We start from the raw sequence: 57671 nt of genomic DNA on the forward strand, positions 1-57671 counted from the left end.
TCGAGCCGAACGACGCTCAACGCGAGCGCGACGACCGGTTCTTGATCTCTACCTCAACCGCAGGCGCCCCTCCCGCGCAGCGGGTTCGTTCCCCGGCCCCATCAACGACGTTCGAGACCTTGATGCTAGGCAATGCCGACGACCCCACCTATCCCCCAGCCAACCGCGGCAGCAGAAAAATCTCCGCCCCTTCCGGCAGTTCCTTCGACCAGGTGTCGCGATAGATCACCCCGTCGATGGCGACGGCGATGCCGCGATCGATGTATGGCTCGAGGCCGGGATACTGTTCAGCCAGTTTCCTGAACAGCTCCCGAATATCCTTGGCCTCGATCTCGACCTTGCTCTTGCCTCCGGCGATCGCGCCGAGCGACCCCCAGAGCGTTACTTCGACCATCAGCCTCCCCGTTCCGCCTCGAGCGCCGCCAGGATGCGCGGCGGCGACATCGGGATATGCGTCATCCGCACGCCCGCGGCGTTCGACACCGCATTGGCGATCGCCGCCAGCGGCGGCACGATCGAGGTCTCGCCGACGCCGCGCACCCCGTAAGGATGGTTAGGATTGGGGATCTCGAGGATCTGCGTGTCGATCATCGGCAGGTCCGAGCAGACCGGGATCCGGTAATCCAGGAAGCCAGGGTTCTGCAGCCGCCCGTCCTTGCCGTAGATATACTCCTCGTTGAGCGCCCAGCCGATGCCTTGCGCGGCACCGCCCTGGTACTGCCCCTCGACATAGGTCGGATGCACCGCCTTGCCGGCGTCCTGAACGACGGTGTAGCGCAGCACCCTGGTCGAGCCTGTCTCGGGGTCCACCTCGATATCGCAGATATGGGTGGCGAAGGAGACGCCGGCGCCGTCGGCGACGAGCTCGCTATGGCCTGCAATGGGTCCGCCCGTCTTTCCGGAAGCGGCCGCGATCTCCTTCAGCGACAGCGGCGAGAGGTTGCCGTGCGTCGCGCCCTTGGCAATCGCATGACCCTCTTCCCAGACCACGTCGTCGACGGCTATGTCCCACATCTGCGCGGCGCGTTCTCGCAGGATCTTGATGGCGTTGCGAGCGGCGGAGATCGTCGCCATCGAAGACGAGAAGGTGCCGCGGCTGCCGTCCGTCATGTCGTTGTAGCCGAGGCTGGAGGTATCGGCGACCACCGCCTTGATCTGCTCATAGGGGATACCGAGCTCCTCCGCCGCCACCAGCGACAGCGACGCGCGGGAACCACCCACATCGACCGTGCCGACGGCAAGCGAGACCGAGCCATCCATGCCTATGTTGAGGTCGGTGCAGGTCTGGCCGCCGAAGTTGAACCAGAAGCCGCAAGCCATGCCGCGGCCCTGATTCTTGCCGAGCGGCGCCTTCATGTGCGGATGGTTCTTGGCCGCCTCCAGCGTCGGCCCGATGCCGATCGGCCCATATACCGGGCCGTAGGACGATCTGGTGCCTTCCTGCGCCGCGTTCCTGATCCGAAACTCGACCGGGTCCATGCCGATCTCCTTGGCCAGCTCGTCGACCGCGCTTTCCACCGCAAACGCTGCCATCGGCGCCGACGGCGCCCGATAGGCCGCGGTCTTGGGCCGGTTGACCAGCACTTCGTAGCCGACCGTCTTGACGTTCTCGAGCTTGTAGCAGGCAAAGGCGGTCATGGCGCCGATCTCGGCCCACATGCCGGCATAGGGGCCGCAGGAATAGCGCAGCGTCGCCTCGGCCGCCGTAATCGTGCCGTCCTTGCGGGCGCCGATCCGAACATCGATCGAGGTGGCGCTGGTCGGGCCGGAGGCGCGGAACACCTCGTCGCGCGTCATGACCAGCTTGACCGGCCGGCCGGCCTTGCGTGACAGCGCCAGTGCCACCGGCTCGGCCCAGACATGGGTCTTGCCGCCGAAACCGCCGCCGATCTCCGACGAGGTGACGCGCAGCTTCGAGGCTTCCATGCCAAGCAACTGGGCACAGTGCTGGCGGTAGACAAAATGGCCCTGCGTACAGACCCAGAGGTCGGCGGTGCCGTCGGAGCTGACATTGGCCACGCAGGCATGCGGCTCGATATAACCCTGGTGCGTCTGCTCGGTCTTGAAGGAGCGTTCGACGACGTAATCGGCCTGGCCGAAGCCTTCATGGATGTCGCCATGGCCGTACTGGGTGCGCTTGGTGACGTTTGAAGGCTTGACGGGCTTTTCCTCGAGGCCCTCGGTGAAGATGGCGTCGTTGATCAGGGGTGCGGAGTGCTTCATCGCCTCGTCGACGTCGGTGACATGCGGCAGCACCTCGTAGTCGACCTCGATCAGCTTCAGTGCCTGCCTCGCCGTGCGGGCATCGACCGCAGCGACCGCGGCCACGGCATGGCCGTCATAGAGCGCTTTCTTGCGCGCCATGCAGTTGTCGAGGATGTCGTACATGGCGGCATCGCCGTCGGTCAGGTCGGGCAGGTCGGCCGCGGTGATCACCGCCTTGACGCCGGGGAGCATCTGCGCCTTCGACGTGTCGATCTTCCTGATCGTGGCATGCGCATGGGGGCTTCTGAGAACGCGCCCGACCAACTGCCCGGCCATGTTGAAGTCGGCGCCATAGCGTGCGCGGCCCGTCACCTTGTCGACACCATCGGGACGAATGGGACGCGTGCCGACAGAGGTGAAATTGCGTCCGGAGTAACGCGGATCGAAATTCATCGTTATGCTCCCTTCATCACGCTTGTTTCATTACGATGGCGGCGTCCTGAACGGCACGCACGATCTTGTCATAGCCGGTGCAGCGGCAGAGGTTCCCGGCGAGGCCGAAGCGGATCTCCTCCTCGGTCGGATCGGGGTTCTTGGCCAAAAGGTCCTTGGCCGCCATGAGGAAGCCCGGCGTGCAGACGCCGCATTGAAGTGCGGCGTGCTCCAGGAATTTCTGCTGCAGCGGATGCAGCCTGTCGCCATGCGCCATACCCTCGATGGTCTCGAGGTGACGGCCCTCGGCTTCCGCACCGAGCACCAGGCACGAGCACACCAGCCGATCGTCGAGGATGATGCTGCAGGCGCCGCAGTCGCCGGTGCCGCAGCCTTCCTTGGCGCCCGTCAGCCCCAGGCGATCGCGCAGGACATCAAGCAGCGTCTCGTCCGGCTGGCAAAGGAACTCGACATTGTCGCCGTTGATTGTCGTTGATACTGCTACACCGGCCATCACTTGCCTCCTGCACGTGCATAGGCGGTCGTGGCGGCCCGCTTGGCCAGCACACCCGCAACTTTCCGTCTGAATTCGATAGTGCCTCGCTTGTCGTCGATCGGACGGCAGGCGCCCGAGCAGACTTTGGCGAGCCTTTCCAACGTGGCTTCGTCCAGCTTGGAGCCGATGAGAACCTCGGCAGCCTCCTCGACCAGAACCACCGTCGGCGCCACGGCGCCTAGCGCCAGGCGGGCGGATTTGACGCGACCTTGCTCATCGAGCGTCAGGTTCACGCCGGCGCTGACCACCGCGATGTCCATCTCGGTGCGCGGAATGAAACGCAGATAGGCATCGCCCGAACGCGGCAGACGTTTGTCGAGCAGGATTGCCTCGATGATCTCGCCCTTGGCCAGCGACGTCTTGCCCGGCCCAGTCGGCACCGCTTCCACGGCAATCGTGCGCCTGGTTCCCGGGCCGACGACCACCGCCTTGGCGCCAGCGGCCACCAGCGCCGGCACGCTGTCGGCGGCCGGCGAGGCATTGCAGAGATTGCCGACGATGGTGCAGCGTCCCTGCACCTGCTTGGAGCCGATCAGCTTGGCCGCTTCGACGACGCCGGGCCATGCCTTCTGCAGGGCCGTGTTCTCGCCCAGCACCGCGCAGGGGACCGCCGCGCCGATGCTGAAGCCCTCGGCTGTTTCCCTGATCTCGCCAAGCCCGTCGATCGCCTTGATGTCGACGATCAGGTCGGGTTCGATAAAGCCGCCCTTCATTCTCACCAAGAGGTCACTGCCTCCGGCGAGGATGGCGGCCGTGCCGGCCGAACTGGCCAACAGGCCGGCGGCGTCTTCAATTGAAAGCGGACGTATGTAACGCATCGTCTCCCCTTACTGGTCATAGTCACATCAACTGATATAACCGTCTCTCGACAATGGCCATCCTGTTCGTGCATTCGCGGATTGGGCCAGGCGCCGCAATTTCATTTTGCTCGTCCAACTGGACGCACCGCCAGCCACTAATGCTCGATCGGCCCCTTCGGCATGACCAGCGCCGTGCCGGCGGTCGTCGGGCGCTCGATCATGCGGCGGACGCGCGGTGGCTCGTTGCCGCTGTGCAGCGCCCTTATACGCTCGCCGATGACGGCGTCCGCGTAGGTGGCGCGCCTGTTGTGGCGGATATATTCGACCCAGGTCGGCGTGTGGTAGTGCTCGATCCATATAGACGGATTTTCGAGATCGCGCGCCAATGTCCAGTTGCGGGCGCCATCACGGCGGCGGATGCGGCCGCGCTCGGCCATGGTGGCGAGGAATTCCGGCACGTCCTCGTTACGGATGACATATTCGATCATGATGGCGATTGGACCGCTGCGCGGCTTGAGATCAAGCGCCAGATGCGGCTCCTGGAAGCGGTTGAGCGGATCGAGGTTGAGCACCGCCTGCTGCGGCAGCGGCAGCAGCAGGCCGATGGCACCTCCCGCCAGCATGGCGACGCTGGCCGCCATCAGGGCGACTTCGGCGCCATGCGCGTCGGCGACGACGCCCCAGACCCAGCTGCCGAGCGCGATGCCGCCGAAGGTCGCGGTCTGGTAGACCGAAAGCACGCGGCCGACCACCCAGCGCGGCGTCGACATCTGTACGGTGACGTTGAAGTGCGACAGCGCCGTCACCCAGCAGGCGCCGCCGACCAGCAGGCCGAGCGACGTCTGCCAGGCATGATTGCTGACGGCGGCGTTGAAGGCGCAGACGGCGAAACCGGCGAATGCCATGCGCACCATGGTTTCGCTGGACAGCAGCTGCCGCAGCCTGACGCTGATCAGCGCGCCGCCGACGGCGCCGATGCCGAAGGCACCGAGCATGATGCCGTAGCTCAGGGCATCACCCTTGACGACGTCACGCGCGACCAGCGGCAGCAATGCCAGGACCGCGCCGGCGCTGAAGCCGAAAGCGGAGCTCCTGACCAGCACCTTGCCGATGTTAGGCGACATGGCGACGTAGCGCAGGCCGGCGCCCATTGCGGCGCCCAGCGTCTCGCGCGGCAAGGTCGATGCCGGCAGTTCCGGCTTCCAGCGGGCCAGCACGACGATGAGGCCGACATAGCTCAGCGTGTTGACGGCGAAGGCCGCGGCGGCACCTGCCGCGGCAACGATGATACCACCGATCGCCGGGCCGACGCTGCGCGTCAGGTTAAAGCCCATCGAGTTGAGCGCGATCGCCGCCGGCACCTTGGTGCGAGGCACCATGTCGCCAACCGAAGCCTGCCAGGACGGGCTGTTGAGCGCGGTGCCGCTGTCGATCAGGAAGGTGAAGGCGAGCAGCGTCCACGGCGTCATCAGGTCGAGATAGGTGAAGACGGTCAGAAGAGCCGAGACGACCAGCATGAAGATCTGCGCGATCAGCATGATTTTGCGCCGGTTGAAGCTGTCGGCGATAGCGCCGGCCAGCAGCGCAAACAGCATGATCGGCAAGGTGGTCGAGGCCTGGACCAATGCCACCTGGTAGGACGAGGTGGCGATCGTCGTCATCATCCAGGCGGCGCCGACGCCCTGGATGAGGCCGCCGAAATTGGAAACCAGGCTGGCGGACCACACCGCCCGGAAGATGCCGTGCCGGAATGGCGCCAGCGCCGAGGCGCTTTCGCTTTCCGGTGTGTCGTCCCTCATAAATGCTTTCCCGGGGCTCAAATGCGTTTGTTCTTCCGATGAATTCGGCCCCTCAAAGCCATGGATTCAAAAAATAGAACATCATTTCGCAAAGGGCGAACGCATTCTGGAAAAACATCATGGTCCAACAACACGATAGCGCCGGCCCGCCGTGGCGCTCGCCGCGCCGAGTGCGCCATATGAGTTGCGGGCACCGGCAGAGCCTCTAGCGGTCCTCGAAGCCGGTCAGCACGCCGACGGCGTTGATGCCGATCTCCTCGACGGCGTAGCCGCCTTCCATGACGAACAGCGTCGGCAGGCCGAGCCTGGCGATGCGGCGGCCGATCCTGGGATAGTCGCCCGTTTTCAGCTTGAATTGGCTGATCGGGTCCTTCTCGAAGGTGTCGACGCCGAGCGAAACCACGACGACGTCAGGAGCATAAGCCGAAAGCCTCGTGCAGGCATCCTCGAGTGAGGCGTTCCACACGTCCCAGCCGGTGCAGAAGGGCATCGGGTAATTGTCGTTGAAGCCTTCGCCGTCGCCCTCGCCGCGTTCGTCGGCATGGCCGAGGAAGAAGGGATATTCGGTCATCGGATCGCCATGCAGGCTCAGCACCTGCACATCACCGCGGCGATAGAAGATCTCCTGGGTGCCGTTGCCGTGGTGATAATCGACGTCGAGGATCGACACGCGCCCGGCGCCATGGTCGCGGAACCATTGCGCGGCGACGGCGGCGTTGTTGATGAAGCAATAGCCGCCCATGAAGGCTGCGCCGGCATGGTGCCCCGGCGGTCGGCAGAGCGCGAAGGCCGAAGGCTCGCCAGCCTTGACCAACGCGGCGGCGGTCAGCGCGACGTCATAGGACGACTTGATCGCGTCCCATGTACCTTTGACGAATGTCGCGCCGCCATCGAAGGAGTAGAAGCCGAGCAGCGCATCGATGCCTTTCGGGCGCACGTCGCCGCGCAGGCCGCGCGTCGGCCAGGTGAAGGGAATGGCCGAACCGCTGCGGCCCGATGCTTCCCAGAGCGGCCACACGCTCGGCAGGAAATCGATGTAGTCGCTGGCATGCACCTTCCTGGCGGCAGCGAGGTCCTGGATTTCCGGCGGCAGGATCGGACCGAGTTTTTCGCTCTCCACCCGCGCCCTGATGAACTCGGCGCGCGAAGGCTTTTCAAATGCGGGCACGATGGCGCCGGCGATCAATTCGACATTGCCGGAATGGCCGGCATGGAGAGGCGAAAAAACAGTCTTCATGAAATTGTTCCGTGGTGAGACGCGGCGACCCTAACCGTCCCGCATGGCCTTTCACAAGGCGCTGGGCCAACCAGCCATGGCTTGCTGGCCCGGCAGCCGGTCGTCTAGCCTGCCGGCAGCGCAACCGAACCGCGGGTAATCATGAGTTCAAATGCCGACCTGATCGTCACCAATGCCCGTGTGCTGACCATGGACGAAGGCAATCCGACGGCCGAGGCGGTGGCGATAAAGGACGGCAACATCCTGGCGGTTGGCGATCGCCGGACGATCGAGGGCGCGCTGAAAGGGCCGGCCACGAAGGTCATCGATGCGCAAGGCGGGTCGGTGGTGCCGGGCTTCATCGAGGCGCATATGCATCTTTTCGGCGGCGCGGCCGAACTCGACAATCTGCACCTTCAGGGCGTGCATGGCTTCGATGCGCTGAGCGACGCGATCCGCGCCTACGCGGCGGCACGGCCGAACGCCAAATTGCTGCTGGGGGCCGGCGTCGACTACACTATCCTTTCCAAGGAAGAGCCGGTCACCCGCCATCATCTCGATCGCATCATCGCCGACCGGCCGTTCGCCATGTCCGCTTCCGATCACCACACGATGTGGGCCAATACCAAGGCGCTGGAGCTGGCCGGCATCCTGCATGGTAAGCAACTCGGGCCCGGCAACGAGATCGTCATGGGCGCCGACGGCCTCGCGGCCGGCGAATTGCGCGAGGGCGAGGCGTTCGGGCCGATCCTCGAGCTTTCCGGGCAGAACCGCGTGCGGCTCGGCCTTGCGACAGGCGGCGAGCCCGACCCTTATCCTGCCGCCGCCGAAGTCGCTGCCGATCGCGACCTGATGCATCGCGGGCTGGAATGGTGCGCCCGCCACGGCATCACCTCGATCCAGAACATGGACGGCAATTTTTACCAGCTCCAGCTGCTAGCCGGGCTGGAACAGGAAGGGCGGCTGCTCTGCCGCACCAAGATACCTTTTCATTTCAAGAATTTCATGACGCTCGACATGCTGGAAAAAGCGTCGAGGATGGCCTCCGCCTACCGATCGGAATGGCTGTCGTCCGGCATGGTCAAGATGTTTTATGACGGCGTGCTGGAAGGCTGGACCGCGGTCATGGTCGATGACTATGCCGACCGGCCGGGCTGGCGCGGTGAGACGCTGTTCACGCCGGAGCATTTCGCCGAGGTGGCGCCGGAGGCCGACCGACGCGGCCTGCAGATCGCCGTGCATTCGATAGGCGACGGCGCGGTGCGCGCGGTCCTCGACGGTTACGAGGCGGCGCGGCGGAAGAACGGCAGGCGCGACAGCCGGCACCGCGTCGAGCACATCGAGGTTATCACCGGCGCCGACGTGCCACGCTTCGCCGAACTCGGCGTCATCGCCTCGATGCAGCCGCCGCACCCGCCCGGCGCCATGGACTTCCCGCTGGAACCGACGCTTTCGCGTATCGGCCGCGAAAGATGGCCGCTCAGCTATGCCTGGCGGACGCTGAAGCAGGCGGGCGCGCATGTCGTTTTCGCTTCCGACTGGCCGGTGTCGCGGGTCGACCCGATCCTGGGCATTCAGGCGGCGATGCTGCGCAAACCGTGGGCAGAAGGCGACCCCGACCAGAGCTTCTCGCTGATCGAGGCGCTTGCCGGCTACACGGTCGAAGGCGCCTATGCCGAATTCATGGAGCACCGTAAGGGCCGGCTGAAACCAGGCTATCTGGCCGATCTGGTGGTGCTGTCGGCCGATATCGAGGCAACTGAACCGGCTTCCTTGCACAAGGTGCATCCGGTCAGCACCATCTGCGGCGGCAAGATCACTTATCAGGTTTGATGATGGCGCTGACTGGGGCACGGAGCTTGCGTTTTGAACCGAGGCCCAGATGCATGGTTGCCAAGCCGACCGGCATATGCTGACAATCGAATGGGAACTGGATCCGCCATCAAGAGCGGACATGAAAATGGGGTAATGCGTGCCGGATCAACCGGGTAAGAGTGCAATCGAGGTCCGCGGCGTCCGCAAGGTGTTCGGTATCGGGGACGCACAAGTCGCCGCCCTCGACACGGTTTCGGTGTCGATCCGCGAGAACGAGTTCTTCACGCTGCTGGGGCCGTCGGGCTGCGGAAAGACGACGCTGCTGCGGCTGATCGCTGGCTTCGACTTCCCCAGCGAAGGCGAAATCCTGCTGCACGGCCAGGACATCGCGCCGCTGCCGCCGTTCAAGCGGCCGGTCAACACCGTCTTCCAGTCCTATGCGCTGTTCCCGCACATGACGGTGGCCGAGAATATCGGCTTCGGCCTTGAGATGCTGGGCAAGCCGAAGGCCGAAATCAAGGCGCGCGTCGCCGAGATGCTGAAGCTGGTCAAGATGGAGGCGCTGAGCGCCCGCCGCACCAGCCAGATCTCCGGCGGCCAGCAGCAGCGCGTGGCACTGGCGCGCGCGCTGGCGCCGCAGCCAAAAGTGCTGTTGCTCGACGAGCCATTGTCGGCGCTCGACTACAAGCTGCGCAAGGAAATGCAGATCGAACTGAAACGGCTGCAGCACCAGACCGGCATCACCTTCATCTTCGTCACCCACGACCAGGAAGAAGCGCTGACCATGTCGGACCGCATCGCGGTGATGTCAGCCGGCAAGATCCTGCAAGTCGGCACGCCCTGGGACATCTATGACAAGCCAGCCGAGCGCTTCGTCGCCGACTTCATCGGCGAAACCAATTTCCTGACCGCGGCCATCACCGGCATCGGCAACGGCAAGGCGCGCGCGACACTCAAATCCGGCGCGACGATCGACGCGACGGTGGCCGAGGGCTTCCAGCCGAAGGCGAATGCCACCCTGGTGGTCAGGCCGGAACACGCAAAGCTGACCGGCGGCAAGGGCGATCTTTCCGGAACCGTCGAAAACATCGTCTATTTCGGTACCGATACGCATATTCATGTCCAACTGGACAGCGGCGAAGCCTTCACCGTGCGCCAGCAGAACACGCGCAGCGCAGGCTGCGGTTTCGAGCGAGGCGACAAGGTCGGTGTCTCGATCGGCAACGACGCCGCGCAAGTGCTGAGGGATTGATGGCGAGCGCGGAAGAAGTCGCCAAGGCGGCCGAACGGCGCGATATCCGCGACCGCTGGCTGCTGTCGGCGCCGGCCCTGTTGATCATCTTCCTGGCAGCGACCGGCCCATTGCTGATCGTGCTGGTCTATTCGTTCCTGACACCCGGTCCTTATGGCGACGTGAAGTGGCAATTCTCGCCGGAGGCGTGGATCTCGGTGTTCATGGAACGCGACATCTTCGACGACACGCTGTCGCTCGCCGCTGCCCATGTCACCATCTTTTGGCGCTCTATCAAGCTTGCCATCGTGACCACACTCGCCACGTTGGTGCTTGGTTTTCCTACCGCCTATTTCATGGCAACGCGCAGCGAGAAGACGCGCGATCTCTGGCTTTTCCTGATCACCATTCCGTTCTGGACCAACCTGCTGATCCGTACCTTCGCCGTGCTGCAGATCATCCGCAACGAGGGTTTGATCAACACGGTGCTGCTCAAGCTCGGCATTATCTCCGCGCCGATCCAGATACTCTTCACCGACACGGCGATCCTTATCGGCATGGCCTATGTCTATCTGCCGCTGATGGTGCTGCCGATCTATGCCAGCATGGAGAAGCTCGATTTCCGGCTGGTCGAAGCCGGCTACGATCTTTATGCGACGCGCTTCCAGGTGCTCAGGCGCATCATTTTCCCGCTGGTCAAGCCCGGCGTCGTCGCTGGCTCGATCCTCGTCTTCATCCCGGCGCTGGGCGCCTATGTCACGCCGAGCCTATTGGGCGGCGGCAAGAACATGATGCTTTCCAACCTGATTGAATTGCAGTTCGGGCAAGGCCGCAACTGGCCGCTCGGCTCGGCGCTGTCGATCGCTGTGATGGTCATCGTCATGGTGGCGCTGCTTGCCTATGTGCGCAATGCCGGACAATCGGAGATGCGTCATGGCTAGCAGCTTCTCCATCAAGCATCAGTCCGGCTTCACCGCGATCGCCGCCACCTGCTTCGTCGTGCTTTATCTGCCGATCGTCGTGCTCGTCGTCTATGCCTTCAACGCCGCGACCTCGACGTCGGAATGGGGCGGCTTTTCGCTCAAATGGTTCCAGTCGGCGTGGCAGAACACGCAAGTCATAGACGCCACCTTGCGCTCCTTTGAGATCGGCGCCACGGCGGCGATCCTGGCCACCGTCTTCGCCACCATGGCGGCGCTCGCTACCACGCGCACGCCGCCCTATCCCGGCCTGACCTTCAAATATGCCGCCATCAACCAGCCTTTGATGGTGCCCGAGATCGTCACTGGCGTGGCGTTGCTGATCTTTTTTTCGCGCATAAAGATATTCACCGGCTATTCGGGGCTCGGCTATCTGATCGCCGCGCATACGGCGTTTTGCATTCCCTTTGCCTATCTGCCGATCCGGGCGCGGCTGGAGAACATGGACCTGACGCTGGAGCGCGCCGCCGCCGATCTCTACGCGACGCCGTGGCAGACGTTCAGGCGCATCACGTTGCCGCTGCTGTGGCCCGGCATTCTGGCGGGACTGATGTTGGCCTTCGTCATCTCGCTCGACGATGTTGTCATCACCGAGTTCGTGAAATCGGGCGGCCAGGACACGCTGCCGACCTACATGCTTGGCCAGATACGTCGAGGGATAACGCCGGAGATCAACGCGATATCGACCGTGTTCCTGCTCTTGTCGGTCGCCATCGTGACGTTGTTTTTCTTCATCAGCAGGAAACGGGACTAGACATGAAAATGGGAGCTAAGACCATGAACTGGAAGACCACGGCGACCGCCATCGGGCTGGCGCTGCTCGCCTCGACGAGCCTTGCTCGCGCCGACGGTGAGCTCAACATCTACAATTGGGGCAACTACACCAGCCCCGATGTGATCAAAAAGTTCGAGCAGAAATACAACGTCAAGGTGACCATCACCGATTACGATTCGAACGATACGGCGCTGGCCAAAGTTCGCCAGGGCGGCACCGGCTTCGACATCGCGGTGCCTTCGCAAACCTTCGTGCCGATCTGGATCAAGGAAGGCCTCGTGCAGGAGACCGATCCCGGCAAGATGGAGAACTTCAAGAACGTGGCGCCAGAATGGGCCAATCCCGATTTCGATCCCGGCCGCAAATATTCCGTGCCGTGGGCCTGGGGCACGGTGGGCATCGTGGTGAACACCGATGTCTACAAGGGGCCGTCGGACAGTTGGGGCATCATCTTCAACACACCAGACGAATTGAAGGGCAAGGTCAACGTCGTGCCGGAAATGAACGACGTCATGTTCGCGGCGACCAAATATGTCGGCGGCGCGCAATGCGCCAGCGACAAGGAAACGCTGAAGAAGGTGCGTGACACGCTGGTTGCTGCCAAGCCGAACTGGATCGCGATGGAATACAATACCATCGAGAAAATGGGCGCCGGCGATTTCAAGGCAACCAGCGACTGGAACGGCTCAGCCCTGCGCCAGCGGCTGGCGAATCCCAAGATCCACTATTTCTATCCCAAGGAAGGTTTTGGCCTCTGGAGCGACAATGTCATGGTCCTGAAGGACGCAAAGAATGTCGAGAACGCCAAGCTGTTCCAGAACTTCATCATGGATCCGGAAAACGCCGCCGGCCTGTCCGCCTTCCACCGCTACGCCAACGGCATTGCCGGTTCCGACAAGTACATGCCAGCCGATATGAAGGATGCGCCGGAAGTCATCATCCCGGAAGACGTCAAGGCGCATGGCGAGCTGCAAAAATTGTGTTCAGAGGAAGTGCAGGCCATCTACAGCAAGATCTGGACCGAACTGCAGAAGTAATCCACATCCGGACGAAACCCGGCGGCAATTGCCGCCGGGCCTTTTCCCGGCGATCGGACTGCCTATGATTTCTTATCGCAACAGCGAACCGGCGCCGCCGATCATGCAGGGTTCGCCGCCGCGGATGGTGCCGCCGAAGCTCGAATGGGACCGGCCGCCATGGAACCGCTGGGCGTTCCAGCATATTCGCGAAATCCTGCCGACCGTCGAGGTCTGGCGCGGCAATGGCCATCGCCACAGGCTGGAGCGAGCCGAGGTCGATCTCGACGTGCTGCCGGTGGGCGACAGCATGGGGCAGCCGACGACGCTGGCTGGACTGCTTGACGAGACTTACACCGACGGCTTCCTGGTGCTGAAGCGCGGCAAGGTCGCCTATGAGCGCTACTTCAACGGCATGACCGAGCGCACGCTGCATCTGTCCCAGTCGATGGCGAAGTCGGTCACCGCATCGGTGTTCGGCATACTGGTCGGACGCGGACTGATCGATCCGGGTTTGCCGGTGACCACCTATCTGCCGGAGCTGGAAGCGACCGGCTGGGAGGGCGCCAGCGTGCAGCATGTGCTCGACATGACGAGCGGGGTGCGCTTTTCCGAGGAATACACCGACCCCTATTCCGACATCGGCCAGGTCGATGTCGCCACCGGCTGGAAGCCGGTGCCGCCGGACTGCGATCCGGAATTGCGCTGGCCATCGCATATGTTCGAACTGATCCTGGGGCTCAAGGAAAAGAGCCGGCCGCACGGCGCTGCCTTCGAATACCGCTCGATCGAGACCGACGTGCTTGCCTTCATCATGGAACGGGTGAGCGGCAAACGGCTGGCGCAGCTGGTTTCGGAAGAGCTCTGGCAAAAGCTCGGCGCGGATGAAAGTGCCTGCTTCACCGTAGACAGCGCCGGCTATGCGGTTGCCGATGGCGGCTTCAACGCCACGCTGCGCGATTATGGCCGCTTCGGCCAGCTGATCCTCGGCAATGGTGGCGGCATCGTGCCGGCCGACTGGATCGAGGCGACGCGCAATGGCAGGCATGGGCCGGATTTCAGTCCCAGCCTGCCGGAAGGCAGCTATCGCAACCAGTTCTGGATCGAGGATCCGCGCTCGCGGGCGCTGATGTGCCGTGGCGTGTTCGGACAGCTGATCCACATCGACTGGGATACGAAAATGGTCGTGGTCAAGCTTTCGAGCTATCCGGATTTCACCAACGTCGCCTATTCTGTGGCGACGCTGCAAGCGGTGCACGCCATCGCCGCAGCGCTCGCCTGAAACTCGGCCAAAAGATCCTGAAGGAACGCTATGACCGGCAAGACCGCGTTTGAGACCAGGTATGGCTTTGCCCGAAACCAAGTGCTGCTCGGCAATTGGCGGGAAAGCCCGTTCAGCCGGTGGTCGTTCCAGAATGTCGGCGAGCTGGTGCCGAGCGCTGCCGTGACGGCAAGGCCGGGCAGCAGCGAGGCGCCGGCGCAGGATTTCGGCGGGCTACTTGGCGAAAAGGTCGCCCTTGCAGGCGGCGCGGAGACTGTCGCGGCGTTTCTCGCGCGCTCCGATACCGACGCGCTGACGATCATGAAAGCCGGCAAATTCGTCGGCGACTGGTTCGCACCGCATATGGAGTTCGGTTCACGCCACATCGTCTTTTCGATCAGCAAGTCGCTGACCGCCATTGTTGCCGGCATATTGGAAGGCGAGGGGATTTTCGATCCGCAGGCTCCGGTAAGCCGCTACCTGCCCGAAGCCCCCGGCTCGGCCTATGGCGATGCACGTGTGCGGCACGTGCTCGACATGAGTGTCAGCCTCGATTTCGAAGAGGCCTATCTCGATCCGGACAGCGCCTTCGCCCGCTATCGCCGTGCAATGCTGTGGAATCCAGGCGGGGGCACCGAGGGCCTGGCCACTTTCCTCACGACGCTGCAGAGCCTGACCGAGCCGCATGGCCGGACGTTCCGCTACCTTTCGCCCAATTCCGACCTGCTCGGCATCCTGCTCGAACGCGCGTCTGGCCAGCGTTTCGCCGATCTGATGCGCGAGAAATTATGGGAGCCGCTCGGCGCCGTCGGCGACGCCTCGGTGACAGTCGACATGGAAGGCACGGCGCGTACCGCCGGCGGCATTTCGGTGACACCGCGCGACCTTGCGCGCGTCGGCGAGATGATGCGGCAAGGTGGCGTGGCCAATGGCCGCCGCGTCGTGCCGGAAGCCTGGATGCGCGACACGACCGAAACCGGCGGTGACGCCGAGGCATGGCGGCGCGGCACGATGGCGTCCCTGTTTCCGCGTGGCCGCTATCGCAACAAATGGTACCAGACGGGCGCGGCAAGCGGCGCCTTCTGCGGCATCGGCATTCACGGCCAGTGGCTTTACGTCAATCCGATGGCTGAAATTGTCATCGCAAAGATGTCGTCGCAGCCGGTACCGGTCGACGATCCGCTCGATCTGGATTTGATTTCTTTCTTCGAGGCGCTGAGCCGGATGGTCTGATCCGATCTGTACCGCTCATGCAGCTTTCCTGTGGACCTTTCAGCGGGTTGAAAACGCTGCGGTTGGCGCAGCGGGCGTCTCCGCCTATGGTCGCTGCTCTTTTCGACCAACGACAGGTAGGACATGGCATCCGACATCAAGCGCATCGCAATCATCATAGCCGCCGAAATCGGCGCGCGGCCCGAACAGGCTGCGGCGGCGATCGGTTTGCTGGACGACGGCGCGACAGTGCCCTTCGTGGCGCGCTACCGCAAGGAGGTCACCGGCGGCCTCGACGACACGCAGCTGCGCGATCTTGCCGAGCGGCTCGCCTATCTGCGCGAACTCGACGCGCGCCGCGACACCATCCTTGGTTCGATCCGCGAGCAGGGCAAGCTAACCGAGGGGCTTGAAGCGAAAATCGCTGCTGCCGTGACCAAGGCGGAACTCGAAGATATCTACCTGCCTTACAAGCCGAAGCGCCGGACCAAGGCCGAGATCGCGCGCGAGCGTGGGCTGGGCCCGCTGGCGGAAGCTATTCTCGCCGACCGTGCGGCCACGCCCGCCGAGCTGGCGCTGGCCTACATCAGCGAAGGCGTGGCAGACGCCAAGGCAGCGCTCGAGGGTGCGCGCGACATCCTGTCCGAGCAGTTCGCCGAGAATGCCGACCTGGTCGGCAGATTGCGGACTTATATGAAGGAACGCGCATTCCTGCGGTCGCGCGTCGTCGACGGCAAGCAGGAGGCCGGCGCCAAATTTTCGGACTATTTCGACCATGTAGAGCGCTGGGCCAACGTGCCGAGCCATCGCGCGCTGGCCATGCTGCGCGGCCGCAACGAGGAGGTTCTGTCGCTCGACATCGAGGTCGATGCCGACGATGCCTCGCCGGTGAAGCCGGTCGAGCGGATGATTGCCGATGCTTATGCCATCGGCCGCCAGTTGCCGGGAGACCGCTGGCTGATGGAAGTAGCCAGCTGGACCTGGCGCATAAAGCTGTCGCTGCACCTGACGCTCGATCTGATGCGGGACTTGCGTGAACGGGCCGAGGAAGAAGCGATCCATGTCTTCGCCCGCAATCTCAAGGATTTGCTGCTTGCCGCCCCTGCCGGCTCACGGCCGACGATGGGCCTCGATCCGGGCATTCGCACCGGCGTCAAGGTGGCGGTGGTGGACGGCACCGGCAAGCTGCTGGCGACGACGACGGTCTATCCGTTCCCGCCGAAGAATGATGTCCGCGGCACGCAGGCCGAACTGGCCAAGCTCATCCGGCTGCATAAAGTCGAGCTGATCTCGATCGGCAACGGCACCGGCAGCCGCGAGACTGAAAGGCTGGTGGCCGACATGCTGGCTGACATGCCTGCCGGGTCCGGGCCGAAGCCGCTCAAGGTGATCGTCAGCGAAGCCGGTGCCTCGGTCTATTCCGCCTCGGCAACGGCGGCGGCGGAATTTCCCGGCCTCGACGTGTCGCTGCGCGGGGCGGTGTCGATCGCCCGGCGCCTGCAGGATCCGCTCGCCGAACTGGTCAAGATCGAGCCGAAGTCGATCGGCGTCGGCCAGTATCAGCACGACGTCGATCAGTACCGCCTCGGCCGCTCGCTGGAAGCGGTGGTCGAGGATGCGGTCAACGCCGTCGGCGTCGACCTCAACACGGCGTCAGCGCCGCTTCTGGCGCGGGTTTCGGGTCTCGGCGCATCGCTGGCCGAGGCGATCGTTGCGCACCGGGACGCGACCGGCCCGTTCGCAAACCGCCGCGAGCTGTTGAAGGTCTCCCGCCTTGGACCCCGCGCGTTCGAGCAATGCGCCGGCTTCCTGCGCATTCCCGACGGCAGCGAGCCGCTCGATGCCTCCGCCGTGCATCCGGAAGCCTATGGCGTGGCCAAGAAGATCGTTGCGGCCTGCGGGCGCGACGTTCGCTCTCTGATGGGCGACAGCGCCGCACTCAAGGCGCTCGATCCGCGCGTCTTCGTCGATGAGCGCTTCGGCCTGCCGACGGTGCGCGACATCCTGGCGGAGCTGGAAAAGCCCGGCCGCGATCCGCGCCCCGGCTTCAAGACCGCGACCTTTGCCGATGGCATCGACGACATCAAGGATCTGAAGCCCGGCATGCAGCTTGAAGGCACCGTCACCAATGTCGCGGCCTTCGGTGCCTTCGTCGATATCGGCGTGCACCAGGACGGATTGGTGCACGTCTCGCAACTGGCTGATCGGTTCATCAAGGACGCGCATGAGGTGGTCAAGGCCGGCGACGTGGTCAAGGTGCGTGTCGTCGACGTCGATATCAAGCGCAAGCGCATCGGCCTGTCGATGCGCAAGGATGGCGACGGTGGCGCACCGAAGCCACGCGACAATGGCAGCAGGCCGGTGCCGCGCGCGCCGGCGCCCCAACGCCAGTCGGAGCGGCCGGCGCAGCAGGGCGCGTTCGGCGCCGCGTTGGCCGATGCGTTGAAGCGGAAATAATTCGCGAGCCGGGCTGTGGCAGGTCAGACGGCGGCGCTCGACATTGATGATCCATCACCAATGCTCATGGATCGGCGAAGCTATTTCGTTTGATTTTTTCAGGACGGGAGCCGATAAGCCGCGCGTTTCAAGATTTCTGTTTCGATGCATGTCGTTATCTCCAGGCTGCCGAACACCCTCGGGTCAGGCCCGCGGGCAAGCTTTGGGCGACATGCACGAGTTTGGGAGACCGAGAGCCATGGCCGCCGACAAGAACGCATTCGTCTGGGATGATCCTTTCCTGATCGAGGACCAGCTTTCGGAGGACGAGCGCATGGTGCGCGATGGCGCCGCGGCGTTTGCCGCCGACAAGCTCGCTCCGAAGATCGAGGAAGCCTACCTCGAGGAAAAGACCGACGCCGGGATCTTTCGCGAAATGGGCGAGGCGGGTCTGCTCGGCATCACCATCCCCGAGGAATATGGCGGGCTCGGCGCCAACTACGTCACCTACGGGCTGGTCGCGCGGGAAGTGGAGCGGATCGATTCCGGCTATCGGTCGATGATGAGCGTGCAGTCGTCGCTGGTGATGTATCCGATCCATGCCTATGGCTCGGAAGAACAACGCAGGAAATACCTGCCGAAGCTGGCGTCGGGCGAATGGATCGGCTGCTTTGGCTTGACCGAACCTGATGCCGGTTCCGACCCGGGCGGCATGAAGACGCGGGCCGAGAAGACCGCGAACGGCTACAGGATCTCCGGCTCGAAAATGTGGATTTCCAACGCGCCGATCGCCGACATTTTCGTCGTTTGGGCAAAGTTGTCCGACGAAAGTGGGGGCGCGCATGACAACCAGATTCGCGGCTTTGTCCTGGAAAAGGGCATGAACGGGCTGTCGGCGCCGAAGATCGGCGGCAAGCTGTCGCTTCGCGCGTCGATCACCGGCGAAGTGGTGATGGAAGGCGTCGAGGTCGGCGAGGACGCGCTGCTGCCCAATGTCTCGGGTCTCAAAGGACCGTTCGGCTGCCTCAACCGGGCGCGCTACGGCATCTCCTGGGGTGCGATGGGCGCGGCGGAGGATTGCTGGCACCGTGCTCGCCAGTATGGCCTCGACCGCAAGCAGTTCGGCAAGCCGCTGGCCGGCACGCAGCTTTTCCAGAAGAAGCTCGCCGACATGCAGACCGAGATCGCGCTCGGCCTGCAGGGCAGCCTGCGCGTCGGGCGGCTTATGGACGAAGGCAAGATGGCGCCGGAGATGATCTCGCTGGTCAAGCGCAACAATTGCGGCAAGGCGCTCGACATCGCCCGCCAAGCCCGCGACATGCATGGCGGCAACGGCATCCAGATCGGCTACCACGTCATGCGCCACGCGCAGAACCTGGAGACGGTCAACACCTATGAGGGCACGCATGACGTGCATGCGCTGATCCTCGGACGGGCGCAGACCGGGTTGCAGGCGTTCTTTTAGCATCGGCAGGGGTCCTCCGCTTCCAGGGGGCCATTGCCTGGCATCTCCCCCGCAAGGCGGGCGATCGGCAGCTTTCGTCGGCGGTGCCACATTTTGTTCTTGCTTTGTGCCGGCAGCTATGCTACTAATTTGGATATGGTGCTAATTGGCTCCAACGACCCGCCCGCCGAGGCGGGTTTTTCTTTTCCGCTGTTTTCGACGAAGCATCGCGTGTGCTGCCGATCATCGATATCGGCGGGAAGCGCCCGGTGCTGGACCCGCCGCACCTCGGCCCAGCACCGTTGCAACGTCATGCCGCCACGCGGAATCCCAAGGTCGGCGCTCCGTTTCGTGAAGCTATGAAAGCTTCTTAATTTAGGTGCAGCGCAACATCTCTGCTTGGAGAATGCTCAGCATTCGTGTCAGGGTTCAGCGAACTCCTTTTGAAACGCCGACCTCAGGGGCACCATGGCAATTCTGGCAGCCGTCTATCACCTGACCCACTACAAATACGACAGGCCGGTCGTCTTGGGCCCGCAAGTCATAAGGTTGCAGCCTGCGCCGCATTCCCGCACGAAAGTGCTCAGCCATTCGCTGAAGGTCGGGCCGGCAAATCACTTCGTCAATTTGCAGCAGGATCCCTACGGCAATTTCCTTGCCCGCTTCGTCTTCCCCGAGCCGGTGACGGAACTGAAGATCGAGGTCGATCTCGTTGCCGACATGACAGTCTACAATCCGTTCGATTTCTTCGTCGAGCCCTCGGCCGAGACGTTTCCGTTCGAATACCCCGAAGAGATCAGGGACGATCTGACCATCTACCGGACGCCGGAACCGGCGGGGCCGCTGTTGGAGGCATTCCTCAAAACCCTCGACCGCAGCCCGACCAACACCGTCAATTTTGTCGTCGACCTCAATGCGAGGCTGCAGCGCGAGATCGCCTATATCGTGCGCATGGAAACCGGCGTCTTCTCGCCCGAGGAAACGCTGGCCGCCGGCAAGGGGTCGTGCCGGGATTCCAGCTGGCTCCTGGTGCAGATACTGAGGAACCTCGGCATCGCTGCGCGCTTCGTTTCCGGCTACCTGATCCAGCTGAAGCCCGACCTCGTCGCGCTTGACGGACCGCCCGGCACCGCAGTCGACTTCACCGATCTCCATGCCTGGTGCGAGGTGTATCTGCCGGGCGCCGGCTGGATCGGCTTCGACCCGACCTCCGGCCTGCTCACCGGCGAAAGCCATGTGCCTCTCGCGGCAACGCCGCATTTCCGCAATGCCGCGCCGATCTCCGGCATGGCGAGCTTCGCCAATGTCGAGTTCGGCTTCGACATGCGGGTCGACCGCATCGCCGAGCATCCGCGCATTACCAAGCCGTTTTCCGACGAAAGCTGGCAGGCGCTCGATGCGCTGGGCAACCAGGTTGACGCCGCGCTTGATGCCGGCGACGTGCGGCTGACCATGGGCGGCGAGCCGACCTTCGTCTCGATCGACGATTTCGAGGCTGCAGAGTGGAACACCGCCGCCGTCGGGCCAACCAAACGCGAAAAGGCCGATGCGCTGATCCGCCGGCTGCGCGAGCGCTTCGCGCCGGGCGGCTTCCTGCATTACGGACAGGGCAAATGGTATCCCGGCGAAAGCCTGCCGCGCTGGACCTTCTCGCTCTACTGGCGCACCGACGGCGAGCCGGTGTGGAGCGACCCGTCGCTGATCGCGCATGAAAAGAGCGAGGCGGATGTCGGACCGATGCAGGCCGAGAGCCTGCTGACCGCGATTGCCGACGAACTCGGCATCGACAAGACGATGGTCAGCGAAGCCTATGAGGACCCCGCCGAATGGCTGCTCAAGGAAGGCAAGCTGCCTGACAACGTCGATCCTTCCAATTCGAAGCTGGAGGACCCGGAGGAGCGCAGCCGCATGGCGCGGGTGTTCGAACGCGGGCTGACCAAGCCGTCGGGCTATGTGCTGCCTGTCCAGCGCTGGAACAGCCAGGCGTCAGGACCGCGCTGGCGCTCGGAGAAGTGGAAGACGCGGCGCGGCAGGCTGTTCCTGGTGCCGGGAGATTCACCGGTAGGTTACCGCCTGCCGCTCGGCACGCTGCCTTACGTGCCGCCGGCGCAGTTCCCCTACATCGTGCCGGTCGACCCATCGCTGCCGCGCGGACCATTGCCGGCGCGTGAGGCGATCTTGCCCGATTCTGCTTCTTCGCCTGCGTCGGCCGAACTTGAAGGCGCCGACGAAATGGCGCGACGCCAGCAGGCCGTTTCCTTCACGGCCGTTACCGGCCAGCAGGACCGCGTCGAACAGGAGATCACCGAGATCGGCGGCGCCGTGCGCACGGCACTTTCGGCCGAGCCGCGCGACGGACGGCTTTGTGTGTTCATGCCGCCTGTCGAGGCGCTGGAGGACTATCTCGAACTGGTCGCGGCGGCGGAGAACGCGGCAAAGGCTATTGGCCTGCCTGTGCATATCGAGGGTTACGGCCCGCCGCACGATCCGCGCCTCAACGTCATCCGTGTGGCACCCGATCCCGGCGTCATCGAAGTCAATATCCACCCCGCCGCGAATTGGCAGGATTGCGTGGCGACGACCACGGCGATCTACGAGGAGGCGCGGCAGACGCGGCTTGGCGCCGACAAGTTCATGATCGATGGCCGCCATACCGGCACCGGCGGCGGCAACCACGTTGTCGTCGGCGGCGCAACGCCCAATGACAGTCCGTTCCTGCGCCGCCCCGACCTGTTGAAAAGCCTGGTGCTGCAGTGGCAGCGGCATCCGTCGCTGTCCTATCTGTTCTCCGGCCTGTTCATCGGCCCGACCAGCCAGGCGCCGCGCTTCGACGAGGCACGCCACGATTCGCTCTACGAACTCGAAATCGCGATGGCGCAGGTGCCGCATCCGGACAAGGGCGCGGCACCGCTGCCGTGGCTGGTCGACCGGCTGTTCCGCAACCTTCTGACCGACGTGACCGGCAATACCCATCGCTCGGAAATCTGCATCGACAAGCTATTTTCGCCGGACGGGCCGACCGGCCGGCTCGGGCTGGTCGAATTCCGCGGCTTCGAGATGCCGCCCAACGCGCGCATGAGCCTGGCGCAGCAATTGCTGGTGCGCGCCATCATCGCTCGGGCCTGGAAGAACCCGCTCGACGGCCGCTTCGTGCGCTGGGGCACCTCGCTGCACGACCGTTTCATGCTGCCGCATTATGTCTGGGCTGACTTTCTCGATGTGCTGGACGACCTCAAGCTGAACGGCTTTGCATTCCGTCCGGAATGGTTCGACGCCCAGCTCGAATTCCGCTTCCCGTTCTGCGGCGAGGTCCAGCATGCCGGTATCAAGCTGGAGCTCAGGCAGGCGCTGGAGCCGTGGCATGTGATGGGCGAGCAAGGCGCGATCGGCGGCACCGTGCGCTTTGTCGATTCCTCCGTCGAGCGGCTGCAGGTGAAGACCGAGGGGCTCAACCCGGAGCGTCACGCGGTCGTCTGCAACGGCCGCCTGGTGCCGATGAAGGTGACCGACAACCGCGAGATCGCGGTGGCCGGCGTGCGCTTCAAGGCCTGGCAGCCGGCGTCGGGCCTGCATCCGGCGCTGCCGGTCAACACGCCGCTGGTCTTCGACATCTATGACCGCTGGTCGGGCCGCGCGGTCGGCGGCTGCGTCTACCACGTCGCGCATCCCGGCGGGCGCAGCTACGACACGTTCCCCGTCAACGGCAACGAAGCGGAGGCGCGGCGGCTCGCCCGCTTCGAGCCGCGTGGCCATACGCCGTCCAGCTATGTGCTGCGCAACGAAGAAGGCTCTGAAGATTTCCCGATGACCCTTGACCTTCGGCGACCGCAAAGACTCTGATCAGCCATGGCGAAGGGGAATCACAAAAGGCTGCGCAGCAAGCCGCAGACCCACAGTCTGCTGGAGCACTACCAGCCGATCGACGGCGTCGTCGACGAGATGGTCGATGCGTCGGGCAATCCGCGGCCGGCCTGGCGGCACTTCATCGAGGCGCTGGAGGACCTGGGGCCGGAAAAGCTTGCCCAGCGCTTCGCCCGCGCCGACCAATACCTCCGCGACGCCGGCGTCTACTACCGAGTCTATGACAAGGCCGGCGCCAACGAGCGGGAATGGCCGCTGGCACATGTGCCGCTGCTGATCGAGGAGCAGGAATGGGCTGAGATCAGCGCCGGCCTGGTCCAGCGCGCCGATCTGTTCGAGGAGACCATCGCCGACATTTACGGGCCGAACCGGCTGGTCGAGAAAGGCATTCTGCCGGCCGGATTGATCGCGGCCAGCCCGGAATATTTGCGGCCGGTCGTCGGCACCAGGCCGGCCAGCGGCCATTTCCTGCATTTCTGCGCCTTCGAGCTCGGTCGTGGCCCGGACGGCCGCTGGTGGGTGCTTGGCGACCGCACACAGGCCCCATCTGGCGCCGGCTTCGCACTGGAAAACCGCGTCGCCACCACCAGGGCGCTGTCCGACATCTACGGCGAAATGCATGTGCACCGCCTGGCCGGCTTCTTCCGCCGTTTTCGCGATGCGCTGATCGGCATGGCCAAGCAAGCCGGTGGCCGTGTCGCCATCCTGACGCCGGGACCGCTGAACGAAACCTATTACGAACATGCCTATATCGCCCGCTATCTCGGCATCATGCTGCTCGAGGGCGAGGACCTGACCGTCTCGGGCGGCAGGCTGATGGTGCGCACGGTTTCGGGGCTGATGCCGGTGAGCGTCTTGTGGCGGCGGCTCGACGCCGCCTTCGCCGATCCGCTCGAACTGCGGCCGGACTCGCAGATCGGCACGCCGGGGCTGGTCGAAGCGGTCCGGCAGGGGGCGGTTTCGGCCGTCAACGCGCTGGGCTCCGGCCTGATGGAGACACGCGCGCTGCTCGCCTTCCTGCCGAAGATTTCGCGCGCCCTGCGCAACGAGGAACTGCTGCTGCCGACCGTGGCGACGTGGTGGTGCGGGCAGGAGGCGGAGCGCGAGCATGTGCTCGCCAATATCGATAGCATGGTGATCGGTCCGGCGCTGTCGACGCGGCTCGCCTTCGAGGATGACGGCTCGACCAAGCTCGGGTCAGCGCTGTCGGTCGAGGAGCGGGCCGAACTCGTCGCCCGGATCGAACGGGACGGCGGCGACTTCGTCGGCCAGGAAGCGGTGACGCTGTCGACCACCCCGGTCTATGTCGGCGGCTGGCTGGAGCCGCGGCCGGCAAGCCTGCGCGTCTATCTGGCGCGGACGCCCGAAGGCTGGACCGTGATGCCGGGCGGTTTTGCCCGTGTCGGCTTTTCGCTCGACCCGACGGCCATCGCCATGCAGCGTGGCGGCCAGGCGGCGGATGTCTGGGTGGTCAGCGACAGGCCGGTGGAGCGCGAGACGCTGCTGCCGCAGGAGCACGACAGCTTTACCCGAACCTTGCCAGGCAGCCTGCCCAGCCGCGCGGCGGAAAACCTGACATGGCTTGGGCGCTATATCGAGCGGTCGGAAGACACGGTGCGCATCCTGCGCGCCTACCATGTGCGGCTGGCCGAGACATCCGATCCCGAGATGCCGCTGCTCGCCGATATCAGGGACCATCTCGCGCCGTTCGGCATCGACGTCGAGACGGCAATCCCATTGGGGCTCATCAGCACCCTGGACAGCGCCGTCTACAGTGCCGGACAGATCCGAGACCGTTTCTCGCCGGATGGCTGGCTGGCATTGAAGGATCTGTCGAAGACCATCCATCAATTTGCCGCCACTGTGGCGCCGGGCGATGACGCGACAAGGGCAATGACGGTGATCCTGCGCAAGCTGGCCGGGTTTTCCGGCCTGCTGCACGAGAACATGTACCGCTTTGCCGGCTGGCGTTTCCTCGAAATCGGCCGCAGGCTCGAACGCGGCATCCAGATCGCCCGCACGCTCGCCCGGCTGACCAGAGCCCAGGCGCCTGAAGGCGCACTCGACATGATGCTGGAGATCGGCGACAGCGTCATGACGCACCGTCGGCAATATCCGGTGCAGGCGGGGCGGCGCACGGTGGTCGACCTTCTGGCGCTCGATCCGCTCAACCCGCGCTCGATCCTTTTCCAGCTCGAACGGCTGAAGGCCGAAATCGCGCTGCTGCCCTCCGTCGGGGCTGAAGGCCATATGTCGCCGGCGGCCAAGGAAATTCTGCAGCTCAACACGTCGATCGCCATCAAGGAGCCCTCGGACATGACGGCCGAGGCCCTCGGCGATCTCGCCAATGAAATCGGCGGGCTCTACAACAGCCTCGCCAAAGCCTATTTCGGGTAGAGACAGCATGCTCTATGACATCAGGCTTCACCTGCGTTACGACTATGATGCGGCGGCCGGTGGCGGCCGCCATCAGGTGCGCGTGCTGCCGCCGACCATCCCTGGCGTGCAGCGCGTCGTCGCCGCTTCACTGTCTTTTGTGCCGGCGCCCAGCGAACGCTCCGACTTTTCCGACTTTTTCGGCAACAGTGTCACCTCGATCGCCTTTCGTGACGCGCATGATGCGCTCGACATCAGGATGAGCGCGCGTGTTTCAGTGTCGCGGCCGGAGCCCGGGCTCGACGTATCGCCGGACATACGCCGGCTGAGGGAAGAACTCGGCGCCGTGCACTCGCTGGCGCCGGCGTCGCCGCATCACTTTCTGGCCACCAGCGATCATGCCGGCATCGACCCGGCAATCACTGCCTATGCGAAAGACAGTGCCGGCAGTTCGACAGTCGGCACGGCCATGGCTCTGTGCAACCGCATTCACCGCGATTTCACCTATGACGGCGAGGCGACCACCGTGCAGACGCGGGCCAGCGACGCCTTCGGCCTGAAGCGCGGCGTCTGCCAGGATTTTTCCCACATCATGATCGCCGGCCTGCGCGGCCTCGGCATTCCTGCCGGCTATGTCAGCGGGTTCCTGCGCACCATCCCGCCGCGCGGAAAGCCGCGGCTCGAAGGCGCCGACGCCATGCATGCCTGGGTCAAGGTGTGGTGCGGACGCGATGCCGGCTGGCAGGAATTCGATCCGACCAATGGCATGCGGGCAAGCAACGACCATATCACGGTCGGCTACGGCCGCGACTACTCCGATGTGGCGCCGATCGTCGGCGTGTTGAAAACCACGGGCGGGCAGGTCGGCGAACAGGCGGTCGACGTCATACCGGTCGTGCTCGAAAAGGCGTGATGACGCATGTCTTCGTTGCACGGCGACGTCGATAGGCTGTTCTGGAACCAAGAGATCAAGAGGCGGTGGAACCCGCAGCCGGCAAGCGGCTTATCTACGGAAATTCCGTGGAGAGGACATGCTCGACAAATCCGAGTCGTCGTCTGGCCGATCGGCTGTGAGGAAAGCTGCACCAAAGAACGGGGTGCCGCGGAACGGGGCGCTGGAGAATGGCGCGCAAGCCTCGGCCGTTCGGGCCTCGCTCAATTATGTCACCGACACTGAACCCGGTATTCGCCGGCTGCGTTCGGGCAAGGGGTTCTCGTACAAAGGACCCGACGGGCGGATTGTCGACGGGGAGGCGCTGGCACGCATCAAGGCGCTCGCCATCCCCCCGGCCTGGACGGACGTCTGGATCTCGCCGGATTCCGATGGTCATATCCAGGCGACCGGTAGGGACCAGCGTGGACGCAAACAATACCGCTATCACCCGCACTGGGCGGAGGAGCGTGACGGCGTCAAATATTCGAGCCTGGTCGCCTTCGCCGAGAGCCTGCCCGAACTGCGGCGGCAGATCGACGTCGATTTGCGCCGTCACGGCCTGCCGCTGGAACGCGTCGTTTCGGCTATCGTCTGGCTGCTCGACAACACGATGATCCGTGTCGGCAATGCCGCCTACGCGCGCGACAATAAGAGTTTTGGGTTGACCACGCTGCGCGACCGCCATGTCGACATCAAGGGCTCGAGCCTGCGCTTCGCCTTCATCGGCAAATCCGGCAAGGAATGGAGATTGAAGCTTGTCGATCGCCGGATTGCCAAGGTCGTGCGTGGAGCGCAGGACCTGCCGGGGCAGAAGTTGTTCCAGTATCTCGACGAGGAGGGAAACAGGCGTCCGGTGCGCTCAGACGACGTCAACCGCTATATCAGGGAACACGCCGGAGCGGAGTTCAGTTCCAAGCACTTCAGAACCTGGGGTGGCACCATTCATGCCGCGTCGCTGTTTGCCCAAACCGAACGTCCCGAAAGCCAGGCGCAGCAAAAGCGGGTGATGAACAATGTCATCGACAAGGTTGCCGAGCGGCTTGGCAACACACGCGCGGTCTGTCGCCAATGCTATATTCATCCGGAGGTCTTCCGCGCCTGGTCCGAAGGACGGCTGCTCGACGAAATGGCGGATGCCAACAAAGGCAAGCGCTCGGTCGCCGGGCTAGACGACGAGGAGGCCCTGGTCTTGAGATGGCTGAAGGCGAGAGAAAGCTGACGTCGGACCGCGGCGTATTTTTTTGTCGACGCCATGTCGGCATCGGTCCTAGTGTTTCGTCCTTTGAGAAAAGGACGAACCATGCTCTACGCGATCCTCTGCTATGCCTCTGAAGACGTCGTCTGCTCCTGGAGCAAGGAGCAGGACGATGCCGTCATGGAAAAACTTCTGGGTGTGCAGGAAAAATATGCCCAGGCGGGCCGCCTTGGCCCGGTGGCGCGGCTCTTGCCGACGACCGCGGCGACGACGCTGAGGAAGGTCAAGGGCGAATCGATCGTCATCGACGGCCCGTTTGCCGAAACCAAGGAACAGTTCCTCGGCTTCTACACGCTCGAATGCGCCGACCTCGATGAGGCGGTCGACTTCGCGCGTGAGCTTTCCGAGGTCAACCCGAGCGGCGGCTCCTATGAAATCCGGCCGGTCTCGCTCTTCAATCCCGCCAAGGTTTCCGCATGACCGAACTCGCCTGGATCAGCACGGCAATCAGCACCGCTCGCCCGCAGGTGATGGGGGCATTGCTGCGCTACTTCCGCGACCTCGACGCGGCGGAGGAAGCATTCCAGGACGCCTGCCTGAGGGCACTGAACAACTGGCCGAAAAACGGCCCGCCGCGCGATCCGGCAGCCTGGCTGATCTTCGTCGGCCGCAACAGCGGCATCGATGCGGTGCGCAAGCGCGCCAAGCAGGCGCCGCTGCCGGAGGAGGACCAGATCTCCGACCTGGAAGATGCCGAGAGCGACGTCGCCGAGCGGCTGGACGGGGCGCATTACCGTGACGATATTTTGCGGCTGCTGTTCATCTGCTGCCATCCAGACCTGCCGGCCACACAGCAGATCGCCGTGGCGTTGCGCATCGTCTCCGGCCTGACGGTCAAGCAGATCGCCCGCGCCTTCCTCGTCGGTGAGAGCGCGATGGAGCAGCGTATCACGCGCGCCAAGGCGCGTATCGCCGACGCCGGGGTGCCGTTCGAGACGCCGGGAGCGGTCGAGCGCTCCGAACGGCTCGCCGCCGTCGCTGCCATGGTCTACCTGATCTTCAACGAAGGCTATTCCAGCAACAGCGGCGAGGCATCGGCGCGTGCGCCGCTTTGCGAAGAGGCGATCCGGCTGGCCCGGCTGCTGCTCAGGCTGTTCCAGACCGAGCCGGAGATCATGGGGCTGACGGCGCTGTTGCTGCTGCAACATGCACGCGCGCCTGCCCGCTTCGACGAGAACGGCGAGATCGTGCTGCTCGAAGACCAGGACCGCAGCCTGTGGAGCCGCAAGATGATCGATGAAGGCCTGGCGCTGGTCGATAAGGCGTTGCGCCATCGCAAGCCCGGTCCGTACCAGGTGCAAGCGGCGATCGCCGCACTGCATGCGCGGGCGGAAAAGCCCGAGGATACGGACTGGAACGAGATCGACCTGCTCTACGGCCTGCTCGAGCAGATGCAGCCGTCGCCGGTGGTGACGCTCAACCGCGCCGTCGCGGTCTCCAAGGTGCGTGGACCGGAAGCCGCACTCGCCATGATCGAGCCGCTGGAGGGGCGGCTTTCCGGCTATTTCCATTTCTTCGGCCTCAAGGGCGGACTGCTGATGCAGCTTGACCGCGGCGAGGAGGCGCGCGTCGCTTTCGACCGCGCCATCGCGCTTGCCAATACCGCCGCCGAGGCCGCGCATATCCGCATGCATATCGACCGGCTGATGAAAGAAGGCGCCAAGCAAACGGCGCATTGATCCGACGCCTTCGCCTGGTTCAACGGTCTGACCTTTGCTTAGACCATGCCGGGGTGGCGATTTTTCCCTGAAACGAGTAATGCCACGCCATGACAGCGCCTGGTGTGCCAACCGGCAGGGGGCGGGTATGGCGCCAGGCTTGGACCGACGCCATATGAGCGACGGGATCTGAAAGGGATGAAAATGACGATTGCGAAGGAAACGGCCGGGCTTCTGGCGAAACTGGGCGTTGCCGAAGGCGCGCTCACGGGCGGCGACCTCATCGTCCGCAGCCCGGTGACCGGCGAGCAGATCGCCGCGCTGAAGACCATCTCGCCGGCCGATGCGGCGACGACCATCGACAATGCCTACAAAGCTTTCCTGGCGTGGCGGCAGGTGCCAGCTCCCAAACGTGGAGAACTGGTACGGCTGCTCGGCGAGGAATTGCGCACACACAAGGCCGAGCTTGGCCGGTTGGTATCGATCGAAGTCGGCAAGATCCCATCCGAGGGTCTTGGCGAAGTGCAGGAGATGATCGACATCTGCGATTTCGCCGTCGGTCTTTCCCGGCAACTGTACGGCCTGACCATCGCCACCGAGCGTCCCGGCCATCGTATGATGGAAACCTGGCATCCGCTCGGCGTCGTCGGGGTCATCTCGGCCTTCAACTTTCCGGTCGCGGTATGGTCGTGGAACGCAGCACTTGCGCTGGTCTGCGGCGACGCGGTGGTGTGGAAGCCGTCCGAGAAGACACCGCTGACGGCGCTCGCCTGCGAAGCGATCTTCAAGCGTGCAGCAGAGCGTTTCGGCGATGCGCCGAAGGGGCTGGCGCCGGTTCTGATCGGCGATCGCGCCGTCGGCGAGATCCTGGTCGATCATCCCAAGGTGCCGCTGGTCTCGGCGACCGGCTCGACGCGCATGGGCAGGGACGTCGGACCACGGCTGGCGAAGCGCTTTGCCCGTGCCGTGCTGGAGCTCGGCGGCAACAATGCCGGCATCGTCTGCCCGACGGCCGATCTCGACATGGCGCTCCGCGCAATCGCCTTCGGCGCCATGGGCACGGCCGGCCAGCGCTGCACGACGCTCAGGCGCCTGTTCGTGCATGAGAGCGTCTACGACCAGCTCGTTCCGCGCCTGAAGAAGGCCTATGGAAGCGTCTCGGTCGGCAATCCGCTGGAGACAAGCGCTCTGGTCGGCCCGCTGATCGATAAGGCTGCCTACAAGAATATGCAGAAGGCGCTGGAGGAGGCGGCTTCGCATGGCGGTAAGATAACCGGCGGAATGCGGGTCGAGAACGGCCATCCCGAGGCCTACTATGTGCGTCCGGCGCTGGTCGAAATGCCGCGGCAGGTTTCGCCAGTGACGGAGGAGACCTTCGCGCCCATCCTCTACGTGATGAAATATTCGGACTTCGACGCCGTGCTAGAAGAACACAATGCGGTGGGAGCGGGGCTGTCATCGTCGATCTTTACCCGCGACCTGCAGGAATCCGAGCGCTTTCTTAGCGTCGACGGATCGGACTGCGGCATCGCCAACGTCAATATAGGCACGTCAGGGGCCGAGATCGGCGGCGCCTTCGGTGGCGAGAAGGAAACCGGCGGCGGCCGCGAGAGCGGTTCCGATGCCTGGAAGGCCTATATGCGGCGCGCTACCAATACGGTGAACTATTCCAAGGCGCTGCCGCTTGCGCAGGGCGTGTCGTTCGACATCGATTGAAATGCCAGACCTCCGTCGCGGCGGCGCCAAGGCCGCCACGACGGCGTTCGGCTTGCGGTTCAGCTGGCGTCGGGAGTTACAACACAATTGTCGAAGGCTGAATCGATGATGGCGAGCTTGACCGCCTGGGCGGTCATGTATTCCTGATAGAACTCGCTCGACACCCACATGACCGAATGACCGCGCTGGCCCAGCCAGCCGATGCTGCCGAGTTCCTCCGCATCGCGCAATTTGCGTGAAAGGTGGGTCCGGGAAAGCTTGAGCCAGTTCGCGAAATCTCCGATTGAGACGACACCGGTCGGAATTCGGTCCAGGTCGGCATGATCGGGATCGACGCCGGACATCAGCCAATCCATCACGATGCCGCCATTGTCGAGCCAGGTGAACAAGGAAAAAGTCTGTCTTGGCTCGCGCACGGCATGCGACGAAAGCAGGCCGTCGGCCACCAGCGGCTGCAGTTTGGCGAGCACGTCCGGTTGTGCGACGAATGCAGCCAGTCGAGATCCACCGTCCAGGCTGTCCAGCGTTTTCAGATGAGCCATGACCCAGCCGGCAACCGTCTCCAGAGTGCCCGCGACCGGCTCAAAGGGGCGGATGCGCCCGTATTTAATCGGCAGATGCCGGATGAAACCGTAATGCAGCATCTCCTTCAGGAAGGCATCGGCGGTGTTGCGGCTGGCCACCGAATGCCGGCGGATTCCGTCCATGAACCGTGCGGACGTAAGTCCCTTGCGATGGTCGTCCGGCTCTCGATCGAAATACAAGGCAAGGCCGATATGGGCCATCAGCCAGCGTTGTTGCGTGGCGAACACCGAAGCCAGCCGCGGGTTCGCTTCATAGGTCTGGAGCAGCGCCCGCGACTGAGCCTGGACGTGCCGACGCAATGCCGGATGGCTGGCAATATCTTCAGAAACCAGCGCCATCCCGCCGAGCCCAACCAAATTTGCAACTGGAAATACCGGTCACAATTTCAGCCTTCGCGGACCGTGTCCAGAGCCGGCACATCAGGATACGAGCTGAATCCCGCCGGCTAGCAATTACGCGACTTGGTCGCCGAGGATGCGATCTCGCGAGGCGCTGATCTTGCCGCGCGAGACTAGCCTGCTTGAACCCATAATGGTGGCTTCGCCTGGCCAGCCCGCATTCCCCGACGGCGAGGCGGAACCAACACCAGTTTTGCTCGTTGAAGAACGCTGATTGGACTGAGACAGTGAGGAATTACAAAATGGAGAATGGGCTTTTCGCCACGCCGCCTGCAGCGTTCCGAAAAACAGAGTCGGTTTGGCTACGGGCGCTCAAGTGGCTGTTAAGCCGGGTGCGCAGCGCCTCCGACAGCTCCGGAACCATGTTGAAGCCAATCCTTGCTGGACCGGAGGATGGCGGGGTCCACTCCGCCTCGACGCGTTTGAGCCGATCTCGACGCGTTTGAGGCCGACCGCGCTGCGATTTTGACTCCAAAAGTAGCCGCTCACATATTTTTTCTTTTTATGGCCGCCGCCGCAACCTCGCCCATAGCCGCTTCGAAGGCCGGCCACGGCGGCGTGTCGGCCTGATGCAGCAGGCGGGAACCATCGGGCATGCTTGGCTATTAGATACAGGCGGCTGCTGGTCTGCCGAGCCAGGAGCCATTGCTTATGATCATCGATCCCCCACCGAAAAGCGCCATCCCGGCATCAGTTCCGTCGGTCGATCCAAAAGCCGCCCCGACGCCTCGCAATGCCGAAGCGGAGGTCTTTTATATCGAAGCGATCCGCGAGCTTGTCGCGACCGGCATCCCCTTTCTCGTCGCCGGCACCTATGCCGTAAGCGCCTATACCGGGATCACCCGCCCGACCAAGGATCTGGACATTTTCTGCAAGGCCGGCGACTGCGCGCGCATCCTCGCCCATTTCAAGCAGATCGGCTACGCCGTCGTGGTCGAGGACGACCGGTGGCTGGGCAAAGTGTTCAAGGGCACGCATTTTTTCGACGTCATCTTCACCTCGATGAACGGCACAATGCCTGTCGACGACCAGTGGCTGGAGCATGCTCGCCAGGCCGAATTGCTGGGCAGCCAGGTGCGGATCATCGGCCCAACCGAGCTTATCTGGTCCAAATGCTTCATCCAGGATCGCGGCCGCCACGATGGGGCCGACGTCGCGCATACCATCCTCAAAGCGCACGACCAGATCGACTGGCAAAGGCTGCTTTCCTACATGGAAGTCCATTGGGAAGTTCTGCTGATGCATCTCTTGAACTTCCGATGGATCTATCCGACGGAGCGCGACCGGGTGCCCGCGTGGCTGCTCGACGAACTGCTTGACCGGCTGGCCAAGCAGCGCGAATTGCCGCCTTCCCGGATGCGGATCTGCCGCGGGCGCATGCTTTCACGAACCGACTATGAGATCGACGTCAAGCAATGGGGCTTTGCCGACGTCGGCGGTGAAGGAGAATATAGCGATGGCTGACGGGCTCGAATCTGCTTCGGCAAAGGCGGAAAATGGCGGCACTCTCAAGGTCGCCGCAATCGGCGATCTGCATGTCGGCAAGGAGGACCAGGCCTCGTACCGCGACCTTTTCGGCGAGATGTCGCGTGAAGCCCAGGTTCTCGTGCTGACGGGCGACCTTACCAATCTCGGCAAGCCTAGGGAGGCCGAAATCCTTGCCGAGGAACTGCGTGCCTGCACGATCCCGGTCGTCGCCGTACTTGGCAACCACGACTATGAGTCAGGCGCCGTCGAGCAGGTTACCGATATTCTGCGCCAGGCAGGCGTTCACCTCCTCGACGGCGAGGCGACGGAGATTCATGAGGTCGGGTTCGTGGGGGTCAAGGGTTTCGTTGGCGGTTTTGGATCGCGCATGCTCGGCTCCTTCGGCGAACCGGCCATCAAGTCGATGGTGGCGGAAAGCGTGAACGAAGCGATGCGGCTTGAAAACGCTATGCGGCAGGTCCGCGCCAAACGCACGCTTGTCGTCCTGCACTACGCGCCTGTCGTCGAGACGGTCGAAGGCGAGCCGCTGGAGATCTTCCCGTTTCTCGGTTCGTCACGTCTGGCCGAGACGATAGACCGGTTCCAGGTCAGCGCAGTTGTGCATGGTCATGCGCATCGCGGCGCTTACGAGGGCCGCACGCCGGGCGGGGCGTCGGTCTATAACGTTGCCATGCATGTCGCCAAGCCGACCGGCCGCCCCTACGCCATGCTCGAAATCTGACAGGCGGCGCCACTGGCGCAGGCAATCGCAGTACACACTGCAGAACGATCACGGCAATTGCCGGCTAAAAAGCCGTCCGCTTCGGTGGAATGTCGTTTTCATCCGGGTTGGGAACGGGGTCCTCGTCGGGGAGCCTGTCGGGGTCCGGCTCACGCACGGGCTTGGGATCGGGAATAGGAGGCGGTGGCACCGGCGTCGGTGTCGGCTCGGGTGTGGGGATAGTGGCCATCGTAATCATCTCCTCTTGGCGCAGAACAACGCAACAGGTCGGCTGGTTCCCGGCTTGCCCGTTTTTGGAAAACCACACCGTCGCACTTGCCGGTCAGCCCATTTCGGGATTCGGCTGGCTGCCACCCGACTTGCTTGACCGCAGCAGCAGCGCCAGCGGAACCAGCAGGGCGGTTGCCACCGCGCAGTAGCGGAAGACATCGACATAGGCGAGCAGCGTGGCCTGGCGGGCGATCAACTGACCAAGCCAGCCGATCGCATGCTGCTTCGCCTCGACCATCGGCGAACCCTGGGCGACGAAATGCTCAGTCGCCTGCCGAAGCGCCTGCTGATAGGCGGGCGACGATTGCGCGGTGTGGCCGACCAGATTCGATTGATGGATCTGGGAGCTTTGCGAAATGACGGTGTTGGACAGCGAGACGCCGATGCTGCCGCCGATATTGCGTGCAACGTTGATCAGCGCCGACGCCTGGTTGGTCTTCTGCGGGGGCAGGCCGACATAGGCCGCGGTTGAAATGGGAATGAACAGGAACGGCAGCCCGACCATCAGGAAAACACGGGCAAAGGCAAAGAAGCGGAAGCTGGCGTCCGGAGTAAGCGAGGTCATGTGCCAAAGGGCCACTGCGACCACCGACATGCCCATCATGATCAGATATTTGGGCTGCACGATGCTGCCTACAAATCCGGACACCGGCATCAAGATCAGCATGGCGATGCCGCCCGGCATCATCGAAAGGCCCGAGAGCGTCGCGGTGTAGGCAAATGTCGTCTGCTGCAGCTGCGGCACGATCTGGGTGGTGCTGAACAGGATAGCACCGACTGCCATCATGACCAGGAACGCCGTGCCGAACTGGCGCGTGAACAATAGGTGCATGTCGACGACCGGATCGCTGCGACTGATTTCCCATGGGATAAGCAGCAGGAACGCGATCGCGGAAATCACTGCGAAAGTGGTGATGAAATTCGAGGCGAACCAATCGTAGCGCTGGCCCCGGTCGAGAAAGATCTCCAGGCACCCCAAGGCTATCGCCACCAGGACGAAACCGACCCCATCGATCTTCAGGCCGCCTTTCAGCCGTTCCTTGCGTTCGCGTTCGAGTACGTCCGGTTCGACCAAGAGCCACTGCACCAGCGCCAGCGACAGGATGCCGAACGGCACGTTGATGAAGAAGATCCAGTGCCAGGAGAAATGGTCCGTCAGCCAGCCGCCGATCGTCGGCCCGACCGTCGGTGCGACGATGACCGCAATGCCGTAAAGCGCGAAGGCCTGCGAGCGCTTTTCTGGCGGGAACGTATCGGCAAGGATCGATTGCTCGCTTGGCGCCATGCCGCCGCCGCCGAGTCCCTGAAGGACCCTGAACAGGATGAGCAGTTCCAGGTTGGGCGCCAGTCCGCACAGCAGCGACGCGACGGTGAAGGTCGCAACGCAGAGCATGTAGTAGCGCTTGCGGCCGATGACGTTTGCCAGCCAGCCGCTGACCGGGATGATCACCGAGTTGGCAACGAGATAGGTGGTAATCACCCAGGTGCTTTCGTCCATTCCGGCCGCCAGGCTGCCGGCGATATTGCGCAGGGCGACATTGGCGATCGAGGTGTCCAGCACCAGCATGAAAGTGGCGATGGAGACGACGACGGCGATAAGCCAGGGATTGTGCGTCCCGGCGGCGGATCGGCTTTCGCCCTGATTTCTGGCGGTTTCGCCGTTCATCGCACCTTGACCGTCGGCACCACCGACAGGCCGGGACCGAGAAGCACATCCGGCGGCTTGTCGAAGACGATCTTGACCGGCACGCGCTGCACCACCTTGACGTAATTGCCGGTGGCATTTTCAGCCGGCAGGAGGCTGAAGGCGGTGCCGCTGCCGGCCTGGATGCTGTCGACGCGGCCATGGAAGGACTTGTCCGGGTAGGCGTCGATGTCGATGTCGACCGGCTGTCCCTGCCGCATCAGATCGAGCTGCGTCTCCTTGAAGTTGGCCTTCACCCAGACCTCGTCGGGAACGAACATCATCAATACCTGGCCGGGTTGGGCGTAGGTGCCGTTCGCGGCGGAAATGCTCGTTGCGCGCCCGGCTGCGGGTGCTGTGATAGTCGTGCGCGACAGCGTCGTGCGAGCTTGCTCCTGGCTGGCCTTGGCCTGCTCGAGCTGCGCCTCGGCGCTCCTGGCCTGTGCCTGCAAGACCGAAACCTGGCTTTTTGCCGAGGCGACATTGGCCTCGGCGCTGTCCAGCGCGGCCTGGTCCTGACGCAACGTCGATGCCGCCTGCTGCGCCTGCTGCTGCGTTGCCGTGCCCCTGGCCAGGAGTTCGCGGTTGCGTTGATCCTCGGCCTTGGCGAAATCCAGCGCCGCCTTGGCCTGGGCAACCTGCCTCTGGGCAGCGTTCACCTTTGCGTTTTGAGCCTCGACCTGGGCGGTGACATTGACGATTGCGGCCTCGGCCGCAGCGACGCCGGCATCGGCCTGCTTCAGGTTTGCCTGATAGTCGCTGTCATCGATACGCAGGAGGACATCGCCGGCCTGTACATGCTGATTGTCGGTAACCGCCAGCTCGGTAACGCGGCCGGCTATTTGCGCGCCGATCGTCACCGTGCGCGCGTCTATGAAGGCGTCGTCGGTCGATTCGTACTGGCGAGCGTTCAGCCACCAGATCGCGATGCCTGCCGCGACGAGCAACAGCGCAAGTGCTATCGCTGCGGCCGCATAGGGATGGCGCCTGGGAAAGCCGAGCAGACCGGCCTTTCGTTGCGAGGCATTCCCGTCGGGCTGTTCCTGCCGGGGCTCTGCCGATCGCCCACGAGATTCTCGCACCCGGGCCGGTTGCTCCCGAGTTTCATTTACAGGCTCGACGTCTTGTTCGACGCTTTGAGGCTTCGTGTCCAACGGAATTGCTTTCAAGACTGATATTGCAGCCGCCGAAGCGGACGCAAAGCCAAACGGCAAGCTTCCGCAAAAGTTCCTGTCCGGAACGGGGTGGTCGGGTTAACGGGTCGACATCGAACCCACCGAGCGGTGCCGGCGCGTTCGAACTAGAGCGCCGTTTCACCGGGCAGGTGATTCATATGCTTCATGTTGCGGCGGTCCGGCCTTGTCAGCGCTCCACGGCGCGATAATTGCTCATAAAGGCGTGGGCAAATTCACCTGTCGACAGGAGCCGACCATGAAACATCAAACACTCGACCAACTGCAAGCCGTCGCGGAAGTTGAGTCCTTCGCGGCGTATCCGGCGATGACTCGAAACCAACGGATTGAACGTTGGGCGGAACTTCTCGAACAAAACCCGACGCGATGCCTTGGGGCGCTTCCAGGCACCGAATATATGAACAGGGAAGCGCGCGACAGATCGCGTGGTGCTGGAACGCCGCTCACCGTCGCCTTCGAGGATCCGGTTCTGCGTGCCATGGGGCTGAAGGACGATACCTACGGTGAGGCAAAGCGCTTCTTCGAACTGAGCGATCGGCAGTTGCACCAAATCGTTTGCCATTGCCATGTCGGTGCTACGATGCAAGCGCGATGGGCCGCTGCCAGGGTGCGCGGGATAGTCCGCGGCAACAGATTTGTTGCCTGGTTGAAGGGATTGATCGCGCATTGACGCGGTACGAGGAACGGCGGAACACGCGTTCTTTCCGCGCCGTGGAGAGCGCTTCCGAACTTGGAAGGGCACGTGCCACGTCGGGCCGCGCAGATTGTGAAAGTCCTCGACGCTTGGCTGCGCCTTGTCGCGGCCATGCGTCCGTTTTGATGCGAGAATTTGAGTTGGCCCGCCGCAAGTGAGAGCCGTCGTCCGACCGGCGTCCGAGCGCAGTCGAGGCAGGTGCGATCTGGCTAGGATGGACCCGCGACCCTTTGACGTGGCTAACGATCGATTTCTCCGAACACGATGTCGAGCGAGCCGATGATCGCGGCGACATCGGCGATCATATGGCCTCGGGACAGGAAATCCATCGCCTGCAGGTGGGCGAACGAAGGTGCGCGGATCTTGCATCGGTAGGGAACATTGCCTCCGTCCGAAACGAGGTAGACGCCGAACTCGCCCTTCGGCGCCTCGACGGCGGCGTAGACTTCACCGCTCGGCACGCGAATGCCTTCGGTGTAGAGTTTGAAATGGTGGATCGTCGCTTCCATCGAGCGCTTCATCGTGGCACGCGGCGGCGGCGTGATCTTGTGGTTCGGGATCGCGACCGGTCCCTGGCCTTCGGGTGAGCGCAACTTTTCCAGGCATTGCCGCATGATCCGGACCGACTGGCGCATTTCCTCCATGCGTACAAGATAGCGGTCGTAGCAGTCGCCATGCTTGCCGACCGGAATATCGAAATCCATCTCCGAATAGCATTCGTATGGCTGCGCCTTGCGCAGATCCCAGGATGCCCCCGATCCGCGCACCATCACGCCGGAAAAGCCCCAGGCCCAGGCATCATCGAGGCCGATCACGCCGACATCGACATTGCGCTGCTTGAAGATGCGGTTCTCGGTCAACAGCTCTTCGAGATTGTCGCAGACCTTGAGGAAGGGATCGCAGAACCTCCAGATGTCGTCGAGGAGTTCCGGCGGCAGATCCTGATGCACGCCGCCGACCCTGAAATAATTCGCGTGCATGCGGGCGCCGGACGCGCGCTCATAAAAGACCATCAGCTTCTCGCGCTCGGCGAAACCCCAGAGCGGCGGCGTCAGCGCGCCGATGTCCATGGCTTGCGTGGTGACGTTGAGGAGGTGCGATAGCAGCCGGCCTATTTCGCAGAAAAGCACGCGAATGAGCTGTCCGCGTTTCGGAACCGATATTTCGAGGAGCTTCTCGGCGGCGAGACAGAATGCATGCTCCTGGTTCATCGGCGCGACGTAGTCGAGCCGGTCGAAATAGGGCAAGGCCTGCAGGTAGTTCTTGTACTCGATGAGCTTTTCGGTGCCGCGATGCAGCAGGCCGATATGGGGATCGGCGCGTTCCACGATCTCGCCGTCGAGTTCGAGCACCAGCCGCAGGACGCCGTGAGCGGAGGGATGTTGTGGCCCGAAATTGATGGTGAAGTTGCGAACTGCAGCCTCGACCATGACAGTCCTCCGCGATCAGGCGGGCTTTGGTTCCGTGCCGGAGCCGGCTTGTCCGCTTTCAGCCGCTCACGTCGTCGTCTGGATGATCAGCGTCAGCGTGCCGTCGCCGTCGATATTGGCCGCCACGACCTGCGTGGAATTAAGCCCATTCGCCGCCAGTGCCGATGCCGCCTGCGGCGATGCGTCGATCGAACTTTGCAGGATGCGCAAATCCTCGGCGCTGGTCTGGGTGACGACGGCCTCCGCCTGTGCCTTGATGTCAGGAGGCAGATCCTCCATCGCCACGATTGTCACTGCGGTGAAATTCTGGGCGGAGAACGCATCCTCCGGTGTAGCCTGGTCGGGAGTGGTCCCTTGGGGCGTGGCTTGCTCTGGCAAGGTTTGCGGCGCCGTCGGCGGCACAGGGGCAAGCTCTGGTCCCACGGATTGCGCATAGACCGGCGAGGCAAGGGCCAGTGCCGAAAGTGTGGCAATTGTCGTCGATAGGCGCATGGCCGTTCCTTCCGTTTGCTCAGCGGACGATCAATTCGGTGACGACAAAACCATCGTGTCGAAATATGGTTCCGTGACTGAGGTGCTGTCTTGTACTGAGTGCTGTCTGGCCGAAAGCCGTGATTGTCGCGGAGAGCAGGGCGCGAAATCCGGCGTTGCCTGTCTCAGGCAGCGGCGTGGCTGCGATCGGGCTGTGGCCAGCGCTGCAAGGCTTCACGGCCCTGAGCGGTCAGTTCGTAGATCCCGCGATCGGTGCGCGCGAACCAGCGATACACGTTGTGCAGCAGAATCTTGGGTGCGTTCGGCAGGTTGGGCTTCAAGTCACGCGGCCGTTTTGGGCCGTCGGCGAGTGCTGCGGCGCATGCCAGTGCCTGCTGGCGATAAGCGGTCATGATCGGCGCACGTGAGCCGCCGCCGGCGACAGGATCGCCCTGCCGACGCCGATGTTCGTCGATTAGTTTCGAGCGGCGCCGGGGATCCCGACGCGGGGCCAATGCCGTCGGGCTGAGCAGCACCTGAACCTCGCCGTTCGGTCGCACGCCAAGCAGGCCAAAGCCGAGCCGACGGCAGAGATTGCGGTATCTCACATCGCTCTCGCGGCCCTTGCCACGGGCCGACATGCATGCCGCGAGCCAGACCTCGTCGCTCGCCGCCATACGGTCGACGCCCTGGAGGATGAGCTCGAGATTGAACTTCAGCTTCAGCTCGCAGATGACGACGATCGGTGGAGAGTCGGCACTCAGCGCCAGCAGGTCGCAGCCGCCGATCTCGCCCTTGACCATAAATCCCAGGCCTTCGAGGAAGGCCTTGACCGGGCTGTAGAGTGACGTTTCGAGCATGGGCCTTTGTTGGCTGCGAATCATCCCGCCGATCGGCGGGTCAGCGCGATGATCGCTCTTTGCCGTTGAACAGAGGTAAACGACGGGCAAACAAATGGTCAGAGCAGTGCCGCGGTCGCTTGCGAATTTGGTATGCTGGTATAATGTGTACCTGAGGTAGCATGCTCCGCGTAGCTGCGCTGGACATCCGGGCGCCCGAGACACGTCCAGGCATCGTCATTTGAGCGACGGCTCCCCGCGTTTTTACCCGCCAGCCGGCGGCAATGTGCATACAAGTCAATGAGATGACGATCGGTAGGGCCGTCGTTGGAATTCAGGAGTAACGACATATGACAACGATTGCGCTGTTTGGTGCAGGCGGCAAAATGGGTTACCGTCTGGCAACCAATTTTCGCGGATCTTCGTATACGATACGCCATGTCGAGGTCAGCGACGCCGGCCGCGAGCGGCTGAAGTCGGGCCTCGGCATCGATGCCGTCAGCGCCGATGAGGCGCTTGATGGCGCCGATGTGGTGATCCTGGCGGTGCCGGACACGCACATCGGCAAGGTCGCGGCGAGTATCGAGAGCAAGCTTGCGTCAGGCACGATGGTCGTCGTGCTCGACGCCGCGGCACCTTTCGCCGGGCATTTGCCGAAGCGGCCGGATCTGACGTATTTCGTCACCCACCCCTGCCATCCGCCGATCTTCAACGACGAGACCGACATGGCGGCCAAGAAGGACTATTTCGGCGGCGTCAAGGCCAAGCAGCATATGGTCAGCGCCTTGATGCAGGGACCGGAGGAGGATTTCGCCAAGGGTGAGGCGATCGCAAAGATCATCTGGGCGCCGGTCATGCGCTCCCATCGCGTCACTGTCGATCAGATGGCCCTGCTCGAGCCCGGCCTTTCGGAAACGGTATGCGCTTCGCTGCTCGTCGTCATGAAAGAGGCGGTCGATGAGGTGGTGGCGCGCGGGGTCGACAAGCAGGCGGCGCTCGACTTCCTGCTTGGTCATATGAACGTGCTTGGCGCCGTCATCTTCGGCGAGACCAAAGGCGTGTTCTCCGACGCCTGCAACAAGGCGATAGAGTTCGGCAAGCCGGTTCTGATGCGCGACGACTGGAAACGGGTGTTCGAGCCGGAGGAGATTGCCGCGAGCATTCAGCGCATCACTTGAGGGCAGCGACGCGTTTTCGGAACATGTCACCTGAAATTGTCATTGACTCATTATACCAGTTGCCTTAGCTGTTCGATGGATCGGACCGTCAAGCTTCGCAGCAGGCTCAGGGGCCAGATGAGTGGAGGGTAGTGGGAAGCGATCCGTCGAAGTGAAGCCGGCAAAGGCTTGTGAATCTGACGCGACCCGCCACCTACGGCCGGCTGGCGAAATCGAATGCATATAGCCTTGGGACAAGGCGCGGATTTTCAACGGGAGGAATACATGAAACTGACACGCAGAATGACGCTTGCGGCTTTCGCCGGCATGCTGGCGCTTGGCACCGCCGCACCCGCCTATGCGGCGGATTTGATCGCCATCATCACGCCCTCGCATGACAATCCGTTCTTCAAGGCGGAAGCTGTCGGCGCGGAGGCCAAGGCCAAGGAACTCGGCTACGAGGCGTTGGTGCTCGTCCATGACGACGACGCCAACAAGCAGTCCGAATTGATCGATACGGCGATCGGCCGCGGCGCCAAGGCGATCATCCTCGACAATGCCGGCGCCGACGCCACAGTCGCTGCGGTGCAGAAGGCCAAGGACGCAGGCGTTCCTTCCTTCCTGATCGATCGCGAGATCAATGCCACCGGCGTTGCCGTCGCGCAGATCGTCTCCAACAATTATCAGGGCGCCCAGCTCGGCGCGCAGGAATTCGTCAAGCTGATGGGCGAGAAGGGTAATTTCGTCGAGCTCGTCGGCAAAGAATCCGACACCAATGCCGGCATCCGCTCCAAGGGTTACCACGACGTCATCGACGACTATCCGGACCTGAAGATGGTGGCGCAGCAATCGGCCAACTGGAGCCAGACCGAGGCCTATTCAAAGATGGAATCGATCCTCCAGGCCAATCCCGATATTAAGGGCGTGATCTCCGGCAACGACACGATGGCGATGGGCGCCTATGCGGCACTTGCCGCTGCCGGTCGCAAGGACGTCATCGTCGTCGGCTTCGACGGGTCGAACGACGTGCGCGACTCGATAACTTCCGGCGGCATCAAGGCGACGGTCCTGCAGCCGGCCTTCGCGCAGGCACAGATGGCGGTCGAGCAGGCCAACGACTTCATCAAGAACAAGAAGTCTCCGGCCGAGGAAAAGCAATTGATGGATTGCGTCCTGGTCAATGGCGACAATGCCGCCAAGCTGGAGACATTCGCGCTCACCAACTGAGCCGGCGTAACATCAAGCGCAAGGGACGAGCTCCGGTTCGTCCCTTGCTTCCATTTCGCCCTTGCTTCCATTTCTGGGTGCTCCTGACCGCCATGCCGAACGAGCCGACATGTTCAACACGCTGACCCGGCCAATCCTTGTCGTGTCGTTCCTTGCAGCTATAGTCAGCCTGACCGCCTGCAAGATCCTGCCGACGCCGTCAGCGGAAAACGGCGGCACTGGCTCGGCCTTCAATCCCGACAAGATGGTCGAGGACATTTGGGCGACGAAAGCGATACCCTATCTGCAGCAGAAGGCCGGCCCGTTTGCCGAGGTTCATGCTTTGGCGAAGACCGATCCCGCCGCTGCCGGCGCCAAGTACGGCAATCCGAAAAAGCAGGCGAACTCGCCGTGGACCTTCGCCGTCCGGCTCGAGGGCAAGGTCGTTGCAGCCAATACACAGTCACGCGCGTCGACAATGGACGTCGATGCCGACGGCGACGGCAAGGCGGATGCGCGAGTGCAGATCGGACCCGCCACTCGCGGTACAGCGCTGCGCGACAGCCTTGACTTCATTCAATTCAACGATTTCACCAACCAGATCGACTTCGCCCAGTTCGGCAAGGCCTTCAACGCCTACGCCGACAAGACCGTGCTTTCCAAGCTGCCGCGCGAGGCACTCGAGGGCCGAAGCGTCAAGATCCTCGGCGCCTATACGCCAGGCAGCGGCCAGGACCTGCCGCTGGTGACGCCGGCGGAGGCAGAGATCGGGCCGAAGCCATGACCGGCGATCAAGACGTCATCCTGAAGCTGGAGGATGTCTCGAAAGTCTATTCGGGCACCGTCGCGGTCAAACGTGCGAATTTTGAGGTGCGCAAGGGTGCGGTCAACGTGCTGGTCGGCGAAAACGGGGCCGGCAAATCGACGCTGATGAAGATCATCGCCGGCGTCGAGCGGCCGACGCTCGGGCGCATTCTGCTGGACGGCGAGGAGGTCTCCTTCTCGTCATCCGGGGACGCGGTAAATCGCGGAATCGGCATGGTGTTCCAGGAGTTGAACCTGTTCGGCAACCTGACCGTCGCCGAAAACATTTTCGCCACCCGCGAGATCACCAACCGCTTCCGCAAGATCGACCGCAAAGAGCAGGAGCGCCGCGCGGCGGAGTTCCTGGAACGGCTGGAAGCCGGCATCCGGCCGGACATGCTGGTCGAGGATCTGCGCATCGGCCAGCAGCAGCTGGTCGAGATCGCCAAGGCGGTTTCGCTCGATGCGCGCATCCTGATCATGGACGAGCCGACCTCGGCGCTCAGCGCGGCGGAAGTCGAGATCCTGTTCAAGGTGATTGCCGACCTCAAGGCGGGCGGCGTGGCAATCGTCTACATCTCGCATCGGCTCGAGGAATTGATCCGCATCGGCGACACCATCACGGTGCTGCGCGACGGGCGCATCACCGGCCAGGCGAAGATGAAAGACGTCGACACCCAGTGGGTCGTGCGGCAGATGATCGGCTCGGACGCCAAGGACTTCGCCAAGGCCGACGGCCATGTGCCGGGCGACGAGATATTCCGCGCCGAGGACATTTGCCTACCGCGCGTCACCGGCGGGCTTGCGGTCGACCACGTCTCGCTGTCGCTGCGCGCTGGCGAGATCCTCGGCATCTACGGCCTGATGGGCGCCGGACGCAGCGAGCTGTTCGATTGCATCATGGGCCGCCACGGCCATTCGACCGGCGCGATATTCATTGCCGGCAAAAAGGTGCACGAGCGCGACACGACACGGCGCATCCGGCGCGGGCTGGCGCTGATCCCCGAAGACCGCCAACGCGAAGGGCTGGTGTCGATCCTCTCCGTCGCCAGCAATCTGACTCTGGCCAGCCTGTCGCGGTTCGTGCGCCTGTTCCACATTCGTGGTGCCGCCGAACGACAGGCGGTGACCCAGACGATACGCGAACTGGCCATCAAGGTCGCCGATCCGACGCAGGAAGTCTCGTCGCTGTCGGGCGGCAACCAGCAGAAGGTGGTGATCGGCAAGGCGCTGCTCACCGGACCGAAGGTGCTGCTGATGGACGAGCCGAGTCGCGGCATCGACGTCGGCGCCAAGGCCGACGTTTTCCGCACCATGCGCAAGCTGTCGCGCGACGGTCTGGGGATCCTGTTTGCCACCTCCGATCTCGACGAAGTGATGGCGTTGTCCGACCGTATCGCGGTGATGAGCAATGGAAAATTGACCGGTATCTTCGATCGCGCGGAGGCGACTGAGGCCGCGCTCGTCGCTGCCTCGGCCCTCGGCCACGGCCCGGTCCCGCACGGAGAGCAAGGCGCATGACTGACATTCCAGCCAAGGCGGTGGTCAACTCCATTTCGAGCGGCTCGGTCCTGCTGACGCTGATGAAGGCGAGGACGTTCATCGCGCTGATCGCCGTGCTGTTATTCTTCTCGATAGCTGCCCCTAATTTCCTATCGGCCGCCAATCTTATCCTGATGTCGAAGCACGTGGCGTTGAACGCATTCCTCGCAATGGGCATGACCTTCGTCATCATCACCGGCGGCATCGACCTGTCGGTCGGCTCGATCGTCGGCCTGTGCGGCATGGTGGCCGGCTATCTCGTGCTGAACGGCGTCGACCTGCAGGTCGGCTACACCATCTATTTCAACGTCTTCGAGATCGCGCTGATCACGCTTGCCGTCGGCATATTGATCGGCGCCGTCAACGGCTTGCTGATCACCAGGCTTAACGTTGCGCCATTCATAGCCACGCTCGGCGTGCTCTATGTCGCACGCGGCCTGGCACTGCTGTCGTCCGACGGGCGCACCTTCCCCAATCTCGTCGGCAAGCCGGAGCTCGGCACCACGGGGTTCGGCTTCCTCGGCGCCGGCCGGCTGCTTGGCTTGCCGGTTTCGATATGGATATTGGTCGTCGTCGCACTGGGGGCGGCCTATCTCGCCAGATACACTCCGCTCGGCCGCCATATCTTCGCCGTTGGCGGCAATGAGCGGGCGGCGCGGATTTCGGGCGTCCGCGTCAACATGGTGAAGATGTTCGTCTACATGTTTTCCGGGTTCTGCGCGGCGATCGTCGGGCTGATCATCTCGTCCGAACTGATGGCCTCGCATCCGGCGACCGGAGAGAGCTTCGAACTCAACGCCATTGCCGCGGCAGTGCTCGGTGGCACCTCGATGTCGGGCGGACGCGGCGCCATCGGCGGCACCATTGTCGGCGCCTTCGTAATCGGCATCCTTTCGGACGGGCTGGTGATGATGGGGGTGAGCTCGTTCTGGCAAATGGTAATCAAGGGCCTCGTCATCATCGTAGCCGTTGTCGTCGACCAAGCCCAGCGCCGGCTGCAGAGCCGTGTCACGCTGATGCAGATGGCAAAGGCCGGCTGACATGGCGGAGCTGCGTGGCGCGCTGATCGGCTGCGGCTTCTTTGCCGTCAACCAGATGCATGCCTGGCGCGACATAGAGAGCGCTTCGATTGCCGCCATCTGCGACCGCGATCCGGACCGGTTAAGGGTGGTCGGCGACCAGTTCGGCATCGCGCGGCGCTATACCGACGCTGCTGCGCTGTTTGCCGGCGAAAGGTTGGATTTCGTCGACATCGCTACCACCGTACCAAGCCACAGAACGCTGGTGGAGATGGCGGCGCAGTATGGCGTTCCGGTAATCTGCCAAAAGCCGTTCGCGCCGTCGCTTGCCGACGCCAAGGCCATGGTGAAAGCCTGCGCCGACGCCGGCGTGCCGTTGATGGTGCATGAGAATTTTCGCTGGCAGTCGCCGATCCAGGCGGTGCGTGCGGTGCTCGACAGCGGCGAAATCGGCACCCCCTTCTTCGGACGGATCTCGTTCCGATCGGCTTATGACGTGTTTTCCGGCCAGCCCTATCTGGCGACCGGAAGGCGCTTCATTATTGAGGATCTAGGCATTCATATCCTCGACATCGCCCGCTTTCTGCTGGGCGACGTCTCGACGGTCACCGCGCGAACGGCGCGCGTCAATCCCGGCATAACCGGCGAGGACGTTGCGACGATGCTGATGGACCACACGGGCGGCGCCACTTCCGTGGTCGACTGCAGCTACGCCAGCAAGCTCGCGACAGAGCCGTTCCCCGAGACGCTGATCGAGATCGACGGCAAGGATGGCACGATCCGGCTGGCGCAGGGCTACCGCCTCACCGTCACCGGCAGGAGCGGGACGGTCGGTAGCGACGTCTCGCCGCCGCTGCTGGCCTGGGCATCGCGGCCGTGGCACAACATCCAGGAAAGCGTCGTCGCCATTCAAAAACATTGGGTCGATTGCCTGACCAACGGAACCGAGCCCGCGACCTCCGGCGCGGACAACCTTAAAACATTAGCGCTGGTCGAGGCAGCGTACGCCGGCGCCGCAAGCCGGGAGCCGGTGCAACTCGACGCCTTGCTGAAATGACAGCCAACGCCTTCCTCCTCTACGGCACAGGTGCCGTTGAAGCCGAACCGGTCAGGCTGCAAGCCGGCGCGCTGACGGCGGACTTCGTCAACGGCAATCTGCGCACCATTCGGCATGGCGGCACCGAAGTTCTGCGCGCTATCGCCTACATCGTCAGGGATCGCGACTGGGGCACCTACGAGCCGAGACTGGCCGATCTTGCCATCGAACAAAATGCCGAGGCTTTTTCCGTCAGCTATTCGGCAAATTGCCGGGCACCGGACGGCAGCCGGCTCGACTTCCGCGCCACCATCAAGGGCTCCGCCGATGGTAAATTGGTCTTCGACGTGAGCGCTCTTCCCGACAGCGATTTCGAAACCAATCGCTGCGGCTTCTGCATCCTGCATCCGATTGCCGGCTTGGCCGGCAGCCCGGTCACGGTCGAGCATACCGATGGCAGCGTGGTCGCGACCAGGCTTCCAGAGCTGATCGATCCCTGGCAGCCTTTCAAGGATCTGCGGGCGATCACCCATGAGGTCCGGCCGGGCGTCACCGCTGAATGCCGGATGGAAGGCGACATTTTCGAGATGGAGGACCAGCGCAACTGGTCGGATGCCTCCTACAAGACCTATGTCCGGCCGCTCGCGCTGCCATGGTCATACATGCTGCCTGCCGGCGAGACCTTCCGCCAGACCATCAGCTTGCGGATGGAGGGTGGCGGGAAAGTGCCGGCTGCCGCGGCAAGCGCCGAACCGATTCGTGTCACGCTCGGCCAAGCCGGACCGGCGCTGCCGGATATCGCCGTGATCATCTATCCGGATGAGGTCGAGGCGGCGCTGGGCAAGCTGCCGATGCTGTCCGAGCTTGGCCCGCAGCAATTGATGTTCCACTATGACCCGACGCGCGGCCACGAGCTCGATGCCTTGCGATCCTACGCCCGGCTCGCCGCCGCCTATCCGGTCCGGACAACGCTCGAATGTGTCATTGCCGGCGACGGCGATCTCGACGCCGAGCTTTCAGGCGTCGCCGACAGGGTGCGGCAGGCCGGGCTCAAGCTTTCGGCCATTGCCGTTTCGCCCTCGGTCGACCGGCAGTCGACGCCACCGGGCAGCGCGTGGCCGCACTGCCCGCTGCTCGAGGACGTCTATGCCGCGACGCGGCGCGCCTTTCCCGACAGCCGCCTCGGCGGCGGCATGTTCAGCTATTTCACCGAACTCAATCGCAAGCGCGTGCCGGCCGATCCGCTCGATTTCGTCACGCATTGCACCTGCCCGATCGTGCACGCCGCCGACGATCTCAGCGTCATGCAATCGTTGGAGGCGCTGCCTTCCATCACAGCCTCGGTGAGGGCGATCTTCGGGCCAAAACCCTATCGGATCGGGCCGTCGACCATTGCCATGCGCCAGAACCCCTATGGCGGTGCGACCAAGGCCAATCCCGACAGTCAGCGCATTGCCATGGCCGACCGCGACCCTCGCCATACCGGGCTGTTCGGAGCCGCATGGACGATCGGCTATGCCGCACGTGTTGCGCCGGCTGGCCTCGAAATACTGACGCTCTGCAGCTTCACCGGACCATTCGGCGTGCTGGCCTCGTCGGGCGAACCTGTCGAAGACGGTACACCCCGGCCGATTTTCCACGCGGTGAAAGGACTTTGCAATCTGGCCGGCCATGCGCATGTGGCGGCGACAACGACCGATGAGAGGCGGGTGCTGGCACTTGCCGGCCGCTCCCAGACAGGCAAGATCATCATCTGGCTGGCGAACCTTACCCCGGTCGATGTTCCGGTCGACGTTTCCGGGCTCGGCTCCGATCAGGGCCCTCTCAAGATTTGGAATGGACGACTGTCACGCCAGATTCCGCGCGATACGTCGGGCCGAGACCATCTTGTGATGACACCCTACGCAATCGTCCGGATCGGCTGAAGTCATTTGCCGAGGCTCATGGGTAGCCGCACTTGCGTAGCGGTTGCGTGTAGCCGCAGCACTCCGCTGCCGAGTTGTCACCGGATTTGCTTTCGAAACTCGCCCGGTGCCATTCCAGTTGTCTTGGAAAAAAGACGGCTGAACGAGGCGACGTCCTGATAACCCACCCGATAGCAAATTTCTGAAACGCTCAGTTTCGTTTCCTCAAGCATGGACCTTGCCAACTCCAGCCGCCTTTCCTGGATCCATTTTCCCGGCGTTGTCTGGAGTTCGTCGAAAAACCTGCGAGACAGGGTTCGCGAAGACATGCCCAATTCGGTTGCCAGAAATTTCAGATCGATTTCCGACATCTTGTCTTTCGAGAGCTCACGCAACTTGTCCTCGAATGGGCTGGCTCCGTACGAAATTCCATCGAGGGAAAATTCGTAGGGACTCTGGAATGTGCGCGGCGGCGGGAGAACCAGAAGTTTTCGAATGATCCGCTCTTCCTTCGAGAAGCCCAGATCGATCAGCAAAGCCCTGGCGAGTTCGAGTCCGGAAAACCCGCCTCCGCATGTGTAGAGGCGGTCCTGGCGAATGAGGAGCCGGGAAGCGTCCCATCGCACTTGCGGAAACCGGCGGCTTGCCTCGGCTCTCAGCCACCAGGATATCGTCGCGCGTTTACCGTCCAATAATCCCGAATTGGCGAGCAGATAACACGCGCCGCAATGTGCTGCGATGATTGCGTCCTGCTGCTGCGCGAGCGCGATCAGCGGTTTTGAATGTTCACTCTCCTCGTCGAGCGAGCGCAGAAGCTCCGGAATCTCGACACCCGGCATGGCAATGAGAATCAGGACATCCATTTTCCGGGATGGTTGAGCTTTTGTCGGGAAGGAAATTCCGGTGCTTGATGCCGACGGCGCGCTCCTTGAAACGAACTCACAGGAGAGAACCTGCGAACGGCAGACATCATTCACAAGCTGAAACATTTCCACGAGCGTCGAGACGACGGCCGAATAGAAATTCGACGGCAGCCAGATCACAACGTGGAGGCTCCTGACAGCCATTGCGGTACTCCAGTGTCGTTCTCGTGGATGGCAAGCCTAGCATAGTCTTTGCAAGAATTGCCAATTCCAGAACAAGCGCGCGGGCTCCAGGAGGGCCTATGCGGGCTTGCTGATGAAGGCGGGGCCGCGGAAATCCATGGCTGCGAAGATGCAAATGCTGAAATCGTTGAATGAAAACACGCGGCAAATACATCGGATTCAGAGGGCAACAGAAAACTGCGTCGGTCCGGGCTCAGGCTGATCTGTGGTCAGTCAGTAGGCCGAGAGCAAGGTGCCGGCCGCTACGCCGGTCCGGACCTTGCTCTTGATTTTCAGCTGCCGGAGTTCATCACGTAAAGCGCACGCGAGCGTTCGAGGTGCTTGATCATCGCCTTCTCGGCGCCATCCGCATCCTTGGCTTCGATGCGTCCGATGATCTCTTCGTGCTCGGTCAGCGTGAACTTTTCCTTGCCGGTCCAGATCAGCATTTCGGTGTGGTATTCCTTTAGCCAGCCAAGCATTGCCTCGCTGACGGCGACATAGATCGGGTTGCCGGATATTGCCGAGATCTGGGTGTGGAATTTCATGTCGGCGGATATGAAGGCTTCCGAGTCGCCACGATGGCTGCGCTGCTCTGCAACCGTTGCGCGCAACCGCTGCACGTCCTCGGCGGTTGCCTTCTCCGCGGCCTCCCTGACCATGCCGCGCTCGAAGAAGATACGCGCGTTCTTGAGGTGCTCCAGCGTGTCCTTCGACGACGACAGGATGATCTTGGCGGCGCCGTCGACCTGTTTGATGATCGACTTGGCGGTCAGCTGCAGCACTTTCGCCCGTTCGCCATGCGAGATCGCGACGAGGCCCATATTGCTCAACGCCTGCATTGCCTCGCGGATCGCCGGCCTGCCGACCTCGAAGCGCTCCATCAATTCGCGCTCCGATGGCATGTCGTCACCCGGCAGCAATTCGCCGCTGGTGATCAGGCGCTTCAGTCTCAAGAATACTTCGTCGGAAAGCTTGCGCCGGACGATCGGCTCCGAACGGTTCATCGTCGCGAATCACTCCTTTGACCGGCCCCTATCTAACATTTTCGGCGCGAATTCCGGAACGCCTGCTGCCGGCTCGTCCCAGCCGGATAGGGCTTGCAAAGCTTATGTACTCATTATACCAGATTTCAAGGGCCAAGGAACCTTTTTCGAACCACCCCGGCAGGCCGCGCGAATATGATTGTTCTCACCTATCGCATCGAAACGCCCGGCAATATCGAGGCGCTGGCGGCCAAGATCGCAAGCGACCAGTCGACCGGAACCTTCGTCGCGCTGGCCGGCGAGACCGAAGAGCTCAAGGCCAGGGTCGCGGCGCGAGTCCTGGCGATACGGCATCTGCCCGATGCGGATCGGCCGTCTCTTCCCGAAACCGGTCCCGAAGCGCGCAATGGCCCGGTCAAGCGCGCCGACGTCGACATCGCGTTTCCGCTAGACGCCATCGGCACCGATTTGTCGGCGTTGATGACCATCGCCATCGGCGGCACATTTTCGATCAAGGGCCTGTCCGGTATCCGGATCGTCGACATGAGGCTACCCGAGGAGTACCGGGGCGCGCATCCGGGCCCGCAATTCGGCGTCACGGGCAGCCGCAGGCTGACCGGTGTCGCGGATCGTCCGATCATCGGGACCATCGTCAAGCCGGCGCTGGGGCTCCGCCCGCCCGAGACGGCCGCAATGGTGCAAGAGCTGATTGCCGCCGGCGTCGATTTCATCAAGGACGACGAGAAGCTGATGAGCCCGGCCTATTCACCGCTGTCGGAGCGGGTGAGGGCAATCATGCCGCTGATCCTCGACCACGAGCAGAAGACCGGCAAGAAGGTCATGTATGCCTTCGGCATCTCACATGCCGATCCCGACGAGATGATGCGAAACCACGACCTGGTGGCAAAGGCCGGCGGCAATTGCGCCGTGGTCAACATCAATTCGATCGGTTTCGGCGGCATGGCTTACCTTCGAAAACGCTCCAGCCTTGTGCTCCATGCCCACCGCAATGGCTGGGACATTCTCACCCGCCATCCCGGCCTCGGCATGGATTTCAAGGTCTGGCAGCAGTTTTGGCGGTTGCTCGGCGTCGACCAGTTCCAGATCAACGGCATCGCCTCGAAATACTGGGAACCCGACTGGTCCTTCGTCGAATCCTTCAAGGCGGTGGCCTCGCCGATCTTTTCGCCGGCCGATTGCGCATTGCCGGTCGCCGGTTCCGGCCAGTGGGGCGGGCAGGCGCCTGAAACGTTCCAGCGAACCGGCCGGACGGTGGATCTTCTCTATCTGTGCGGCGGTGGCATCGTCAGCCACCCGGACGGGCCGGGCGCCGGCGTGCGCGCCGTGCAGCAGGCCTGGCAGGCGGCGGTCCAGGACATTCCGTTGTCGGATTATGCCTTGAGCCATGTCGAGCTGGCGCGGTCGATCGAGAAGTTCGGCGACGGCAAGGCGGCCTGACGCCATGCAGAACCTGCTTCTGAGTTATTATGGCGACGACCTGACCGGCTCGACCGACGTGATGGAGGCGCTCGAGCTCGGCGGCGTGCCGACCGTGCTGTTCATGCGCCAGCCGGACGAGGCGCTGCTTTCGCAGTTTGCGCATTGCCGTGCCGTCGGGCTGGCCGGCACCAGCCGCAGCGAGACGCCGCAGTGGATGGACACGCATCTGCGAGATGCCTTCGCCTGGCTGAAGACCCTTAAAGCCGAGATCTGCCACTACAAGGTCTGCTCGACCTTCGATTCCAGCCCGGCGATCGGCAGCATCGGCCGGGCGATCGAGATCGGCTGCTCGGTTTTCCGGCAAGACGGCGTGCCGCTGGTGGTCGGCGCGCCGCAGCTGAAGCGCTACACCGCCTTCGGCCATCTGTTCGCGGCCTATCGCGAAAAATATTTCCGCATCGACCGCCATCCCGTGATGAGCCGCCATCCGATCACGCCGATGGACGAATCCGACCTGCTGATCCACCTGTCGCGCCAGACAGACCTCAGATCGGGCCTGATCGACCTGGCGACGCTGCAGTCTGCGTCGCGGTCGGAAGCATTCGACCGGCTTGTGGAGGAGGGCACAGGAATCGTGCTTGTCGATGTCGACAGCCTGGAAACCCAAGCGCTTGCCGGCAAGGAGATTTGGCGCGCTCGCAAGCCGGGGGGTTATTTCGTCGTCGGCTCTTCGGGCATCGAATATGCCTTGCTGGTCGAATGGGCATCGAACCGAATCGTGGATGCCAAACCCGCCTTTTCGCCGCCGGGCGCTGCCTACAGGATCGCCGTGGTCTCGGGGAGCTGCTCGCCGACGACGGAACGACAGATCCGGCATGCCCTGGCCGAAGGCTTCGACGGGATCGAGCTCGACCCGGTCGAACTGGTTTCTGAGGCTTCGAACGACGCTATTGCGCGCGCGGTCGCAACCGGCCGCTCCAGCCTACGGGCCGGGCGGAGCGTCATCCTCTACACCGCGCTCGGACCTGCGGCCGACCGCGGTGCTGAAATCGATCTCAGGGAAGGCGCCCGCCATAAGCTCGGCCGCGGCCTTGGCGAGCTTCTCCGCGAACTGACGCTTCAAGAGAAGCTGCCGCGCGTGGTCATCGCCGGCGGCGACACGTCGAGCCATGCACTTGGCCAGATGGGCGTCGACGCGCTGACGGTGCGAATGCCGCTGCCGGCATCGCCGGGCTCGCCGCTTTGTGTGGCGCATTCGCGCGTAAAGGCGATCGACGGGCTGGAAATTGCCCTCAAGGGCGGGCAGGTCGGAACCGACCGCTATTTCTCCACTATTCGCGATGGAGTCGGGTCGGCGGTTGAGAGCGGGAAACATCCGTTCAAATCGGTGATGCTCGATCGAGATCAGGGATAGTCATCAGCCGGCAAACCAGAAACCCCAGACATTTTAGGTCGGCGGCAATGCGACTCATTCCGCTATCTTGTACGGCCCCTTGCCCTGCTTGGATGATACTGACGGGCATAGGCGACACAGGCGTCCACCGTGCTGACACAGAGCGCATCGCGGTTGTTCGGCAGGTTGTTGTCGCCGGCGTATGCAACCTCGGCAACACGACCGTCAACCATTCGAATTTGCGTGTTGCAATAGCCGCCGGGGGCGACGTTGACGGAACCTCCGAGCGCAGGGACCGGGCCAATCGCCACGGTCGGAACCACAATGTTGAGATTGCCGCGTTGAACGACCCGCTGATAGGTCCAGATCTGGCCGGATTTGCCGACATCGGCAGTGGCGGTCGGAAAGCCGGCGCACATTCGAACGTCCGCCTCGCTAAGGCCGACCATCTCCTTGCGGGCTGCCGCCGCCGTGGCGTCTTCCCTCGCGGTGCTCGAGGTGTCGTCGGGCATGACGCAGGAAGACAGGATGGCGGCGCCTGCCGATAGAAGGAGAAGGGAAAGCTTTCGGGTGTGGAATGATGTCATACCGACTTCGGATTGCACGGGAGCCCCGAATGCCAACCTAGGAAGTGGGCCAATCGAGTCAACCGGCAGAAAATTCACGAAGTCGTTTGGTAGGTCATTCCGCCGCGCGCATCCGCTGCAAGAGGTTGAGGCTGCCGCCGTGACCCTCGCGCCCTATCTTCCGCCTGGGCATCGGATTTCCCAAACCGACCCCTTCTTGTCAGACGTACTGGCGCACGGTGCTGTGACTTTGGTTCGGCCGACGGTGTGCTAGTTTCTGCCGATTGCTCCGGAGACGTCATGCCTATCAAGCTGCAAGAAATCGCCCTCGCTCTTCTGCTGTTGGTTGCCGGAACTGGGGTCGGTCACGCGGAGACGGCCCAGCGGCCGCCGCCCACCGGCGGGGTTCTCTCGCTCCTGCCACCGCCGCAGACTTCCGATCATTCGATCGTCATTGCCGGACGCACGCTCGATTACGAGGCCAGGGCCGGCACGCTGTCATTACCGTCCGGCAAAGGCGATATCACCGCCGAGATCTTCTATGTCGCCTATGCTCTGCACGCCGGGAAAGAAACGGGACCGGATCCGCGTCGCCCGATCACCTTCGTTTTCAATGGCGGTCCGGGAGCAGCTTCCGCCTATCTTCATTTGGGCGCGCTCGGTCCGCGGGTTCTGGCGACAGCGGCCGATGGAAGTTTCCTGCCGCCGCCGCAGAGGCTGTTCGACAACCCCGACACTTGGCTCGACATGACCGACCTGGTCTTTGTGGACCCTGTCGGAACCGGTTACAGCCGTGAAGCGCCCGGCACGGAAGCACACAGCTTCTGGGGCGTCAGCCAGGACGCTGCGTCGATAGGCGCGTTTATCCGGCTCTATCTGGCGCAGACCAACCGTACGGCATCGCCTGTCTTCCTGGCTGGCGAAAGCTATGGCGGCTTTCGAGCAGCATTGCTCGCCAGGAAGCTTCAGGAAGACATCGGCATCAGCCCGAGCGGCGTCGTGCTGATTTCGCCGGCCCTCGAATTCACACTGGTGCGTCCGGACGAGTTCCAGCCGCTCCACTGGGCGCTCGAACTGCCGTCGCTGGCGGCAGTGCGCCTGCACAGCGAAGGCGTTTCTGGCCCGGCTCTGCAGGCACGGCTGGCGGAAGTCGAACGCTATGCGCTCGGCGAATATCTGGCCGCGCTGGCAGGTGGGCTGGAGCAGGGTGGAGGCCTGGCGAGCCAGCGTGTCGCCGCAATCACCGGTCTGCCGCTCGATCTCGTCCAGCGGCACTTTGCACGCATTCCCATAGGGCTGTTCGCCAAGGAGTTTGCACGGGCAAAGGGCAATGTTCTCAGCGCCTATGACGGCAACATCGCAACGGCGGACGTGGCGCCAGAGAGCCTGGGAGTCGAGGGTCCCGATCCGGTGCTCGACCGAAGCGTGCCGGCGCTTACCTCCGCTTTCGTCGGCTATGTGCGTGATGAATTGAACTTCCGTACGGATATCAGCTATCGGCTTCTCAACCGCGAAGTCAGCGGCAATTGGGATTATGGAACGAGCCCGACGCGTCAGGGCTATGCGGGTGTCATGGACGACCTTCAGCAGGCGCGCACGCTGAACCCCAGCCTCGGCGTGCTGATCGTCAACGGCTATAGCGACCTGGTGACGCCGTACATGGGCTCGCGCTACCTGCTTGGTCAAATTCCTTCGCTTGCCGGCGCAAAGCCCATTCGCAGCGAGGTGCTGGAAGGCGGGCACATGATGTATCTGAGGCCGGACGGGCGGGCGGCGCTGAAGCAGGCTGCGTCCGAGCTTTACCGAACGACGCAATGAGACGATTTGCGCAAAAAAGCGTCGGATGCGCTGTTCGCCCTCTCATCAGGCCCTAGTTCCATCGCGATTGATCGGTTACACACCTAGGATGGCGTCTTTTAGCGACGTTCGACAGCGGATTAGCCGGCTCTCCAGAATCGCGCCACTGGCGCGGCGTGCTGCCGAGCGGGCCATGCGGAATACCAGGCCACACAGGCTGACAAGCCTCGTCGACAGCTGGAACGCGCTGTCGCTGGCCACGCAGTTCCTGCTCGCGGGTGGTCTATTCTCCCTGTCGGCCATGGTGGTGGTGGGGATTTCAGTCACGAACCATATAGAAACCGTGGTCACGCAGAATTCGGCTTCCGCTACGGCTCTTTACGTGGACAGCGTTATTGCGCCGCTGCTTCCGGATATGCGCAAGAGCGAAGTCCTCGACGAGAGCGTAGCCCATGCGCTCGATGAAACGCTGGGACAAGGGGCACTCGGCACAAGGCTCGAATCCTTCAAGCTCTGGCGTCGCGACGGAACCATCCTGTATTCGACCGACAAGACATTGATCGGCAAGCGCTTTGAACCCAGCGACAATCTCCGGGCGGCATTCGCCGGCCAAATGGTTTCGGAGTTCGACAGGCTCGACGATCCAGACAGTGAGGCCGAAAGAGCCAGCGGCTTGCATCTCCTCGAGATTTACAATCCGGTGCTGCAGCCATGGTCGGGGGAAGTGGTGGCCGTTTCGGAATTCTACGAGGTCGCCACTGATTTTGAAAAAAACCTGCATCAGGCACTCATTCGAACCTGGCTGGACGTTGCCGCCGTCACAGCGGCCTTCTTTCTTGTGCTGTCGGCAATCGTGTTCCGTGGCAGCCGCACGATCAGCTCACAGAGCCGCTCGTTGAAGCAGCGCATTGCCGAGCTTTCCGATCTGCTCGCTCAAAACAGACTTTTGAGGCTGCGGGTGCAGCGCGCTTCGCAGCGTGCCACC

At 63.2% G+C, this 57671-nt stretch carries 46 protein-coding genes (1 of these 46 running past the window's edge); 30 read left to right on the forward strand and 16 right to left on the reverse strand.

Features of this window, described 5'->3' with window-relative positions; genetic code table 11:
* Positions 1-148: 148 nt before the first annotated feature.
* From NKJ17_RS22215 to NKJ17_RS22240, 6 genes are all read right to left on the reverse strand, one after another.
* Positions 149-394: a MoaD/ThiS family protein gene (locus tag NKJ17_RS22215; protein ID WP_095520977.1), complete on the reverse strand. Its 246-nt coding sequence runs from the start codon at positions 392-394 to the stop codon at positions 149-151.
* The gene (locus tag NKJ17_RS22220; protein WP_352689976.1) at positions 394-2658 is read right to left on the reverse strand and encodes a xanthine dehydrogenase family protein molybdopterin-binding subunit; all 2265 of its coding nucleotides are present in this window, start codon (positions 2656-2658) and stop codon (positions 394-396) included. Before NKJ17_RS22220 ends, NKJ17_RS22215 begins: the two co-directional genes overlap by 1 nt.
* A 16-nt stretch (positions 2659-2674) precedes the next feature.
* Entirely contained in the window at positions 2675-3151 is a 477-nt protein-coding gene (locus tag NKJ17_RS22225; RefSeq protein ID WP_352478287.1) for a (2Fe-2S)-binding protein, read from the reverse strand.
* The gene (locus NKJ17_RS22230; protein ID WP_352689977.1) at positions 3151-4011 is read right to left on the reverse strand and encodes an FAD binding domain-containing protein; all 861 of its coding nucleotides are present in this window, start codon (positions 4009-4011) and stop codon (positions 3151-3153) included. Before NKJ17_RS22230 ends, NKJ17_RS22225 begins: the two co-directional genes overlap by 1 nt.
* Before the next feature lie 137 nt (positions 4012-4148).
* Positions 4149-5792 carry an MFS transporter gene (locus tag NKJ17_RS22235; protein ID WP_352689978.1) on the reverse strand — a complete coding sequence of 548 codons (1644 nt, stop codon included), beginning with the start codon at positions 5790-5792 and terminating at the stop codon, positions 4149-4151.
* 205 nt (positions 5793-5997) lie between these two features.
* A complete protein-coding gene (locus NKJ17_RS22240) occupies positions 5998-7029 on the reverse strand; it encodes a histone deacetylase family protein (RefSeq protein WP_352689979.1) in 1032 nt (343 codons plus the stop codon).
* Between the two features lie 141 nt (positions 7030-7170).
* Between NKJ17_RS22240 and NKJ17_RS22245 the strand changes: the two genes are divergently transcribed.
* From NKJ17_RS22245 to amaB, 16 genes are all read left to right on the forward strand, one after another.
* Positions 7171-8841 carry an amidohydrolase gene (locus tag NKJ17_RS22245; protein WP_352689980.1) on the forward strand — a complete coding sequence of 557 codons (1671 nt, stop codon included), beginning with the start codon at positions 7171-7173 and terminating at the stop codon, positions 8839-8841.
* A 139-nt stretch (positions 8842-8980) separates the two neighbouring features.
* Entirely contained in the window at positions 8981-10075 is a 1095-nt protein-coding gene (locus NKJ17_RS22250; protein ID WP_352506297.1) for an ABC transporter ATP-binding protein, read from the forward strand.
* Positions 10075-10995 (forward strand): ABC transporter permease, encoded by a 921-nt coding sequence (locus NKJ17_RS22255; protein WP_352478299.1) that lies wholly within the window; start codon positions 10075-10077, stop codon positions 10993-10995. The genes NKJ17_RS22250 and NKJ17_RS22255 overlap by 1 nt, the downstream gene beginning before the upstream one ends.
* Positions 10988-11788 (forward strand): ABC transporter permease, encoded by an 801-nt coding sequence (locus tag NKJ17_RS22260; protein ID WP_352506296.1) that lies wholly within the window; start codon positions 10988-10990, stop codon positions 11786-11788. Before NKJ17_RS22255 ends, NKJ17_RS22260 begins: the two co-directional genes overlap by 8 nt.
* Positions 11789-11811: 23 nt before the next feature.
* On the forward strand, positions 11812-12846 hold the full coding sequence (locus NKJ17_RS22265; protein ID WP_254816998.1) for an ABC transporter substrate-binding protein: 1035 nt from the start codon (positions 11812-11814) through the stop codon (positions 12844-12846).
* Positions 12847-12910: 64 nt separating this feature from the next.
* The gene (locus NKJ17_RS22270) at positions 12911-14107 is read left to right on the forward strand and encodes a serine hydrolase domain-containing protein (protein WP_352506295.1); all 1197 of its coding nucleotides are present in this window, start codon (positions 12911-12913) and stop codon (positions 14105-14107) included.
* A gap of 30 nt (positions 14108-14137) precedes the next feature.
* Positions 14138-15319 carry a serine hydrolase domain-containing protein gene (locus tag NKJ17_RS22275; protein ID WP_352506294.1) on the forward strand — a complete coding sequence of 394 codons (1182 nt, stop codon included), beginning with the start codon at positions 14138-14140 and terminating at the stop codon, positions 15317-15319.
* 123 nt (positions 15320-15442) lie between these two features.
* Positions 15443-17755 carry a Tex family protein gene (locus NKJ17_RS22280; protein WP_352506293.1) on the forward strand — a complete coding sequence of 771 codons (2313 nt, stop codon included), beginning with the start codon at positions 15443-15445 and terminating at the stop codon, positions 17753-17755.
* Between the two features lie 238 nt (positions 17756-17993).
* Complete coding sequence (locus NKJ17_RS22285; RefSeq protein ID WP_352689981.1) at positions 17994-19199, forward strand: acyl-CoA dehydrogenase; 1206 nt, start codon at positions 17994-17996, stop codon at positions 19197-19199.
* Positions 19200-19646: 447 nt separating this feature from the next.
* Complete coding sequence (locus tag NKJ17_RS22290) at positions 19647-23018, forward strand: transglutaminase family protein (protein WP_352689982.1); 3372 nt, start codon at positions 19647-19649, stop codon at positions 23016-23018.
* 6 nt (positions 23019-23024) lie between these two features.
* Complete coding sequence (locus tag NKJ17_RS22295) at positions 23025-25436, forward strand: circularly permuted type 2 ATP-grasp protein (RefSeq protein WP_352689983.1); 2412 nt, start codon at positions 23025-23027, stop codon at positions 25434-25436.
* 7 nt (positions 25437-25443) lie between these two features.
* Positions 25444-26328: a transglutaminase family protein gene (locus NKJ17_RS22300; RefSeq protein WP_352689984.1), complete on the forward strand. Its 885-nt coding sequence runs from the start codon at positions 25444-25446 to the stop codon at positions 26326-26328.
* A 118-nt stretch (positions 26329-26446) separates the two neighbouring features.
* The gene (locus tag NKJ17_RS22305; RefSeq protein ID WP_352689985.1) at positions 26447-27568 is read left to right on the forward strand and encodes a DNA topoisomerase IB; all 1122 of its coding nucleotides are present in this window, start codon (positions 26447-26449) and stop codon (positions 27566-27568) included.
* 81 nt (positions 27569-27649) lie between these two features.
* Entirely contained in the window at positions 27650-28024 is a 375-nt protein-coding gene (locus NKJ17_RS22310) for a YciI family protein (protein WP_254817007.1), read from the forward strand.
* A complete protein-coding gene (locus tag NKJ17_RS22315) occupies positions 28021-29283 on the forward strand; it encodes an RNA polymerase sigma factor (protein WP_254817008.1) in 1263 nt (420 codons plus the stop codon). Before NKJ17_RS22310 ends, NKJ17_RS22315 begins: the two co-directional genes overlap by 4 nt.
* 183 nt (positions 29284-29466) lie before the next feature.
* Complete coding sequence (gene amaB / locus NKJ17_RS22320; RefSeq protein ID WP_352689998.1) at positions 29467-30978, forward strand: L-piperidine-6-carboxylate dehydrogenase; 1512 nt, start codon at positions 29467-29469, stop codon at positions 30976-30978.
* Positions 30979-31037: 59 nt separating this feature from the next.
* On the opposite strand, the gene NKJ17_RS22325 is transcribed toward amaB, so the two are convergent.
* Positions 31038-31901: a hypothetical protein gene (locus tag NKJ17_RS22325; RefSeq protein ID WP_352689986.1), complete on the reverse strand. Its 864-nt coding sequence runs from the start codon at positions 31899-31901 to the stop codon at positions 31038-31040.
* Positions 31902-32612: 711 nt separating this feature from the next.
* Between NKJ17_RS22325 and NKJ17_RS22330 the strand changes: the two genes are divergently transcribed.
* Together NKJ17_RS22330 and NKJ17_RS22335 are read left to right on the forward strand one after the other, a co-directional pair.
* Entirely contained in the window at positions 32613-33425 is an 813-nt protein-coding gene (locus NKJ17_RS22330; protein WP_254817010.1) for a nucleotidyltransferase family protein, read from the forward strand.
* Positions 33418-34170, forward strand: a complete 753-nt coding sequence (locus NKJ17_RS22335; RefSeq protein WP_352478321.1) for a metallophosphoesterase family protein — start codon at positions 33418-33420, stop codon at positions 34168-34170. The genes NKJ17_RS22330 and NKJ17_RS22335 overlap by 8 nt, the downstream gene beginning before the upstream one ends.
* Positions 34171-34234: 64 nt before the next feature.
* On the opposite strand, the gene NKJ17_RS22340 is transcribed toward NKJ17_RS22335, so the two are convergent.
* The 3 genes from NKJ17_RS22340 to NKJ17_RS22350 form a co-directional block, all read right to left on the reverse strand.
* Positions 34235-34399, reverse strand: a complete 165-nt coding sequence (locus NKJ17_RS22340; RefSeq protein WP_352478323.1) for a hypothetical protein — start codon at positions 34397-34399, stop codon at positions 34235-34237.
* A gap of 93 nt (positions 34400-34492) precedes the next feature.
* On the reverse strand, positions 34493-36106 hold the full coding sequence (locus NKJ17_RS22345; protein WP_352506286.1) for a DHA2 family efflux MFS transporter permease subunit: 1614 nt from the start codon (positions 36104-36106) through the stop codon (positions 34493-34495).
* A complete protein-coding gene (locus NKJ17_RS22350) occupies positions 36103-37206 on the reverse strand; it encodes an HlyD family secretion protein (protein WP_352506285.1) in 1104 nt (367 codons plus the stop codon). Before NKJ17_RS22350 ends, NKJ17_RS22345 begins: the two co-directional genes overlap by 4 nt.
* A gap of 349 nt (positions 37207-37555) precedes the next feature.
* Between NKJ17_RS22350 and NKJ17_RS22355 the strand changes: the two genes are divergently transcribed.
* Positions 37556-37987 carry a hypothetical protein gene (locus NKJ17_RS22355; RefSeq protein ID WP_254817079.1) on the forward strand — a complete coding sequence of 144 codons (432 nt, stop codon included), beginning with the start codon at positions 37556-37558 and terminating at the stop codon, positions 37985-37987.
* A gap of 263 nt (positions 37988-38250) precedes the next feature.
* On the opposite strand, the gene NKJ17_RS22360 is transcribed toward NKJ17_RS22355, so the two are convergent.
* From NKJ17_RS22360 to NKJ17_RS22370, 3 genes are all read right to left on the reverse strand, one after another.
* The gene (locus NKJ17_RS22360) at positions 38251-39441 is read right to left on the reverse strand and encodes an NADH-quinone oxidoreductase subunit D (protein ID WP_352506284.1); all 1191 of its coding nucleotides are present in this window, start codon (positions 39439-39441) and stop codon (positions 38251-38253) included.
* Between the two features lie 66 nt (positions 39442-39507).
* A complete protein-coding gene (locus NKJ17_RS22365; protein ID WP_352506283.1) occupies positions 39508-39933 on the reverse strand; it encodes a hypothetical protein in 426 nt (141 codons plus the stop codon).
* 164 nt (positions 39934-40097) lie between these two features.
* Positions 40098-40772: a DUF2161 domain-containing phosphodiesterase gene (locus NKJ17_RS22370; protein WP_352478434.1), complete on the reverse strand. Its 675-nt coding sequence runs from the start codon at positions 40770-40772 to the stop codon at positions 40098-40100.
* A gap of 329 nt (positions 40773-41101) precedes the next feature.
* Here NKJ17_RS22370 and NKJ17_RS22375 point away from each other — a divergent pair, with 329 nt between their 5' ends.
* The 7 genes from NKJ17_RS22375 (at position 41102) to apnL (ending at position 49440) form a co-directional block, all read left to right on the forward strand.
* Positions 41102-41929, forward strand: a complete 828-nt coding sequence (locus NKJ17_RS22375) for a phosphogluconate dehydrogenase C-terminal domain-containing protein (RefSeq protein WP_352506281.1) — start codon at positions 41102-41104, stop codon at positions 41927-41929.
* A 264-nt stretch (positions 41930-42193) separates the two neighbouring features.
* On the forward strand, positions 42194-43135 hold the full coding sequence (locus NKJ17_RS22380) for a D-ribose ABC transporter substrate-binding protein (RefSeq protein ID WP_023675475.1): 942 nt from the start codon (positions 42194-42196) through the stop codon (positions 43133-43135).
* A gap of 109 nt (positions 43136-43244) precedes the next feature.
* Positions 43245-43898 carry a DUF2291 family protein gene (locus tag NKJ17_RS22385; RefSeq protein ID WP_352506280.1) on the forward strand — a complete coding sequence of 218 codons (654 nt, stop codon included), beginning with the start codon at positions 43245-43247 and terminating at the stop codon, positions 43896-43898.
* On the forward strand, positions 43895-45439 hold the full coding sequence (locus tag NKJ17_RS22390; protein ID WP_352506279.1) for a sugar ABC transporter ATP-binding protein: 1545 nt from the start codon (positions 43895-43897) through the stop codon (positions 45437-45439). Before NKJ17_RS22385 ends, NKJ17_RS22390 begins: the two co-directional genes overlap by 4 nt.
* Positions 45436-46500 (forward strand): ABC transporter permease, encoded by a 1065-nt coding sequence (locus NKJ17_RS22395; protein WP_352506278.1) that lies wholly within the window; start codon positions 45436-45438, stop codon positions 46498-46500. Before NKJ17_RS22390 ends, NKJ17_RS22395 begins: the two co-directional genes overlap by 4 nt.
* Before the next feature lies 1 nt (position 46501).
* Entirely contained in the window at positions 46502-47536 is a 1035-nt protein-coding gene (locus tag NKJ17_RS22400) for a Gfo/Idh/MocA family protein (RefSeq protein WP_352506277.1), read from the forward strand.
* The gene (gene apnL / locus NKJ17_RS22405; protein ID WP_352689987.1) at positions 47533-49440 is read left to right on the forward strand and encodes a D-apionate lactonase; all 1908 of its coding nucleotides are present in this window, start codon (positions 47533-47535) and stop codon (positions 49438-49440) included. Before NKJ17_RS22400 ends, apnL begins: the two co-directional genes overlap by 4 nt.
* Before the next feature lie 77 nt (positions 49441-49517).
* On the opposite strand, the gene NKJ17_RS22410 is transcribed toward apnL, so the two are convergent.
* Complete coding sequence (locus NKJ17_RS22410; RefSeq protein WP_352689988.1) at positions 49518-50486, reverse strand: GlxA family transcriptional regulator; 969 nt, start codon at positions 50484-50486, stop codon at positions 49518-49520.
* Positions 50487-50797: 311 nt separating this feature from the next.
* On the reverse strand, positions 50798-51511 hold the full coding sequence (locus tag NKJ17_RS22415; RefSeq protein ID WP_023720267.1) for a transcriptional regulator NanR: 714 nt from the start codon (positions 51509-51511) through the stop codon (positions 50798-50800).
* Between the two features lie 174 nt (positions 51512-51685).
* On the opposite strand from NKJ17_RS22415, the gene oiaX reads away from it, so the two are divergent.
* Positions 51686-52948: a 3-oxo-isoapionate-4-phosphate decarboxylase OiaX gene (oiaX, locus tag NKJ17_RS22420; protein ID WP_352689989.1), complete on the forward strand. Its 1263-nt coding sequence runs from the start codon at positions 51686-51688 to the stop codon at positions 52946-52948.
* Between the two features lie 4 nt (positions 52949-52952).
* Positions 52953-54344, forward strand: a complete 1392-nt coding sequence (locus NKJ17_RS22425) for a four-carbon acid sugar kinase family protein (protein WP_352689990.1) — start codon at positions 52953-52955, stop codon at positions 54342-54344.
* Between the two features lie 62 nt (positions 54345-54406).
* On the opposite strand, the gene NKJ17_RS22430 is transcribed toward NKJ17_RS22425, so the two are convergent.
* On the reverse strand, positions 54407-54910 hold the full coding sequence (locus tag NKJ17_RS22430) for a hypothetical protein (protein WP_352689991.1): 504 nt from the start codon (positions 54908-54910) through the stop codon (positions 54407-54409).
* Positions 54911-55189: 279 nt separating this feature from the next.
* Between NKJ17_RS22430 and NKJ17_RS22435 the strand changes: the two genes are divergently transcribed.
* Positions 55190-56707 (forward strand): S10 family peptidase, encoded by a 1518-nt coding sequence (locus tag NKJ17_RS22435; RefSeq protein WP_352689992.1) that lies wholly within the window; start codon positions 55190-55192, stop codon positions 56705-56707.
* A 172-nt stretch (positions 56708-56879) separates the two neighbouring features.
* Positions 56880-57671, forward strand: the 5' portion of a protein-coding gene (locus NKJ17_RS22440; RefSeq protein ID WP_352689999.1) for a sensor histidine kinase. The gene runs 627 nt beyond the window's last position; 792 of the gene's 1419 nt are visible here — the first part of the coding sequence; the start codon lies at positions 56880-56882; its stop codon lies off the right edge, out of view.

Origin of the sequence: Mesorhizobium sp. M0208, from assembly GCF_040322015.1 — a bacterium.
Classification (GTDB): Bacteria; Pseudomonadota; Alphaproteobacteria; order Rhizobiales; family Rhizobiaceae; genus Mesorhizobium.

What these genes read in the sequence shown, in the direction of transcription:
- NKJ17_RS22215 (WP_095520977.1), bottom strand. Translation starts at nt 394, where the DNA reads ATGGTCGAAGTAACGCTCTGGGGGTCGCTCGGCGCGATCGCCGGAGGC.
- NKJ17_RS22220 (WP_352689976.1), bottom strand. Translation starts at nt 2,658, where the DNA reads ATGAATTTCGATCCGCGTTACTCCGGACGCAATTTCACCTCTGTCGGC.
- NKJ17_RS22225 (WP_352478287.1), bottom strand. Translation starts at nt 3,151, where the DNA reads ATGGCCGGTGTAGCAGTATCAACGACAATCAACGGCGACAATGTCGAG.
- NKJ17_RS22230 (WP_352689977.1), bottom strand. Translation starts at nt 4,011, where the DNA reads ATGCGTTACATACGTCCGCTTTCAATTGAAGACGCCGCCGGCCTGTTG.
- NKJ17_RS22235 (WP_352689978.1), bottom strand. Translation starts at nt 5,792, where the DNA reads ATGAGGGACGACACACCGGAAAGCGAAAGCGCCTCGGCGCTGGCGCCA.
- NKJ17_RS22240 (WP_352689979.1), bottom strand. Translation starts at nt 7,029, where the DNA reads ATGAAGACTGTTTTTTCGCCTCTCCATGCCGGCCATTCCGGCAATGTC.
- NKJ17_RS22245 (WP_352689980.1), top strand. Translation starts at nt 7,171, where the DNA reads ATGAGTTCAAATGCCGACCTGATCGTCACCAATGCCCGTGTGCTGACC.
- NKJ17_RS22255 (WP_352478299.1), top strand. Translation starts at nt 10,075, where the DNA reads ATGGCGAGCGCGGAAGAAGTCGCCAAGGCGGCCGAACGGCGCGATATC.
- NKJ17_RS22260 (WP_352506296.1), top strand. Translation starts at nt 10,988, where the DNA reads ATGGCTAGCAGCTTCTCCATCAAGCATCAGTCCGGCTTCACCGCGATC.
- NKJ17_RS22265 (WP_254816998.1), top strand. Translation starts at nt 11,812, where the DNA reads ATGAACTGGAAGACCACGGCGACCGCCATCGGGCTGGCGCTGCTCGCC.
- NKJ17_RS22270 (WP_352506295.1), top strand. Translation starts at nt 12,911, where the DNA reads ATGATTTCTTATCGCAACAGCGAACCGGCGCCGCCGATCATGCAGGGT.
- NKJ17_RS22275 (WP_352506294.1), top strand. Translation starts at nt 14,138, where the DNA reads ATGACCGGCAAGACCGCGTTTGAGACCAGGTATGGCTTTGCCCGAAAC.
- NKJ17_RS22280 (WP_352506293.1), top strand. Translation starts at nt 15,443, where the DNA reads ATGGCATCCGACATCAAGCGCATCGCAATCATCATAGCCGCCGAAATC.
- NKJ17_RS22285 (WP_352689981.1), top strand. Translation starts at nt 17,994, where the DNA reads ATGGCCGCCGACAAGAACGCATTCGTCTGGGATGATCCTTTCCTGATC.
- NKJ17_RS22290 (WP_352689982.1), top strand. Translation starts at nt 19,647, where the DNA reads ATGGCAATTCTGGCAGCCGTCTATCACCTGACCCACTACAAATACGAC.
- NKJ17_RS22295 (WP_352689983.1), top strand. Translation starts at nt 23,025, where the DNA reads ATGGCGAAGGGGAATCACAAAAGGCTGCGCAGCAAGCCGCAGACCCAC.
- NKJ17_RS22300 (WP_352689984.1), top strand. Translation starts at nt 25,444, where the DNA reads ATGCTCTATGACATCAGGCTTCACCTGCGTTACGACTATGATGCGGCG.
- NKJ17_RS22305 (WP_352689985.1), top strand. Translation starts at nt 26,447, where the DNA reads ATGCTCGACAAATCCGAGTCGTCGTCTGGCCGATCGGCTGTGAGGAAA.
- NKJ17_RS22310 (WP_254817007.1), top strand. Translation starts at nt 27,650, where the DNA reads ATGCTCTACGCGATCCTCTGCTATGCCTCTGAAGACGTCGTCTGCTCC.
- NKJ17_RS22315 (WP_254817008.1), top strand. Translation starts at nt 28,021, where the DNA reads ATGACCGAACTCGCCTGGATCAGCACGGCAATCAGCACCGCTCGCCCG.
- amaB (WP_352689998.1), top strand. Translation starts at nt 29,467, where the DNA reads ATGACGATTGCGAAGGAAACGGCCGGGCTTCTGGCGAAACTGGGCGTT.
- NKJ17_RS22325 (WP_352689986.1), bottom strand. Translation starts at nt 31,901, where the DNA reads ATGGCGCTGGTTTCTGAAGATATTGCCAGCCATCCGGCATTGCGTCGG.
- NKJ17_RS22330 (WP_254817010.1), top strand. Translation starts at nt 32,613, where the DNA reads ATGATCATCGATCCCCCACCGAAAAGCGCCATCCCGGCATCAGTTCCG.
- NKJ17_RS22335 (WP_352478321.1), top strand. Translation starts at nt 33,418, where the DNA reads ATGGCTGACGGGCTCGAATCTGCTTCGGCAAAGGCGGAAAATGGCGGC.
- NKJ17_RS22340 (WP_352478323.1), bottom strand. Translation starts at nt 34,399, where the DNA reads ATGGCCACTATCCCCACACCCGAGCCGACACCGACGCCGGTGCCACCG.
- NKJ17_RS22345 (WP_352506286.1), bottom strand. Translation starts at nt 36,106, where the DNA reads ATGAACGGCGAAACCGCCAGAAATCAGGGCGAAAGCCGATCCGCCGCC.
- NKJ17_RS22355 (WP_254817079.1), top strand. Translation starts at nt 37,556, where the DNA reads ATGAAACATCAAACACTCGACCAACTGCAAGCCGTCGCGGAAGTTGAG.
- NKJ17_RS22360 (WP_352506284.1), bottom strand. Translation starts at nt 39,441, where the DNA reads ATGGTCGAGGCTGCAGTTCGCAACTTCACCATCAATTTCGGGCCACAA.
- NKJ17_RS22365 (WP_352506283.1), bottom strand. Translation starts at nt 39,933, where the DNA reads ATGCGCCTATCGACGACAATTGCCACACTTTCGGCACTGGCCCTTGCC.
- NKJ17_RS22370 (WP_352478434.1), bottom strand. Translation starts at nt 40,772, where the DNA reads ATGCTCGAAACGTCACTCTACAGCCCGGTCAAGGCCTTCCTCGAAGGC.
- NKJ17_RS22375 (WP_352506281.1), top strand. Translation starts at nt 41,102, where the DNA reads ATGACAACGATTGCGCTGTTTGGTGCAGGCGGCAAAATGGGTTACCGT.
- NKJ17_RS22380 (WP_023675475.1), top strand. Translation starts at nt 42,194, where the DNA reads ATGAAACTGACACGCAGAATGACGCTTGCGGCTTTCGCCGGCATGCTG.
- NKJ17_RS22385 (WP_352506280.1), top strand. Translation starts at nt 43,245, where the DNA reads ATGTTCAACACGCTGACCCGGCCAATCCTTGTCGTGTCGTTCCTTGCA.
- NKJ17_RS22390 (WP_352506279.1), top strand. Translation starts at nt 43,895, where the DNA reads ATGACCGGCGATCAAGACGTCATCCTGAAGCTGGAGGATGTCTCGAAA.
- NKJ17_RS22395 (WP_352506278.1), top strand. Translation starts at nt 45,436, where the DNA reads ATGACTGACATTCCAGCCAAGGCGGTGGTCAACTCCATTTCGAGCGGC.
- NKJ17_RS22400 (WP_352506277.1), top strand. Translation starts at nt 46,502, where the DNA reads ATGGCGGAGCTGCGTGGCGCGCTGATCGGCTGCGGCTTCTTTGCCGTC.
- apnL (WP_352689987.1), top strand. Translation starts at nt 47,533, where the DNA reads ATGACAGCCAACGCCTTCCTCCTCTACGGCACAGGTGCCGTTGAAGCC.
- NKJ17_RS22410 (WP_352689988.1), bottom strand. Translation starts at nt 50,486, where the DNA reads ATGGCTGTCAGGAGCCTCCACGTTGTGATCTGGCTGCCGTCGAATTTC.
- NKJ17_RS22415 (WP_023720267.1), bottom strand. Translation starts at nt 51,511, where the DNA reads ATGAACCGTTCGGAGCCGATCGTCCGGCGCAAGCTTTCCGACGAAGTA.
- oiaX (WP_352689989.1), top strand. Translation starts at nt 51,686, where the DNA reads ATGATTGTTCTCACCTATCGCATCGAAACGCCCGGCAATATCGAGGCG.
- NKJ17_RS22425 (WP_352689990.1), top strand. Translation starts at nt 52,953, where the DNA reads ATGCAGAACCTGCTTCTGAGTTATTATGGCGACGACCTGACCGGCTCG.
- NKJ17_RS22430 (WP_352689991.1), bottom strand. Translation starts at nt 54,910, where the DNA reads ATGACATCATTCCACACCCGAAAGCTTTCCCTTCTCCTTCTATCGGCA.
- NKJ17_RS22435 (WP_352689992.1), top strand. Translation starts at nt 55,190, where the DNA reads ATGCCTATCAAGCTGCAAGAAATCGCCCTCGCTCTTCTGCTGTTGGTT.